Origin of the sequence: Pedobacter faecalis (genome assembly GCF_030182585.1) — a bacterium.
Classification (GTDB): domain Bacteria; phylum Bacteroidota; class Bacteroidia; order Sphingobacteriales; family Sphingobacteriaceae; genus Pedobacter; species Pedobacter faecalis.
This window is the reverse complement of record NZ_JARXOW010000001.1, coordinates 115,343-173,013: the sequence shown is the minus strand read 5'-3', so window position 1 is coordinate 173,013 and position 57,671 is coordinate 115,343. Positions and strand designations below refer to the sequence as shown.

At 45.7% G+C, this 57,671-nt stretch carries 53 protein-coding genes, 1 tRNA gene and 1 riboswitch (2 of these 55 running past the window's edge); of the genes, 21 read left to right on the top strand and 33 right to left on the bottom strand.

Annotated features, from left to right (window positions below; translation table 11 throughout):
- The 4 genes from QEP07_RS00770 to QEP07_RS00755 all read right to left on the bottom strand — a co-directional run.
- Positions 1-339, bottom strand: the beginning of a protein-coding gene (locus tag QEP07_RS00770; RefSeq protein ID WP_285008078.1) for a menaquinone biosynthetic enzyme MqnA/MqnD family protein. Its footprint begins 384 nt before the window's first position; only the first 339 of its 723 coding nucleotides appear in the window; it begins with the start codon at positions 337-339; its stop codon lies beyond the left edge, outside the window.
- Between the two features lie 5 nt (positions 340-344).
- Entirely contained in the window at positions 345-956 is a 612-nt protein-coding gene (locus QEP07_RS00765) for a histidine phosphatase family protein (RefSeq protein ID WP_285008077.1), read from the bottom strand.
- Positions 956-2,146 (bottom strand): aminofutalosine synthase MqnE, encoded by a 1,191-nt coding sequence (gene mqnE, locus QEP07_RS00760; protein ID WP_285008076.1) that lies wholly within the window; start codon positions 2,144-2,146, stop codon positions 956-958. The genes QEP07_RS00765 and mqnE overlap by 1 nt, the downstream gene beginning before the upstream one ends.
- A gap of 134 nt (positions 2,147-2,280) precedes the next feature.
- Positions 2,281-2,766, bottom strand: coding sequence for a lipocalin family protein (locus QEP07_RS00755; protein WP_256006624.1), 486 nt, complete (start codon positions 2,764-2,766; stop codon positions 2,281-2,283).
- A gap of 79 nt (positions 2,767-2,845) precedes the next feature.
- On the opposite strand from QEP07_RS00755, the gene QEP07_RS00750 reads away from it, so the two are divergent.
- The 4 genes from QEP07_RS00750 (at position 2,846) to QEP07_RS00735 (ending at position 8,055) form a co-directional block, all read left to right on the top strand.
- Complete coding sequence (locus tag QEP07_RS00750; RefSeq protein WP_285008075.1) at positions 2,846-3,961, top strand: trans-sulfuration enzyme family protein; 1,116 nt, start codon at positions 2,846-2,848, stop codon at positions 3,959-3,961.
- Positions 3,962-4,103: 142 nt separating this feature from the next.
- Positions 4,104-4,218, top strand: a riboswitch (SAM riboswitch).
- 208 nt (positions 4,219-4,426) lie between these two features.
- Entirely contained in the window at positions 4,427-5,731 is a 1,305-nt protein-coding gene (locus QEP07_RS00745) for an O-acetylhomoserine aminocarboxypropyltransferase/cysteine synthase family protein (protein WP_285008074.1), read from the top strand.
- A gap of 16 nt (positions 5,732-5,747) precedes the next feature.
- Positions 5,748-6,806 (top strand): homoserine O-acetyltransferase family protein, encoded by a 1,059-nt coding sequence (locus QEP07_RS00740; protein ID WP_285008073.1) that lies wholly within the window; start codon positions 5,748-5,750, stop codon positions 6,804-6,806.
- 7 nt (positions 6,807-6,813) lie between these two features.
- Complete coding sequence (locus QEP07_RS00735) at positions 6,814-8,055, top strand: homoserine dehydrogenase (RefSeq protein ID WP_285008072.1); 1,242 nt, start codon at positions 6,814-6,816, stop codon at positions 8,053-8,055.
- Positions 8,056-8,114: 59 nt separating this feature from the next.
- On the opposite strand, the gene QEP07_RS00730 is transcribed toward QEP07_RS00735, so the two are convergent.
- From QEP07_RS00730 to QEP07_RS00720, 3 genes are read right to left on the bottom strand one after another with little or no spacing between them, the layout of a single operon-like run.
- Positions 8,115-9,410, bottom strand: coding sequence for a dihydrolipoamide acetyltransferase family protein (locus QEP07_RS00730; RefSeq protein WP_285008071.1), 1,296 nt, complete (start codon positions 9,408-9,410; stop codon positions 8,115-8,117).
- A 56-nt stretch (positions 9,411-9,466) separates the two neighbouring features.
- Positions 9,467-10,708, bottom strand: coding sequence for a competence/damage-inducible protein A (locus tag QEP07_RS00725; protein ID WP_285008070.1), 1,242 nt, complete (start codon positions 10,706-10,708; stop codon positions 9,467-9,469).
- A 1-nt stretch (position 10,709) separates the two neighbouring features.
- On the bottom strand, positions 10,710-13,373 hold the full coding sequence (locus QEP07_RS00720; protein ID WP_285008069.1) for a putative LPS assembly protein LptD: 2,664 nt from the start codon (positions 13,371-13,373) through the stop codon (positions 10,710-10,712).
- Positions 13,374-13,438: 65 nt separating this feature from the next.
- Between QEP07_RS00720 and QEP07_RS00715 the strand changes: the two genes are divergently transcribed.
- The 3 genes from QEP07_RS00715 to QEP07_RS00705 are packed head-to-tail and all read left to right on the top strand — an operon-like array spanning position 13,439 to position 16,162.
- A complete protein-coding gene (locus QEP07_RS00715; RefSeq protein ID WP_370687732.1) occupies positions 13,439-14,308 on the top strand; it encodes an N-acetylmuramoyl-L-alanine amidase family protein in 870 nt (289 codons plus the stop codon).
- A gap of 12 nt (positions 14,309-14,320) precedes the next feature.
- Positions 14,321-15,166 carry an N-acetylmuramoyl-L-alanine amidase family protein gene (locus QEP07_RS00710; RefSeq protein WP_285008068.1) on the top strand — a complete coding sequence of 282 codons (846 nt, stop codon included), beginning with the start codon at positions 14,321-14,323 and terminating at the stop codon, positions 15,164-15,166.
- A 48-nt stretch (positions 15,167-15,214) separates the two neighbouring features.
- Complete coding sequence (locus QEP07_RS00705) at positions 15,215-16,162, top strand: MlaD family protein (RefSeq protein ID WP_256006650.1); 948 nt, start codon at positions 15,215-15,217, stop codon at positions 16,160-16,162.
- A 6-nt stretch (positions 16,163-16,168) separates the two neighbouring features.
- Here the strand turns inward: QEP07_RS00705 and QEP07_RS00700 are convergent, their stop codons facing one another.
- From QEP07_RS00700 to QEP07_RS00685, 4 genes are read right to left on the bottom strand one after another with little or no spacing between them, the layout of a single operon-like run.
- Complete coding sequence (locus tag QEP07_RS00700; RefSeq protein WP_285010716.1) at positions 16,169-17,080, bottom strand: ribonuclease Z; 912 nt, start codon at positions 17,078-17,080, stop codon at positions 16,169-16,171.
- A complete protein-coding gene (locus QEP07_RS00695; RefSeq protein WP_285008067.1) occupies positions 17,070-17,465 on the bottom strand; it encodes an STAS domain-containing protein in 396 nt (131 codons plus the stop codon). The genes QEP07_RS00700 and QEP07_RS00695 overlap by 11 nt, the downstream gene beginning before the upstream one ends.
- Positions 17,466-17,467: 2 nt before the next feature.
- Positions 17,468-18,421, bottom strand: a complete 954-nt coding sequence (locus tag QEP07_RS00690; protein WP_285008066.1) for a phosphoribosylaminoimidazolesuccinocarboxamide synthase — start codon at positions 18,419-18,421, stop codon at positions 17,468-17,470.
- A 20-nt stretch (positions 18,422-18,441) separates the two neighbouring features.
- Positions 18,442-19,413, bottom strand: a complete 972-nt coding sequence (locus tag QEP07_RS00685) for a PhoH family protein (protein ID WP_285008065.1) — start codon at positions 19,411-19,413, stop codon at positions 18,442-18,444.
- A gap of 102 nt (positions 19,414-19,515) precedes the next feature.
- Between QEP07_RS00685 and QEP07_RS00680 the strand changes: the two genes are divergently transcribed.
- Together QEP07_RS00680 and QEP07_RS00675 are read left to right on the top strand one after the other, a co-directional pair.
- Positions 19,516-20,295, top strand: a complete 780-nt coding sequence (locus QEP07_RS00680) for an SAM hydrolase/SAM-dependent halogenase family protein (protein ID WP_285008064.1) — start codon at positions 19,516-19,518, stop codon at positions 20,293-20,295.
- Positions 20,296-20,338: 43 nt separating this feature from the next.
- Positions 20,339-20,848: a hypothetical protein gene (locus QEP07_RS00675; protein WP_285008063.1), complete on the top strand. Its 510-nt coding sequence runs from the start codon at positions 20,339-20,341 to the stop codon at positions 20,846-20,848.
- Between the two features lie 11 nt (positions 20,849-20,859).
- Here QEP07_RS00675 and QEP07_RS00670 read toward each other — a convergent pair whose 3' ends face one another.
- The 6 genes from QEP07_RS00670 to rpsO form a co-directional block, all read right to left on the bottom strand.
- Positions 20,860-22,104 carry a DUF1015 domain-containing protein gene (locus QEP07_RS00670; protein WP_285008062.1) on the bottom strand — a complete coding sequence of 415 codons (1,245 nt, stop codon included), beginning with the start codon at positions 22,102-22,104 and terminating at the stop codon, positions 20,860-20,862.
- A gap of 37 nt (positions 22,105-22,141) precedes the next feature.
- Positions 22,142-23,092 (bottom strand): D-2-hydroxyacid dehydrogenase, encoded by a 951-nt coding sequence (locus tag QEP07_RS00665; protein WP_285008061.1) that lies wholly within the window; start codon positions 23,090-23,092, stop codon positions 22,142-22,144.
- 11 nt (positions 23,093-23,103) lie between these two features.
- Positions 23,104-24,168 carry a 3-phosphoserine/phosphohydroxythreonine transaminase gene (serC, locus tag QEP07_RS00660; RefSeq protein ID WP_285008060.1) on the bottom strand — a complete coding sequence of 355 codons (1,065 nt, stop codon included), beginning with the start codon at positions 24,166-24,168 and terminating at the stop codon, positions 23,104-23,106.
- 39 nt (positions 24,169-24,207) lie between these two features.
- The gene (rpe, locus tag QEP07_RS00655; RefSeq protein ID WP_285008059.1) at positions 24,208-24,885 is read right to left on the bottom strand and encodes a ribulose-phosphate 3-epimerase; all 678 of its coding nucleotides are present in this window, start codon (positions 24,883-24,885) and stop codon (positions 24,208-24,210) included.
- 67 nt (positions 24,886-24,952) lie between these two features.
- Positions 24,953-27,094 (bottom strand): polyribonucleotide nucleotidyltransferase, encoded by a 2,142-nt coding sequence (gene pnp, locus QEP07_RS00650; RefSeq protein WP_285008058.1) that lies wholly within the window; start codon positions 27,092-27,094, stop codon positions 24,953-24,955.
- 154 nt (positions 27,095-27,248) lie between these two features.
- Positions 27,249-27,527, bottom strand: coding sequence for a 30S ribosomal protein S15 (gene rpsO / locus QEP07_RS00645; RefSeq protein ID WP_256006675.1), 279 nt, complete (start codon positions 27,525-27,527; stop codon positions 27,249-27,251).
- A gap of 135 nt (positions 27,528-27,662) precedes the next feature.
- Between rpsO and QEP07_RS00640 the strand changes: the two genes are divergently transcribed.
- Genes QEP07_RS00640 through QEP07_RS00630 form a run of 3 tightly spaced genes read left to right on the top strand, consistent with a single transcriptional unit; the run spans position 27,663 to position 30,316 of the window.
- A complete protein-coding gene (locus tag QEP07_RS00640) occupies positions 27,663-28,082 on the top strand; it encodes an acyl-CoA thioesterase (protein WP_285008057.1) in 420 nt (139 codons plus the stop codon).
- Entirely contained in the window at positions 28,082-29,509 is a 1,428-nt protein-coding gene (locus QEP07_RS00635; RefSeq protein WP_285008056.1) for an MATE family efflux transporter, read from the top strand. Before QEP07_RS00640 ends, QEP07_RS00635 begins: the two co-directional genes overlap by 1 nt.
- A 45-nt stretch (positions 29,510-29,554) precedes the next feature.
- Positions 29,555-30,316, top strand: a complete 762-nt coding sequence (locus QEP07_RS00630) for a DUF3575 domain-containing protein (protein ID WP_285008055.1) — start codon at positions 29,555-29,557, stop codon at positions 30,314-30,316.
- A gap of 2 nt (positions 30,317-30,318) precedes the next feature.
- On the opposite strand, the gene QEP07_RS00625 is transcribed toward QEP07_RS00630, so the two are convergent.
- The gene (locus QEP07_RS00625) at positions 30,319-31,305 is read right to left on the bottom strand and encodes a D-alanine--D-alanine ligase (RefSeq protein ID WP_285008054.1); all 987 of its coding nucleotides are present in this window, start codon (positions 31,303-31,305) and stop codon (positions 30,319-30,321) included.
- 107 nt (positions 31,306-31,412) lie between these two features.
- On the opposite strand from QEP07_RS00625, the gene QEP07_RS00620 reads away from it, so the two are divergent.
- From QEP07_RS00620 to QEP07_RS00600, 5 genes are all read left to right on the top strand, one after another.
- Positions 31,413-32,195, top strand: a complete 783-nt coding sequence (locus tag QEP07_RS00620) for a PASTA domain-containing protein (RefSeq protein WP_285008053.1) — start codon at positions 31,413-31,415, stop codon at positions 32,193-32,195.
- 27 nt (positions 32,196-32,222) lie between these two features.
- Complete coding sequence (gene mltG / locus QEP07_RS00615; protein WP_285008052.1) at positions 32,223-33,281, top strand: endolytic transglycosylase MltG; 1,059 nt, start codon at positions 32,223-32,225, stop codon at positions 33,279-33,281.
- A 7-nt stretch (positions 33,282-33,288) separates the two neighbouring features.
- Positions 33,289-33,696 (top strand): acyl-CoA thioesterase, encoded by a 408-nt coding sequence (locus QEP07_RS00610; RefSeq protein ID WP_256006684.1) that lies wholly within the window; start codon positions 33,289-33,291, stop codon positions 33,694-33,696.
- A gap of 8 nt (positions 33,697-33,704) precedes the next feature.
- Entirely contained in the window at positions 33,705-34,697 is a 993-nt protein-coding gene (locus tag QEP07_RS00605) for a YihY/virulence factor BrkB family protein (protein WP_256006685.1), read from the top strand.
- Between the two features lie 95 nt (positions 34,698-34,792).
- Positions 34,793-34,877, top strand: a tRNA-Ser gene (locus QEP07_RS00600).
- Between the two features lie 174 nt (positions 34,878-35,051).
- Here the strand turns inward: QEP07_RS00600 and QEP07_RS00595 are convergent.
- The 5 genes from QEP07_RS00595 to QEP07_RS00575 all read right to left on the bottom strand — a co-directional run bounded on the left by QEP07_RS00595 (position 35,052) and on the right by QEP07_RS00575 (position 40,463).
- Positions 35,052-36,548 carry a tetratricopeptide repeat protein gene (locus QEP07_RS00595; RefSeq protein ID WP_285008051.1) on the bottom strand — a complete coding sequence of 499 codons (1,497 nt, stop codon included), beginning with the start codon at positions 36,546-36,548 and terminating at the stop codon, positions 35,052-35,054.
- Between the two features lie 308 nt (positions 36,549-36,856).
- Positions 36,857-37,252, bottom strand: a complete 396-nt coding sequence (locus tag QEP07_RS00590) for a VOC family protein (RefSeq protein ID WP_285008050.1) — start codon at positions 37,250-37,252, stop codon at positions 36,857-36,859.
- 40 nt (positions 37,253-37,292) lie between these two features.
- Positions 37,293-37,679 carry a helix-turn-helix domain-containing protein gene (locus QEP07_RS00585; protein WP_285008049.1) on the bottom strand — a complete coding sequence of 129 codons (387 nt, stop codon included), beginning with the start codon at positions 37,677-37,679 and terminating at the stop codon, positions 37,293-37,295.
- Positions 37,680-37,730: 51 nt separating this feature from the next.
- Entirely contained in the window at positions 37,731-39,062 is a 1,332-nt protein-coding gene (locus tag QEP07_RS00580) for a hypothetical protein (protein WP_285008048.1), read from the bottom strand.
- A 690-nt stretch (positions 39,063-39,752) separates the two neighbouring features.
- Positions 39,753-40,463, bottom strand: coding sequence for a PRC-barrel domain-containing protein (locus QEP07_RS00575; protein ID WP_285008047.1), 711 nt, complete (start codon positions 40,461-40,463; stop codon positions 39,753-39,755).
- A gap of 63 nt (positions 40,464-40,526) precedes the next feature.
- On the opposite strand from QEP07_RS00575, the gene QEP07_RS00570 reads away from it, so the two are divergent.
- Complete coding sequence (locus QEP07_RS00570) at positions 40,527-41,771, top strand: cation:proton antiporter (RefSeq protein WP_285008046.1); 1,245 nt, start codon at positions 40,527-40,529, stop codon at positions 41,769-41,771.
- Positions 41,772-41,790: 19 nt separating this feature from the next.
- On the opposite strand, the gene QEP07_RS00565 is transcribed toward QEP07_RS00570, so the two are convergent.
- The 3 genes from QEP07_RS00565 to QEP07_RS00555 form a co-directional block, all read right to left on the bottom strand.
- Positions 41,791-43,995: a bifunctional alpha,alpha-trehalose-phosphate synthase (UDP-forming)/trehalose-phosphatase gene (locus QEP07_RS00565; protein WP_285008045.1), complete on the bottom strand. Its 2,205-nt coding sequence runs from the start codon at positions 43,993-43,995 to the stop codon at positions 41,791-41,793.
- Between the two features lie 220 nt (positions 43,996-44,215).
- Positions 44,216-44,695 carry a DUF305 domain-containing protein gene (locus QEP07_RS00560; RefSeq protein WP_285008044.1) on the bottom strand — a complete coding sequence of 160 codons (480 nt, stop codon included), beginning with the start codon at positions 44,693-44,695 and terminating at the stop codon, positions 44,216-44,218.
- 105 nt (positions 44,696-44,800) lie between these two features.
- On the bottom strand, positions 44,801-45,871 hold the full coding sequence (locus QEP07_RS00555) for a mechanosensitive ion channel family protein (protein WP_285008043.1): 1,071 nt from the start codon (positions 45,869-45,871) through the stop codon (positions 44,801-44,803).
- 206 nt (positions 45,872-46,077) lie between these two features.
- Here QEP07_RS00555 and QEP07_RS00550 point away from each other — a divergent pair, with 206 nt between their 5' ends.
- Positions 46,078-47,826 carry an APC family permease gene (locus QEP07_RS00550; protein ID WP_285008042.1) on the top strand — a complete coding sequence of 583 codons (1,749 nt, stop codon included), beginning with the start codon at positions 46,078-46,080 and terminating at the stop codon, positions 47,824-47,826.
- On the opposite strand, the gene QEP07_RS00545 is transcribed toward QEP07_RS00550, so the two are convergent.
- The 5 genes from QEP07_RS00545 to QEP07_RS00525 all read right to left on the bottom strand — a co-directional run bounded on the left by QEP07_RS00545 (position 47,827) and on the right by QEP07_RS00525 (position 54,159).
- Positions 47,827-49,896, bottom strand: coding sequence for a glycosyl hydrolase 115 family protein (locus QEP07_RS00545; protein WP_285008041.1), 2,070 nt, complete (start codon positions 49,894-49,896; stop codon positions 47,827-47,829).
- Between the two features lie 99 nt (positions 49,897-49,995).
- Positions 49,996-51,078 carry an alkene reductase gene (locus QEP07_RS00540; protein WP_285008040.1) on the bottom strand — a complete coding sequence of 361 codons (1,083 nt, stop codon included), beginning with the start codon at positions 51,076-51,078 and terminating at the stop codon, positions 49,996-49,998.
- An 11-nt stretch (positions 51,079-51,089) separates the two neighbouring features.
- Positions 51,090-52,091, bottom strand: coding sequence for a bile acid:sodium symporter family protein (locus QEP07_RS00535; protein WP_285008039.1), 1,002 nt, complete (start codon positions 52,089-52,091; stop codon positions 51,090-51,092).
- A 17-nt stretch (positions 52,092-52,108) separates the two neighbouring features.
- A complete protein-coding gene (locus tag QEP07_RS00530) occupies positions 52,109-53,140 on the bottom strand; it encodes a methionine synthase (protein WP_285008038.1) in 1,032 nt (343 codons plus the stop codon).
- 26 nt (positions 53,141-53,166) lie between these two features.
- Complete coding sequence (locus tag QEP07_RS00525) at positions 53,167-54,159, bottom strand: DUF1852 domain-containing protein (RefSeq protein ID WP_285008037.1); 993 nt, start codon at positions 54,157-54,159, stop codon at positions 53,167-53,169.
- 179 nt (positions 54,160-54,338) lie between these two features.
- On the opposite strand from QEP07_RS00525, the gene QEP07_RS00520 reads away from it, so the two are divergent.
- Positions 54,339-54,800: an Lrp/AsnC family transcriptional regulator gene (locus QEP07_RS00520; RefSeq protein ID WP_285008036.1), complete on the top strand. Its 462-nt coding sequence runs from the start codon at positions 54,339-54,341 to the stop codon at positions 54,798-54,800.
- Positions 54,801-54,925: 125 nt separating this feature from the next.
- Positions 54,926-56,083 (top strand): zinc-dependent alcohol dehydrogenase, encoded by a 1,158-nt coding sequence (locus QEP07_RS00515; RefSeq protein ID WP_285008035.1) that lies wholly within the window; start codon positions 54,926-54,928, stop codon positions 56,081-56,083.
- A 95-nt stretch (positions 56,084-56,178) separates the two neighbouring features.
- On the opposite strand, the gene QEP07_RS00510 is transcribed toward QEP07_RS00515, so the two are convergent.
- Complete coding sequence (locus QEP07_RS00510; protein WP_285008034.1) at positions 56,179-57,396, bottom strand: thioredoxin family protein; 1,218 nt, start codon at positions 57,394-57,396, stop codon at positions 56,179-56,181.
- 29 nt (positions 57,397-57,425) lie between these two features.
- On the bottom strand, positions 57,426-57,671 hold the 3' end of the coding sequence (locus QEP07_RS00505) for a RagB/SusD family nutrient uptake outer membrane protein (RefSeq protein WP_285008033.1). It continues 1,128 nt past the right edge of the window; the window shows 246 of its 1,374 coding nt (coding positions 1,129-1,374); its start codon lies off the right edge, out of view — the gene reads right to left on this strand; it ends in the stop codon at positions 57,426-57,428.

Here is a 57,671-nt window from a genome sequence, read left to right as displayed (position 1 = left end):
CAAAAGAACTTTAGCCAGGTTATTTGAGGTCCTTGACTGCGGATCAAGTTTAACGGTCTGAATATTTTTAACGGGGACCTGACTGAAAATAAAAACGGAGTTAACGGCTCCGACGGATCCTATACAGTAATCGGAGACGATCTGTCCGTTCGGTACTTCAGGTAGAACGGCTATAGGCACCAAACCGATATCGACCTGGCTATGTATAAGCTTGCTGGCGCAATCTGCCGGGATATCAAGACTTAAATCAATTTTATCTGCAATAGGAGAGCGACTGATACCATACACAAAGGGTTTCGAGTTCGTGTAGGAAACTGCTGAAATTCGAATCTTATTCAAAAGTTTTATATTAAATGATCTGTGTTGTTGAAATCAACAATGCTGAACTTACCATCACTAAAAAGCACGCGGTAAAGTGTGGTATTTAAATGCGGAAAGTCGCCCATCTCGGATAGTGGCTTACCCACCAAATGGCAAAGTAATAATCGCATGGCCCGCCCGTGCATGCAGACCAGGACAAGCTTCTCCTCCTCGTGGCTCATGAGTACGTCCAGGGCCTCTTCTATGCGCTTAAGCACATCATTGGGACTTTCGCCGCCCGGGAAAGAAGCGTGGTAATCGCCCCCCTCCCATTTCTCCATTATACCGCGAAAGGCAGCAATTGCATTTTCGTCGTTTGGCTGACCTTCCCATTCGCCCCAGGCCAGTTCATCGAAGCCTTGGTGCTGTTCCCAGGGAATGCCTGCTGCTATAAAATTCTGGACGGTTTGGTGCGTTCGTTTTAATGTAGAGGTATAAATTTTATCGAAGGGAACCTGACTGTACTTTTTATAGAAGGCCTCTGCCTGCCCGCGTCCCGTCTCATTCAAGTCGCTGTTTATGCCCCTGCCCTGAACAATACCTAACCGGTTCAAATCTGTTTCACCATGCCTTATGATGTATATTTCTTTCTCCATCAGTTAATGACCGGAAGTTTGTAAAACTGAGGCTTTGCGTCTTCTTCAAATACCACATCGGAGTAGTCTTTGACCACATTGTACAAGGTATCGCGTTCAATGGGTTTCCGTTTTACCTGTTTGATCAGGTCGACAAGTTCTTTGGTACTCATGGCAGGATTCTGTTCTTCTGCACCCGCCATAGAATAAATCTTTGTAGTGTCATCGAGTGTGCCATCTATATCATCCACTCCAAAATTGAGTGATAACTGCGCGGTTTGCCTGCTGATCATCGCCCAATAGGCTTTAATATGATCGAAGTTGTCCAGATATATCCGGGCAATTGCATAGTTGCGGAGGTCTTCAATCACAGAAACCTCGGGAACACCACTCATTTGATTGTGCTGGTTCCTGAATTTAAGTGGTATAAACGTTTGAAACCCTCCGGTGCGGTCCTGCAGTTGCCTTAGCTGATCCATATGATCTACCCGGTGCTCAAACTTTTCTATGTGGCCATACAGCATCGTGGCGTTCGACCGCATTCCAAGCTTATGCCATTCTTCGTGGATGGCCAGCCATTGGTCGCCCGTACATTTATCTTTCGCGATCTGCGAACGGATATCAGGATGAAAGATTTCCGCACCGCCGCCGGGCAAGGATTCAAGTCCGGCCTCTTTCATGAGACGCATGCCTGAGGCATAGTCTGTTTTTGCCTTTTTGAAAATATAATGATACTCTACCGGAGTCAGAGCCTTTACGTGAAGTTCTGGCCGGTGCGCTTTGATCGCAGAGAAAAGTGCCGCATAAAACTGCAGGTCATATTGTGGCAGTACCCCGCCTACAATGTGAACTTCCGTAACCGGCTCGCCATCGTACCGCTTCACGATATCCATCATTTGTTCCATGCTCAGCGCCCAGCCTTCCTCCTTCTGCTTAATCAGCCTAGAGTACGAGCAGAATTTGCAGTCATACACACAAAGGTTGGTGGGTTCTAAATGAAAGTTCCGGTTGAAATAGGTCAGGTCTCCATGCTTATATTCCCTGATGAAATTAGCGAGCACACCCAGATAACCCAGTTCCGCTTTTTCGTAAAGATAAACAGCCTCATCAAATGTAATCCGCTCCCGGTCGCGGACTTTCCTGGCTATATTTCTATGCTCTCCGGGCAGACTGGCGTCTGATAGAAGCAAGTTCAGTAATGAAGTATCCATATGTTGTTTAACTCAACAAAAATAGGATAAAAATGCCAGGAAGATGTCATTACAGCAACATATGCTTGAGTAAGACTAACAAAAACGGGGATAATCGAATAGACTATCCCCGCTTCAAATTTTTCAGAATATCCTTAATTTGCGGCTTTGCTGAAGTTAAGGACGATGTATGCGGCACCGCTACCATATTCAACGGGCGACTTGATCACCATGGTATTGCCGTCGGCCGAAGCCAGCACTGTCCGGTATCCGGAACTGATATCTCTCGCCTTCTCTCCTTCATTCAGCTTCTTAAACTGAAACGTTTGATCGGCAGGACTGGCAGACCAGTAAATATTTTGTGTCTTGGCTGCGCAATTACTGCCTCCCGGAAGCGTATAGGTCCCGTTGCCACTATTGGTTAGCCGCCATGTGCTGCCAATAAAGCAGGTATGAGGCCCTTCATCAAAAAGTGATTTTACAGCAGATTGAGGGACACCTTCAAACGTGATGTCGTTAAGCACCCAGCTTCCGGTGATGTTACCTCTTTTTACTGTTGTATTTGTTCCTTTGGGAGAGCAGCTTTGCAATACCATCATTGAACTGCATATGATGGCAGCTAGTAACACTATTCTTTTCATATCTTCATTTTTGCTTTGCTAATTACATAAATCTTGCCAAACACCAGTAACTAACAAGTTTTCGGCTTAACTTTGTTATATGAAGCCAGAAACTATTGCCATTCATGGGGGTAATTTTTACAAGCCCAGCACCGGAGATGTGACATCACCAATCAATTTGTCGACCACCTTTTTCCGTAACGAGGACGGTGGCTATTCGGGTGGACATATGTATAGCAGAATAAGCAATCCGAACCGGACTGCGCTGGAAAAAGCGTTGTCGGCACTCGAAGGCGGGGCTGATGCCTGTGCTTTTTCCTCCGGAAATACGGCTGGTATGGCCGTTTTTCAGGCCTTGCCTGCGGGCAGCCACGTTATTGCGCCCGACGATATGTACTGGGGGTTCAAGAAACAGCTGCTGACCATGTTTAACGAAACACTGGAATTTGACTTCGCGGATATGACCTCGTCTGAGGCGATCGAATCCTGCATAAAACCGAATACAGCTCTAATATGGATAGAGACCCCATCAAATCCGCTGTTAAAGATCACCGATATCACTGCTACGGCGAAAATTGCAAAGCGGTTTGGTCTGATACTGGTTTGCGACAGCACATTCGCTTCACCCTGCCTGCAACATACGCTGGCGCTTGGGGCTGATATCGTGATGCATTCCTCTACCAAATACATCGGCGGCCATAGCGATGTACTAGGCGGTGCGCTGATTACGGCTACTCAGAATGAGTTTTGGGACAAAATCAGAAATATTCAGCAGGTTGGCGGCGCAGTGCCCTCGCCTTTCGACTGCTACCTGCTTTTGCGCAGTATTAAGACTTTGCCGTACAGAATGCGCGGACACTGCGATAATGGCCTTGCCCTCGCAAAATTCCTGGAACAACATCCGGCGATTGATGAGGTGTTTTATCCTGGCCTTGCCAACCATCCTCAGCATGAGATCGCAAGATCGCAGATGAAGGCCTTTGGAGGGATGCTTTCTGTACTGCTTAAGGGTGGCGCACAAAAAGCTAAAGCGGTGGTAAACAAGGTGGAATTGTTTGCCCAGGCGACAAGTCTTGGTGGTGTAGAAAGCCTGATTGAACATCGGGCGTCCATTGAAGGACCAGATACCAAAACACCGCAAAATTTAATTCGGATATCTGCGGGACTTGAACATATTGACGATCTGATTCGAGACCTGACACAGGCTTTAGGCTAAAAAAACGACTGAAACATTGATGCCAATTAATTGACTATAAGTCGTTTAAAAATATTTCGAAATATTATTTGGACGAATTGGCCGCGAAGTAGTACATTTGTCGTCGTTAGCGAGTAGCTAATCAAGTCAGCCTACATGGTTTGATTTATAAAGAAGTGGCGAGAGACAGGCTCTGAGACCCACTGGCAACCCTCCCCAACTGGGAAGAAGGTGCCAATTCCTGACCAAAGGCATGGTGCTATTTGGAGAGATAAATTGAAACGAAATGAAAACATTAAGAATTACTCCCGGATTATTCAGTGATCTTCACAGGCCTGCATGCATGTGCTTCGGCATGTGATCATTGAAAATCTTCCTCCTGCTATATCTTGTCATACGGAAGGCCCTGTACAGGGTACGAGAAAGTTACATCCCAGCGATAAGCCGCTTAGCTTAACCAATCATTAACCATAAAAAAATTTAAATATGTCAGCAAACCTTAAATTTGAAACACTGCAGGTACATGCAGGACAGGAAATAGATCCTACAACAGGGTCGAGAGCCGTACCTATTTATCAAACGACATCATATGGATTTAAGAATTCAGAACACGGCGCGAACCTGTTTGCGCTAAAGGAATTCGGAAATATTTATACACGCATCATGAACCCCACCAATGATGTGTTTGAAAAGCGGATTGCAGCACTTGAGGGTGGCGTAGCGGCCCTGGCAGTAGGTTCGGGACAAGCAGCGCAGTTCATAGCTTTAAACAATATCTTGCAGGCGGGCGACAATTTTGTCGCTTCATCACACTTATACGGTGGTTCATACAATCAGTTTAAGGTAGCCTTCAAGCGTCTGGGCATTGATGTGAGATTTGCTAACGGCGATGACGTTACAGATTTTGAAGCAAAGATCGACAGCGATACCAAAGCCATTTACGTGGAGACCATAGGCAATCCTGCGTTCAGTATCATAGATTTTGAAAAATTGTCTGAGATTGCCAACCGCCATGAACTGCCACTGATCGTGGACAATACATTCGGAGCAGCGGGCTATCTGTTCAAGCCTTTGGAGCATGGCGCACATATCGTGGTTCAATCGGCGACAAAATGGATTGGCGGGCATGGTACCAGCATCGGTGGCGTCATTGTAGACGGAGGAAATTACAACTGGGGCAATGGAAAGTTTCCGCAGTTTACAGAGCCTTCCGAGGGTTATCACGGATTGGTATTTAATGATGTCTTTGGCATCGGGGGTCCTTTCGGAAATATACAGTTTATCATTCGTGCAAGAGTGGAGGGATTAAGGGACTTTGGTCCGGCCATATCGCCGTTCAACTCGTTTTTACTGCTTCAGGGCTTAGAAACATTGTCGCTTCGTGTTCAGCGACATGTGGATAACGCGTTAGCCCTGGCAACCTGGCTGGAAAGCCATGAGGCTGTAAGCTCAGTGAGTTATCCTGGATTGCCGGGCAGTAAATATCATACTAACGCAAAAAAATACCTTAAAAATGGCTTCGGCGCGGTTCTTTCCTTCGAATTGAAAGGAGGCAAGGAATTGGCAACCCGGCTGGTGGACAGCCTGAAGCTGGTAAGCCACCTGGCCAATGTGGGCGACGCGAAAACACTCATCATCCAGCCTTCTGCTACTACCCATCAGCAGCTTAGCGAATCGGAACAGGTGGCAGCAGGCGTTTTGCCTAACCAACTTCGCGTGTCTGTAGGTATTGAGCACATTGACGATATAAAGGCGGATTTTGAACAGGCGTTTGCGGCAATAAAACTTTAATACGGAGTTCACAGGAATGACAAATACGGCGACGCATCGTTATAAAGAGACCTTCAAACTGGAGAATGGCAAAGAGATTAACGACCTTACGATTGCTTATCAGACTTATGGCCAGTTGAATGCGGAGAAAGACAATGTGATCTGGGTTTGCCACGCGTTAACCGCAAATTCAGATGTCCTGGACTGGTGGAAGGGTTTGTTTGGTCAAAATGACTTATTTAATCCGGAAGAGCATTTCATTGTATGTGCCAATGTGCTGGGCTCCCATTATGGGACCACCTCCCCATTAAGTATCAATCCGGCTACCGGTCAGCCTTACTACCTTTCGTTCCCGGAGTTTACGATCAGGGATATTGTGGCTGCACACCGCATCCTTACTGATCATCTGGGCATTGGAAAAATTAAGGTACTGATGGGTGGATCTTTAGGAGGTCAGCAATCTCTGGAATGGGCAATCACAGAAAACGACCGGATTGAAAATCTGGTATTAATTGCCACCAATGCTATACACTCGCCCTGGGGTATTGCCTTCAATGAAAGCCAGCGCCTTGCTATTACGGCCGACCGGACGTTCTACGCTCAGCAACCGGAAGGTGGTTTGAAAGGCTTAAAGGCTGCGCGAAGTATCGCGCTGCTCTCCTATCGCACTTACGATGCGTATACGGCTACTCAACTCGAAAGCGTAAACGACAAAACGGACAATTTTAGGGCCTCCTCTTACCAGAACTATCAGGGTGAAAAGCTGTGCAAACGCTTCAATGCCTATAGCTACTGGTACCTTACCAAGGCGATGGATAGTCACAACGTAGGACGCGGGAGGCGCAGCGTAAACGATGCACTTCTGGAAGTGAAGGCAAATACTTTAGTGATCGGCATTGAAAACGATATCTTGTTCCCGCTTTCAGAACAAGAGTTTTTGGCTAAATCTATTCCTGATGCTGAATTTCAGCCCCTGAAATCTGCGTATGGCCATGATGGCTTCCTGATTGAGACGAACGTGCTCACAAAAATGATAGGCACATTTTTAAAAGAGCATGCAGATAAAAAGATAATTAAATTACATAAAACAGCTTAATTGATTCATGAGCAAAAAACTTAAGATTGGCCTGTTTGGTTTTGGCGTGGTCGGACAAGGACTGCACGACATTATCCGCGGACAGGAACTTAACCTGGAGATTGTTAAGATAGCAATTAAAGACCCTTCAAAAAAACGCATATTAGATGCGCACCTTTTTACGACCGATCATGACGAAATTTTAAACAACCCAGAGATCAATACCATTGTAGAATTGATTGACGATGCCGACGTTGCTTTTAATATTGCAAAAAAAGCACTTATGAGCGGAAAGAACGTTGTATCGGCAAACAAAAAGATGATTGCGCATCATCTTGCGGAACTGGTCCAGCTTCAGGCAGACCACGGTACGTCGCTGCTATATGAAGGTGCTGTATGTGGTAGTATCCCAATAATCAGGAATCTCGAAGAGTATTACGACAACGAACTTCTGCACGGCATAAGCGGAATATTTAATGGTTCGTCGAACTATATCCTTTCCAAAATATTTAATGACGGACTGGAATATGGCGTAGCACTAAAGCAAGCTCAGGACCTCGGGTTCGCTGAAACGAATCCGATATTGGATGTCGGCGGATACGATCCTAAGTTTAAGCTGGCCATTGCGACCGCTCATGCTTACGGCTTGTTTATTAACCCGGATAAGATCTTGAACGTTGGTATTCAAAACCTGTCTGACAACGACATTCGTTATGCGAGAGAGAAAAATTTCAGGATAAAGCTGGTACCAACAGCCAGGAAGATCAGCACAAAACAAATCGTGACTTACGTGCTCCCTAAGTTTGTTAAATCTGACGATTTTCTCTTTAACGTCGAGAACGAATATAATGGTGTGACCGTTCAGGCTGCCTTTGCGGATAAGCAATTTTTCTTTGGAAAAGGTGCTGGTGGTCACCCAACCGGCGCAGCAGTGTTATCGGATATTGCAGCCTTGCGGTACGACTATCGCTACGAGTATAAGAAATATCATCAGCACAATGGTTTGATACACACAGACAACGTCGACATTGAGGTTTACCTGCGTTACACGCATGAGTATACTATCGAGAAGCTTGGCATTAAGAACATCGTGGAACGTTTCGTTCGCGACGATTACAAATATGTGATCGGAAATGTAAATCTAAAGAGCCTGCTCGCAAATCGTGACTTGTTGGAGCAAAAGGACATTTTTATTGCTCATACAGGAAGGTATACATATACCGACGAGCAAATAAAAGCGGTTGTTGAAGAGGCTGTGCTGGCGAATTAACAACTAGGCCATAAAAAAGCCCCTTGTGGATCAAGGGGCTTTTTTTATATCTCTAAAGCTTATATCTCACGCTCTATATCCCAGTTCTCCAGGTAATCCGCCACCCGTCGTACAAATGAGCCGCCTAATGCGCCATCTACCACGCGGTGATCATAGGAAAGTGATAAATACATCATATGACGGATGGCTATGACATCCCCAAACTCAGTTTCCAGCACTGCTGGTTTTTTCTTAATGGCTCCAACAGCCAATATAGCTACCTGAGGCTGGTTAATGATCGGTGTGCCCATGACATTCCCAAAGGATCCTATATTTGTAAGCGTAAAAGTTCCGTTTTGCGTTTCATCCGGCTTCAGCTTTGAAGCCCTGGCCCTGAGCGCAAGATCGTTCACAGACTTGGTAAGCCCGACAAGATTGAACTGATCCGCGTTTTTTATCACCGGTACGATCAGGTTTCCTGAAGGCAAGGCTGCCGCCATTCCGATATTGATGTCTCTTTTTCTAACGATCTGTGATCCGTTAACGGTCACATTTATCATCGGGTAATCCTTGATGGCCTTAGTCACTGCCTCGATAAATAACGGTGTAAAAGTTATTTTCTCCTTTTCACGCTGCTCAAACGTCTTTTTAACCTTCTCCCTCCACAAAACCATATTGGTGACATCCGCCTCAACAAAAGAGGTTACATGGGGCGATGTCTGTTTGCTCATTACCATATGATCAGCAATAAGCTTACGCATACGGTCCATCTCAATGATCTCTTCTCCAGCGGAGAGCGATGTCGAAACAGGTGCTCTTACCGGAGCCTCGGCGCTTGTATTCAAAACCGGAATGTCTTCCTGAATGTTTTTGTTATGCTGAACTTGACTGCCTTGCCTTTGACGGATGTAAGAAAGCAGGTCGTCCTTAGTAAGACGGCCTTCAGATCCGCTGCCAGGTATATGATCAAGTTCCTCGTTGCTGATGTTTTCCTCCGCCGCAATGCTCTTCACCAAAGGGGAGTAAAACCTTTCAGATACCGCCTTTACTCCAGGTATATCGTTAAGCGGCGGGAGATCAGCTGGCAGATCGTCTTCTGTTTCTTCCTGTTTTACCGGCGCACTAGTTACCTCAGCTTCGATCTCAATAATGGCTAAAATATCGCCCACCTGGGCCACCTCATCTTCCTTAAACAACTGCCTCACCAGCTTACCCGACACCGGAGAAGGAACCTCAGAATCTACCTTATCTGTCGCTATCTCGAGAACTATATCATCCACTTCTACCGCGTCACCTGGTTGCTTTGCCCATTTAATGACGGTGGCTTCTGCAACACTTTCCCCCATTTTTGGTAACAACAATTCGTATTGAGCCATTTTTTATTTCATGATTGGTATTGCAGGCAAAAGTAAAGTATTTTGAACACTTAAACCTAATCAGGGCCAAGTTCATTCAAAATCATACCTAAAGCGGCTACTGCAGAGCGTTCTATATTTTGCGTCCGCTTGTTTCCAAAAGTAAAAAGCCGCGCAACAACCTGCTGCTTGTTAGCTACCGCTATCCAAACGGTACCGACAGGTTTTCCCGGACTCGCACCATCAGGCCCTGCAATTCCGCTCACCGCAACAGCATAGTCCGTGTTAAACGTGCGGAGCGCTCCGGCAGCCATCTCGGTAACGGTCTCTTCGCTAACCGCCCCGTATCTTTCCAGGGTTTGCTCACTTACACCGAGTATCTTTATTTTCAATTCATTGGAGTAAACAACTCCACCACCCTTATATACAGCCGAACTTCCTGGATGCTGCGTAATCAGATGACCGATATACCCGCCGGTACAGCTCTCAGCAGTTGAAAGTGTCAGTCCCCGCTTCTCCATCGTATTCAGCATGGCTTTCTCAAGTGCAATATCTTCTAAGGCAGCTACATGCTTCTTCACCCGCTCCGCGATGCGCTGTGTGAACTCCATGATCTGACGGTCAAGAAGCACACCTTCATATCCGCTTCCGCTTAAGCGGAGGCGCACCTGACCGAGCCGCGGCAGGTATGCAAGCTTGATATGTTCTGGCAGATCGTTTTCTATATCAGCTATTGCCTCGGCCAGAAAGGACTCGCCTATCCCATAAGTCAGAATCGTTTTATGTACAATATGGGGCAGCTTGAACAAACTGACCAGCCTTGGAATGATCTCCTCCTCCATTAAATACATCATTTCAAACGGTACGCCAGCCATGGAAACAATAATACGCCCATTGTTCTCAAACCACATGCACGGGGCTGTGCCCTGCTTATTCTGAATCACAGTACACCCCTCCGGCACATCGGCCTGGCCCATATTCGAATCGAGCATAGGTCGCTTTAACCGCTCAAAGAAGGTCCTGACATGTTGTAGCGTCTGCTCATCCCTACGCATTCCCATGTTAAAATACCTGGCAAGGGTGATTTTCGTTATATCATCTTTTGTGGGGCCCAACCCACCAGTAATCAATATTATGCCTGCGCGCTTTTCAGCTTCAGACAAAGCATCGATAATATGATCGGCCTGATCCGACACTGATGTAATTTGCTTTACCGCGATGCCCGCAAGATTGAGCTTTTGTGCCATCCAGGCAGAATTGGTGTCTACAATCTGGCCGATAAGAATCTCATCACCGATCGTTATTATTTCAGCTGTCATACTAGAAACGGGTGTAATAATTTTTCCGCTTACTCAGTTTTAGATCCTGCAACACAGAAGCCTTTACCTTTATATCGACTGAATAAGATTGGTACTGACCAAATGGAACCCAGCTAAAGCTCATGTCCCAGCAATGTAGATCGCGGTAAATAGAAAAAGAGGTTTGTGAAAAAGTATTGGCTTTAAAATCCCATCCCGAATTGAATTGTACTTTCCATTTCGGCGTGATATTAGCATCGCCGTTGAAATTCAACGTATTGGTGATTGAGCCGTTCCGCCCTACTTCATCTGTGGCATATTGGAAACTGTAGCTGAATGCAAAGTTCCACGGAATATTAAAGTCTACAAACGCATTCGGATCTCGGCTTACCCTGGCAAGTGCTTCTGCCTGTTCTTCAGTGATCCCTCGTTGTTGGGCAATCTCGTTGACTTCATCAATATTCTCGTTTCGTCGTTTCAACGCTTCGGGATTTAGACTGTAGTCGAAAGAAAAACCAAAGTTCGTGAGACGAGGCAAGCGACCCGCCTGCCAGGTATATCGATCTACCAAAACAGGTGTTTGCACACCATTAACAGTCTGAATTTCGACCTGGTAAGGGTTCAACGTACCATTATAATTGATGCCTAGCTTCTCCGTAAACTGCGATCTGCCGCTGAAGTTAAGTCTTGACAGTTTAAAATTCTCCGCTAAAAAGTTATAAGATCCACTGATACCCAGACCCTGGATAATTGGAATCTTTTTCTCGCCTTTGCCTGTGGTATCTTTAGGCGTAAGAACCTTTGCTTCAACTGTGTTATCTAGCCCGAAGGATATTGATGCGTTTCGGCCTAATCCTGGGCCACCGTACAAGGTGCCTTCGAAGATGCTATATTTGACTGGCTCGCCACGTGAGTCGCGTACCTGGGAGCCGTCCTCATATTGCGCGATCTTATAATACCCTCTGCTAGGATCGGAGAAATCAGGTGTGTAGCCGAAACTCACGCGGGGCGTCATTACATGTCTTAAGGCCTTAAAATTTCCGAACTTGGTAAATTGGGCGGTGCTATAAACTTTTGTAGAAAGCCCCATGTTGAGGTTATATTCCCCATTGCGTTTAAATCCAGGAAGGGTATCTATACGTTGCACGTCCGATCCGTTTACCACCCGGGTATAGGTCTTATTAATTGTCTGAAATGCCCATCTCTCCGTATAATTCACTCCGGTGTTAAAGTTGAAGTAGTCAGCTATCGTAAACGCCATATTGATTGGGATCTGATGGTTAACGCCATTTTGAAATTTGTTCAATGATGACCGCTTAAACAATTCGCTTTCTATCGTGGTAATGCTGTTGCTGGCTTGCATGTTATAACCAACGGTAATCTTCTGATACCATTTTTGCTCTCCAACACGATCTGGAGAGTCGAAGGGGCTGAAAGTAGGTACCGACAGGCTCATATCGGGCAAACGGAGGCTTACAGTCTGGTTTTGTGTTTCCTGGGCGGCATCGGCCGCTAAACTAAGGTTTATACCGCTGTCGAAAACCCGGCCATATGAAATACTTGAACGCAATGTATTCTGCGCTATCCGATCAAAATCGTAACTGGTTCCCCCTGCGGTATTCCGGTTATAGCTGCTCGTTCCGGCGTTTACTGAGGCTGAAAATGTAGTACCCGGGCGCGCATTCGGATTCTGATTATGACTCCATTGAAGATTGAAGTCTTTTCTGGGATCATACTCAGGAGTACCTTCCAATCCGTATCGGGAGTTTGCATAACTGAAATTGATATTACCGGTATACTTGTAACGTTTGATGTAGTTGGTCGCAACGTTAAGGTCGTATGAACCCCGGGTGTAGATAGTACCTGTTATACGCGCATCCCAGTAATCGCTTAATCCAAGATAATAACCCCCATCCCGTAAAAAGAACCCACGGGTGAAATCTTCGCCGGGTGAAGGAAGTATCACACCAGAAGACCGCTTGTTCGGCTTTGGAAAAAAGGCAAAAGGTAGACCAATGGGCAATGGCACGTCCTCAATTTTCAAATACACCGGACCGGTAATGATCTGATTTTCTGTAACGATACCTTTCGTGATATGTATACCAAAATGCGGGTGGGGCAGGTTGCATGTACTATAGGTTTGCCCCTGACTATGAATTTCATCGTCTGGCTGCTTCTTTGCACGGCCTCCCGTAAAAAACCCACCCTCCTGCTCCGTGAAAACGCCCCATATCTGGGCCTCCATAGTCTCGGTATTATATCTTAGCGAGTCGGCCATTGAGGTACTTTGACCTTCCATTTTCAGAATTGGGCGCCCTACATACTTACCGCCCGGCGTCCAGGAGCCACGCGCAAAAAGCTGGTTCGTGCGACGGTTGTATTGGATATAATCTGCGTCAAGTTCAAAGCCCTGATAGGTCAAACGTGCTTTCCCGTAAAGATGCACAATATCATTCACCGGGTCCACCCGGGTCGAATCTTCAGCCCGGTGTTCAACTTTCTGACTGGCGGTTGTATCGGCAGCCCCTGTTTGTACGTTATTAACCTGGGGATTAGCTCGCTTTATGGTATCAATTTTGGTCGTGTCCTGTTGCCAAAAGGATTCAGAAACAGCGTAAGAGCGTTTACTAACCGAAGCTAATGAAACTGTTAAACTAAGAAAAATGATGTACCGTAAAAGTTTCAAATTCGTGGTGAATAGTTATTTTTGCATTAATGTTTAATCCAAAACGTTCAAAATTAATGAAAAATATGCCATTGCTTAGACCAAATAAACTTTTGGTCATATTTATTTGCATTTTTGGACTTACATTAACTGGTAATCAAGCTTTTACACAGGAATACAAAATCAAAACTATCGTACTTGACGCTGGTCACGGCGGCAAAGATGGGGCTACCCGCGGAGTTTATTCCACTGAGAAAGATGTGGCGTTGAAGACGGCGCTCCGTTTGGGTGCAGCAATTCAGGAAACCCTGAAAGATGTGAAGGTTATATATACCCGTACCGACGACACATTCGTTCCCCTGTATGAGCGTATTGGCATGGCGAATAAGGCGCACGCAGACCTGTTTATTTCAATACATTGTAACGACATGCCGCTGATTAGGACAACTCAGGTGACAGGCTATAAAAAGAACAGTAAGGGAAAACGCGTTCCGATTACGCGTGCAGTCTACAAAAAAAGCACTTCCACCCGTGGCGTGGAAACCTTCGTATCGGGTATGGGCCGACTGGACGAACAAGATGAGGTGATTAAACGCGAAAATGCTGCTATATTCCTTGAGGAGAATTATAAAGAAAATTATGAGGGTTTTGACCCCGACAATCCTGAAAGCGCAATCATATTGTCCCTGTTAAAGAATACTTTTCGTACTCAGAGCTTAAGGTTAGCAAAGCTAATCCAGAATGAATATGTTAGCGTAGGGCGGGTTAACCGCGGCGTACAGGAAAAGAGCCTGGCAGTGCTTGCCCGTGCCGGAATGCCTGCGGTACTTACCGAAATTGGCTTCATCAGTAATCCGGAGGAAGAAGATTATATGAACTCCGAGGCCGGACAAATTGAAATAACAAATAATTTACTTAACGCAATCATTAATTATAGGAAAAACCTGGAAGGATAATTACAGAACATTATGAGATTGAAAAAAGCCGTACAATTTTTGCCGTTACTTTTAGTATTTTACTCATTTCAAAGCGCTTTCTCACAATCATATAAAGTAAAAACCATTGTTATTGATGCCGGACATGGCGGCAACAAACCCGGTGCCCGGGGCAGTTTTTCTGTGGAAAAAGACGTCGCCCTGGAGGTGGCGCTTAAGTTGGGCCGGAAAATTGAAGAGGAACTCCCGGACGTAAAAGTGCTTTACACCCGTAAAACGGATGTAGATGTAGACTTCTACAAACGGGCTGCTCTGGCAAATGACAACCATGCCGACCTTTTCATTTCCATCCACTGTAATTCCATGCCAAACAGGCGGGTGATCACCGGATACAAGCGGTTGAAAAGCGGAAAAAAAACACCGGTATACGGTTATGTTAAGAACACCACAACAAGAGGAACTGAAACGTTTGTAGCCGGTTCACACCGTTTAAACGAACAGGACGCCGCTATTCGTGAAAATGAGGACATTAAGCTCGAAAAAAACTACAAGGAAAACTACAACGGCTACGATCCCAAAGATCCCGAAACATTTATTATCTTATCTTTGTTTAAGAACTTGTTTAGAGACAAAAGCTTAAAGCTTGCCCGTCTTATTCAGGATAATTACCGGAATGACGATAAAAGAGTTGATAGAGGAGTAAAGGAACAGGGGCTGTTGATCCTACAGCGCTGCGGACTGCCCGCAGTACTTACTGAGATAGGATTCATATCTCACCCCGAGGAAGAAAAGTATATCAACTCTGAGGCTGGCCAGGCTGAAATTGTGAACTCAATTTTTAAAGCGATTAAAACCTATAAAAAGGAAACCGAGGTATAGCACAACGCTTCCTGAGCTGAGCATTCAAACCATATAAATTAACACTAAATGAAGATAAAAAACGAAACAAAAGTTGGTATACTTGCGGCCTTTTCCATTGCCGTTTTAATCATAGGTTATAACTTTTTGAAAGGTAACTCCATCTTTAGCAGCGAGACAGTTTTGTATGCCAGATATTCCCGTGTAGAAGGACTCGCCGTATCTAAGCCCGTACTTGTCAACGGTTTCCAGATTGGTCGGGTCGACGAGTTGCAACTGCAACCCGATGGCTCTATACTTGCTACACTGAAGATTAAAGGCAAATACGAGATTCCCCGTACCAGCATTGCACGTTTGGAAAGCACAGATCTTTTAGGCAGTAAAGCTATAGTAATGGAGCTTGGACCGGGAAGTAATTTTGCAGTTGACGGGGATACGCTGAATGCCAATGTAGAGAAAGGGCTAATGGAAGCGGTACAGCCAGTGCAAAAGAAGGCCGAGGTAATCATCGGAAAAATGGACTCCATCCTGACCAGCGTAAATGCTATACTGAACCCAAATTTTCAAAGGAATGTCGACCGAAGCTTCACAAGTATAGCAGCAACCCTTTCTTCACTTGAGGCCACTTCAAAAAAGGTAGACAATCTCGTTGGCTCTGAAGGTTCGCGCATATCGGCCATATTAGCCAATGTTGAAGCAATTTCTGCCAACCTCAGACAAAACAATCAGAAAATTTCAGGGATCCTGAATAACATCAGCAGTGTTACCGATCAGGTTGCAGCGTCAAACTTCAAACAAACGATTGACAATGCGAATAAAGCTATGACTGATCTTCAGTTGATCGTAGGCAAGATAAATAGCGGAGAGGGCTCCTTAGGTTTGCTGATCAATGACAAGCAGATGTATGAAAACCTGAATAATGCTTCTAAAAATCTCGACGCCCTCATGATCGATTTGAAGCAGAACCCTAAGCGGTATGTTCATTTCTCTGTTTTCGGTGGCGGCAACAAAGATTAGCGCGGCTTAGATAGAAAAGGTATTACCTTCAATAGCCAGTTCAGTTTGTTCGAATACTGACCTGGCCTCATCCAACAAAGGCTGAAGCACCTTGTATCTGGAGGAAAAGTGCCCGATAAGCAACTTCCGGGCTCCTGTGAGCTCCGCAATCTGGGCCGCCTGCAAAGCAGTGGTGTGATGAGTTTCGTTTGCCCTGCTTAGCATCTCGTGCAGAAAAGTAGCCTCATGATACAACGTATCGCAGTCCTTGATATTGGCGAAATAAGATTCATCCATAAGGGTATCCGAACAATAGCAATAACTTTTAGGCCGGTCAGGATCGGCGGTATAATCGCTGTTTAAAAAGACTTTCCCATTTGGCAAAGTAAGGTCAAGCCCCCGCTTTAGCAATGGGTAGTATTCGACAGCAACGCCCTCGGCCTCCAAACGGTCTACCAGCAGGCGCCTAAGCCGCTTCTTCTGATTAAATCTGAACCCTGTACATGGAATGCGATGATTCAGTACAAAGGTCTCGACACTCAGGTCTGAATTTTCAAATATCAACTCAGCCGTCTCAGTGTTCGTGGCATGAAAATCTATCTGATAACGCAAAACAGTCTCTGAGTGTAAGAATTGCAACTGTAAAATCTCCAGGAGTGCCGGCGGACCAAACAAATGCAAGGGTTTTATTCTGCCATTCAGGTGCAGACTGGACAGGAGGCCAATCAAACCAAAATAATGATCACCGTGCAGATGACTAATAAAAATATAGTCTATCTTACTCGCCTTAAAACCGTACCTGATAAGTTGTTGCTGTGTACCTTCTCCACAATCTATCAGATAAAATTTCTCATTACAGTTCAGCAGTTGCGCCGTCGGATTTCTGTTGTAAATTGGTGTTGCAGAGCTGCTTCCCAGAATGGTCACTTCAAACTTCATCATCAGTATCTCTACCCCCCAGCAACTCCCGTTCAATCTCATTCATGAAGATGAGGTCTTCCGCCTCTTCCATCCTGCCAACAATGGTCAGCGACTCATCCAGGTTTGACAACTGAACAATACTACTTAGATTTTCGTTCAGCCCTGTGACAATGAATAAGCCGTTCTGCTTTTTACACAGGCGGTCGCCAGCAAGCAAGCAACTCAAATCCTGAGCATCATCGCAATGTTTTACGGCCGATAGATCCAAAACGATATTGCTGTATCCCTGACTGTTCAGCGCTATAACTTCCGACTTCAACCGGGGAGTATTGTCGTTAGTTAACGCAGGCTCGTGAAGCTTCAGAACGACGTACTTATCATGTCTATCAAGAGAGAACTCCATAACTATTGGTTTAGCAATTCCTGCAAGGATTGATTAACATTTTGCTCAATACGGCTTAAAATATCGCCCGATTCTGCTTTCACAAAACGGTCGCCTGTTATTTGCTCATAAAGCTCAATATACCTGTCCGATATGGAATTAATGATATCCGGCGTCATCTCAGGAACGCTCTGTCCCTCTTTACCCTGAAAACCGTTCTCAATAAGCCATTTCCGAACGAATTCTTTAGACAACTGCTTTTGCGGTTCGCCCATTTCCTGACGCTCCTCGTACCCCTCCAGGTAAAAATATCTGGACGAATCTGGGGTGTGGATCTCGTCGATCAGGAAAATATCTTCACCCGACTTGCCAAACTCATATTTCGTATCCACCAGGATAAGACCGCGCTCCGCAGCGATCTGTACCCCTCTCTGGTAAAGCGCATAAGTGTATTCTTCGAGCTTTGCATAATCCGTTAAAGACACGATACCCTTCGCCAGAATATCGTCTTTCGAAATATCTTCATCATGACCAACCGCCGCCTTGGTTGTAGGCGTTATAATGGGAACCGGCAGCTTATCATTCTCTTTCAAACCTTCCGGCAAACTAACGCCGCAAATACTCCGCTTTCCTGCCTGATACTCTCTCCAGGCATGCCCGGCCAGATAACCCCTGATCACCATTTCAACTTTAAAAGGCTCACAAATACGGCCTATCGTCACCATCTCATCTGGCGTGCTGATCACCCAGTTCCGAACGATGTCGCTTGTGGCAGCCAGGAACTTGGCCGCGATTTGATTAAGTACCTGACCCTTAAAAGGAATTGCCTCCGGTAGAACCACATCAAACGCGGATATACGGTCGGAAACTACCATGACCATAAAACGATTATCTATCGTGTACACGTCACGTACCTTACCTTTATAAAATGCCGTTTGCCCTGAAAAACTGAAATTTGTTTCTTTTATTGCTCTCATCTATAATAACCGTATGTTCTTTATTGTATATCGCCGTAAGCTTTCAAAATCCGCTTAACCAGTTTGTGCCTCACCACATCCTCTCCGGTCAGATAGATAATATCAATTCCGGGTATATCCGCCAGTATCCGCAATCCGTTGTGGAGACCCGACATCTGCTTTTTCGGCAAATCTACCTGGGTTACATCGCCCGTCACGATAAATTTAGCCGATGGTCCCATACGGGTAAGAAACATTTTCAGCTGCAGGTCTGTCGCGTTCTGCGCCTCATCCAGGATAACAAAACAATTGTCCAGTGTCCTGCCGCGCATAAATGCCAGCGGTGCAATCTCTATGGTTCTATTCTCGATATAGGTCCTCAATTTTTCCGCAGGTATCATATCATCGAGTGCATCGTACAACGGACGAAGATAAGGGTCAACCTTCTCTTTCAGGTCGCCAGGCAGAAAACCAAGGCTCTCGCCGGCCTCAACCGCCGGCCTGGTCAAGATGATGCGTTTGATCTCTTTATTTTTTAAAGCACGCACAGCAAGTGCCACTGCGGTATAGGTTTTACCGGTTCCCGCCGGACCAATAGCAAAAAGCACATCATTCTTTTTGATGCTGTCCACCATTCTCCTTTGATTAGCGGTCCTTGCTTTAACCAGTAGGCCGTTGGTGCCAAACACGATAACTTCACCACCCCCACTGCCACCGGCTGCAGCCTTTTCGCCGGCAGGTTCAGCAGCTAAGCGCCCCCCTGCACCAGCCAATATACTTTCCACATCGCCCGCACTCAAAGCGCTGAACTTTTCCAGATGGCCGATCAGGCTGTTATATTTCAGCTCGAACGCCTTCTGCTCCATTTCGTCGCCCAGTACCTTCACCTCGTTACCTCTCGCTACTATTTTCAGCTTCGGAAAGGCGTTCTTAATGAGCTCGTAGTGCTCATTGTTGGCCCCCCAAAACTGCACCGGATCAACCGATTCTAATGTTAATTTCAGTTCGTTCAAAATATTGTTTTTTTGATTGGAGTGTATATTCTAATATAAAAGTTGAATATTTGTACGCGACTTGACGCCTACGCAAGATTAAGAATAAATATTTAATTTTTAATGGCCATCATAACATTAACGACAGATTTAGGTTCTAAAGATTTCTATCAAGCCGCCCTAAAAGGAAGCATTTTAAGCATCCTGCCAAGCGCTCAGATCGTTGATGTAACACACGAAGTTCCTTCCTTCAATATTTCCTACGCAGCCTTCGTATTAAAGAACGTTTACCCCTACTTTCCAAAGGGATCAGTACATCTGATCGGTATCGATTCCGTCTACAACGAAAACACCAGGTATGTAGCTCTAAAACACAACGATCATTATTTTGTTGGCGCCGATAACGGAATATTTTCCCTGCTGTTCGACGACAAGCCTGAAACCATTGTTGAGTTGAATATCATGCAAGACTTAAAATATCTTCATTTTCCGCTGGTGGATATTTTTGTGAAAGCAGCTGTGCATCTTGCCAAAGGAAACAAGCTAAAAGATATCGGCCTGCCTGTGGAGGGAATTGAACAGAGAATGCTTCTCCACCCGGTTATCGAACGCGATATTATCAGAGGCAGTGTGATCTATATTGACACATTTTGTAACGTCATCACTAATATTACGAAAGACCTATTTACCAGAATACAGCGGAACCGGGATTTTACCCTCTATTTCAGAAAAAGCGAGACCATTAACCAGCTTAGCTGGCACTATAATGAAGTACCGGAAGGCGAAAAGCTCTGTCTGTTTGGCATAAGCAATCATCTTGAAATAGCCATCAATAAAGGTAAGGCAAGCGGCCTCCTGGGATTGCACCTTGGCGATATCGTGCGAGTAGAATTTCACCCATAAAGCAAGGGCACAGAGTTTGCTCTATGCTACCCAAACTTTTAGTATGCTTAAACATCTGCTCAGCCTTATCCTTACTTGTTTTGTAATACCCGCCTTTGCCGCTCAGGCCGACACCAGCGCCTATCATTTGCAGCGACTTAAAGTTAACGCGCTTTTGGCAGAACGAAGCTCGAGGTTTGGTCAGTACGACGAGAGCTTGAGTAAAAGAACCGGCATTTTCGGTCTGCAAACCAAACAAGACATTAAAAACTCAAACGACATCCTTCGTCAAATTGTTCTGAACGATAACAACATTTTTAAGGAGTTAAAAATCCTGATGGATTATAAAGATCAGCAATATCAGCAAGTACAACGGACCGCGGCAGACATGAACAGCCGCCTTGAGAACTACCGGGCATCGATTAAAAAGCTACAGGACGAAAACGAACGCTTGAAACAAGACACCGGAGGCAGCGACTGGAGGTCGATTGGATTGGTAGCTCTTTTCGCCCTGATTATCTCATGGATAGTATTCTTTTACAAATTCAACAGAAAAGGAAGACCAGTTACCTGAATCAAGTCCGGTCAATTGAAATAATTAGTCAGCAGCCCAACTGGGAACTTCGGCTCCACCCAGGTAGACTTTGGCGGCATAATGCCGTCAGCATCGGCAACCGCCATCACCTGATGAACCGAAGGCGGATGTAAAGTGAAGGCCACGCTGAATATACCCTGATCGACCCTCTGCTGCAATACATGCACGGGTACACGCCCGCCTTCAAATGTTATCCTCGGATCTGTTCTCGGATCACAAATACCTAGTATCGGGTCCAGAATATTCTTTTGCAGGATGGTGACATCAAGCGAGTCTACCGGATCATCGGCATCAAATATCCCCGGCTTTGGCCTAAGCTTATACCATTGCTCATTAAGGTACATACCGATCTCATGTCTGCTTTCAGGCCTTACCGCACGGTCGGCCCCCTCCACAAAAAAAGGTGCTTGAACAGCCGTTAAAAACTGTGACGGCGACAAATTCCCAAGATCACGAACCAACCTGTTAAATTCCAAAACCCTCACCTCGTCGGTGTTCATATAAGCCGTCGTGAAGTAATTATATGGCTCAGCACCCGTATGCCGTTTCACATTTAATGCCCGCTTTTGTAAACCCATTTTCACCATAGATGCCGCACGGTGATGCCCATCAGCGATATAGACACAAGACATATTTTCGAAAGCAGTTTCAATAGTTTTTATGTCCTCCGCATCCCTTACGGCCCATACTTCATGCAGGGTGCTATCAGACATCGATAGCTTTAGATCAGACGCCAGACCAATGTAAGCGCCGACAACCTTTTCAATTGCTGCATCAGGCGGATAAGTAACCAATACAGGGTTAGCATCCAGACCAGTGTGCTGTAAGTAGTCGGCAAGTGCCTGTTCCCTGCGCTCAACGGTCGACTCATGTTTTCTGATCACACCATCTGCATAATCGTTGATATGTGTCAACGTCCAAATGCCGGTCTGACTGAGCCCGTCATGTGTCACCCGGTACACATAGATAGCAGGACTTATATCCGGTACTAAAACGTGATTTTCAAGAAACTTCTCCACGTTTTCGCCTATTGTTTTATAAATAAGCTCTTGCCGGGTACCGCGCAGATAAGGATTGTCCAGTTCCGGATCTATCAGATGCAGGAAGCTATATCTGTTTTCTGATGTGATCATCCTGGCCTCGTCTGCGGAATAATTTTCCAGGGGATGCGTCACAACCCGCTCTTGCAGGTCCGTCGCAGGTATAAGCGCACAAAAAGGTTTAATCCTTGGCATACTGGCGGAAAATAAAACGGGGCAAACGCCCCGTTTCTTATGAGTTAAAATGTTCGATAATGAGTGTAGCGAGTTCCGTACCAATACGCTCTTGGGCCTCATTCGTTGAGGCACCTATATGCGGAGTTAAAGATATTTTGCTATGCTCAAGCACTGCTCTTGACGGCGTAGGCTCATTGTCAAATACGTCCAGTCCGGCAAATGCTACCTGACCGCTATCTAGGGCGGTGATAAGCGCCTGCTCATCAATAGTACCGCCTCTTGAACAATTCACAATACCTACACCTTTCTTCATCTTTTCAAATTCCGAAGCACCCAAAATAGGCTTATCCGCAAACGGTGTATGCAGACTGATAAAATCACTGCCTGAAATCACGTCATCTAGCGATACTGTCTTAACCGGAATATCGACCTGTACGCCGCCCTGCAGCGAAAGTGTCAGTTTCCCGTCGAACGGATAAAGGTCATATGCCAGCACATTCATACCCAGGCCAAGTGCCACAGTTGCCGTTTCACGACCAATTCTTCCAAATCCGATGATGCCTATGGTTTTACCACGGAGTTCGATACCCTTGGCATAAGCTTTCTTAAGCGCATTGAATTTGCTATCGCCATCAACCGGCATTTTCCGGTTAGCGTCCTGAAGGAACCTGACGCCGGTAAATAAATGCGCAAACACAAGTTCAGCAACCGACAGAGAAGAGGCTGCTGGCGTATTTACAACAGCCACATCCTTGCTTCTCGCATATTCTACATCGATATTATCCATGCCCACGCCCCCGCGACCAATCAGCTTGATATTCGGACATTGGTCTATTAATTCTTTACGAACCTGAGTGGCACTACGTACAGTAATGGCATCATAATTTTTCAAGGCTTCCGCCAGTTTATCCTGAGGTACAGTTTCCGTATCAACTACAAAACCAGCCTGTTCTAACAACATTTTTCCGATCGGGTCAATCCCATCGTTTGCAAGTATCCTAACCATTTAATCTTATTTTATTGATGTTTTTCCGCAAAAACCTGCATTAATTCAACCAGAGCGTGTACACTTGTAATCGGTAACGCATTATACATCGATGCCCTGAAGCCGCCAACACTGCGATGGCCCTTCAAGCCCTCGATGCCATTTTCTTCCACAAACTTCAGGAAGGGCTTTTCCAGCTCCTTATTCTCCATCACAAAGCAAACGTTCATCCTCGACCTGTCTTCTACGGCACAGGTGCCTTTAAACAACGGATTTCTGTCGATCTCTTTATACAAAGCATCAGCTTTCGCTTTATTTTCCTTCTCAATTTCCGCAATGCCCCCTTTCGATTTGAGCCAGCGCAGGTTAAGCATAGCTACATATATCGAGAAAACCGGCGGAGTGTTATACATTGAGCCACCCTCAATATGAACCTGATAATCGAGCATAGAAGGTATTTTCCTGCCTGAACGGCCAAGGATGTCATCCTTTACAATCGCGATAGTAAGCCCCGCAGGACCAATATTCTTTTGCGCTCCAGCGTAAATCAGACCGAATTTCGATACGTCGATAACCCTGCTCATAATATCAGACGACATGTCGCATACTACCGGAACATCTGTTTCCGGGAAACTAAACATTTCTGTGCCATATATGGTATTGTTAGAGGTACAATGGAAATAAGCACTATCGGCAGGTATATCATATTCCTTTGGCACATAAGTGTAATTGGAAGCTTTTGAAGAAGCCACGATATTTGCTGTCCCGAAAGCGGCAACCTCCTTGATGGCCTTACTTGCCCAAACCCCTGTATCCAGGTAACTGGCAGTTTTCCCCTCGGGCAACAAATTCATAGGCACCATAGAAAACTGCAAACTGGCACCTCCCTGCAATAAAACCACAGAATATCCTGAAGGAACATTCAGTAATTCCTTCACCAATCTGGTGGTCTCTTCTACAACATTTTCGAACTCTGATGTACGGTGCGAAATCTCAAGGATCGATAAACCATCCTTAAAATCAAGTACCGCTTGCGATGCTTGTTTAAATACTTCTTGAGGTAAAATACATGGGCCTGCGCCGAAATTGTGTCTCATTTTTTTTGGTTATTTATAATGGTGGTAAATGTAATATATTTATGCCTTTCGGTGGTTGTAAAATTTGAGATCTGCGATCATTTGTTCAGGAGAATCCGCACCAAAAATGGAGTTGCCGGCTACCAGCACGTCTGCGCCGGCCATCACCAGATCAGGCAGGTTGGCCATTCCGATACCGCCGTCTACTTCAATAACGAGTTCAGGGTTCAGCCGCTCTGCCATGGCTCGCAGTTCACGAACCTTATTCAGCGCGTTCGGAATAAATTTTTGTCCGCCAAAACCGGGGTTTACCGACATCACAAGCGCAAGATCCAGATCAGGTAAAATGTCCTTAAGCAAGGCCGTAGGGGTATGCGGATTTATCGCCACGCCAGCCTTGCAGCCTGCTGAACGTATTAATTCCACGACGCGATGAAGATGCACGCATGCCTCATAGTGTACCGTAATCACAGCGGCACCACCCTCAGCAAAACGTTCAATATACCGCTCCGGGCTTTCGATCATGAGATGAACATCCAGGGGCTTTTGGGCATGGGCTTTTAATACTTCGAGTACAGGAAAACCAAATGAAATATTGGGTACAAAAACACCGTCCATAATATCCACATGAAACCAATCAGCTTCACTGGAATTAATCATTTGGATATCCTTAAACAAGTTACCAAAATCAGCAGAAAGTACAGACGGGGCAATGAGGTGATTAGAATTGATATTCATTGTGCTAATATAAAATAACGATTTGTGATAACAGAAAAGCCCCGCGCAGGCGAGGCTTTTCATGTGTTTATGCTTGCGGAGCCGCAGCCTCAGGCTTTGGCGGACGAGGCAATAAAACTTTTCTGGAAAGTTTCATCTTGCCTTGCTTATCGATGTCGAGCAACTTAACCGTTACTTTTTCACCCTCTTTGAAAACTCCGTCCATAGTCTCCAGGCGTTTCCAGTCTATTTCTGAAATGTGCAGCAGACCGTCTTTACCAGGCATGATTTCCACAAATGCACCAAATGGCATAATAGATTTCACCTTACCTTCGTAAGTCGCGCCGATCTCCGGCTTGGCAGCAATCGCATTAATACGGCCTACAGCAGCATCTATCGAAGCTTTGTTATCCGCAAAGATCTCAACGATACCTTTGTTACCAACCTCTTCGATTGAAATGGTAGCACCTGTTTCGCGCTGCATCTCTTGAATGATCTTACCACCTGGCCCGATCACTGCACCGATAAACTCCTTATCGATGCTTAACGATACAATACGCGGAGCATGATCTTTGTAATCCTCACGAGGCTCAGCAATGGTCTTCTTCATTTCGTTAAGAATATGCAAACGCGCTTCCTTGGCCTGGTCTAACGCATTCTTCAAAACCTCCCATTTTAAGCCATTGATCTTCAAATCCATCTGGCAGGCAACAATTCCTTTTTCCGTACCAGTTACTTTAAAGTCCATGTCGCCGAGGTGATCCTCATCACCAAGAATATCAGAAAGGATCGCATATTTACCGGTTTTCTCATCGGTGATCAATCCCATAGCAATACCAGATACCGGCGCCTTGATTTTCACACCAGCATCCATCAGCGCAAGCGTACCAGCACATACAGTAGCCATAGAAGAAGAACCGTTAGATTCCAGGATATCAGAAACGATACGAATCGTGTATGGATTTTCTTCAAGGCCTGGCAATACCTTTTTCAATGAACGCATGGCCAGGTTACCATGACCGATCTCACGACGGCCTGCTCCCCTGTTCGGGCGAACCTCACCGGTTGAAAATCCAGGGAAGTTATAATGAAGCATGAATTTGTTATAACCGTTGATGAAAGCACCATCGATCATCTGCTCATCATCCTTAGAACCCAAAGTCACCGTAGTAAGCGATTGCGTTTCACCACGCGTAAATACGGCAGAGCCGTGTGCAGCAGGCAGATAACCTACTTCGCTCCAGATCGGGCGAACAGTACGCACGTCACGGCCATCCAAACGGATGCCTTCATCAAGAACCAGGTTGCGGATGGCATCATACTGCACATCGTGAAAATATTTCTTGGCCAGGAATCCGGTTACATCATCAATATCTTCACCTAATGTTGCAATGAAGTCCATGAGTACCTCACCAAATGCGTTACCTCTTTCGTGCTTTGCAGAAGCAGTCTTCGCAATTGCATACACTTTATCGTACGTGGCTGCATACACTTGATCCCTAAGCTCCGGGTTACTTTCTTCATGAGAGTAAACACGTTTTTCAGTTTTGCCGGCAAGCTCGGCAAGCTCCTTCTGAGCCTGAACCTGTATAACAATTGCTTTATGTGCAAACTCGATCGCTTCAACCATTTCAGCTTCAGAAATCTCATCAGCCTCACCTTCTACCATCACGATATCACGCTCTGTACCAGCTACAAGGAAATCCATTGTTGCACGCTCCAGATCACTCACATAAGGGTTAACCACCAATTTACCATCGATACGTGCTACACGAACTTCTGAAATCGGCCCGTTGAAAGGAATATCAGAAACAGCTATTGCTGCAGATGCCGCAAGACCAGCCAGACAGTCAGGCATTACATTTTTATCAGATGAAATCAGGGAAATCATCACTTGTGTATCCGAGTGATAGTCCTCAGGGAACATCGGGCGCAGCGCGCGGTCTACCAAACGTGAAATTAAAACTTCATAGTCAGACAACCTGGCCTCGCGGCGAAGGAAGCCTCCAGGGATACGGCCTGCAGCAGCATATTTTTCCTGGTAATCGACAGATAATGGTAAAAAATCAATACCTGCCTTAGCATCCGGTGTTGAAACTACAGTAGCAAGAAGCATGGTGTCACCCATTCTAACAACTACAGACCCATCGGCCTGTTTAGCCAGCTTACCGGTTTCAATTTCAATTGTCCGCCCGTCACCCAGGTCGAACGATTTTTTTATTACATTCATTTAAAAATTATTATGGTATGTCTTCCTCTTTCTTACATACCGGATTTATATATATTACTTTTTGTTTGCAAACTTAGATAAAAGGCCAATCATTTTAGCTATGAAATTAAAAAAGCCATTCCCTGAAGAATGGCTTTTCCTGATATAAGTAGTTCTACTTGATGATATCCCTCAAACCTAGGTTCTTGATGATAGCACGGTAGCGCTCAATATCTTTTTTGTACAGATAAGCCAGTATACCCCGGCGTTTACCTACAAGCTTCTGAAGTGCAAGCTGCGTAGAAAAATCCTTACGGTTTTTCTTCAAGTGCTCAGTTAAGTGCGCAATACGGTACGTAAATAACGCTACCTGACCTTCTGCAGAACCTGTGTTGGTTTCTGTCTCGCCGTGTTGTTTAAAGATTTCGGCCTTCTTTTCTTTACTTAAATACATTCTTGAATGGTACTAAAGTGTTTGTTAATTAATTAATTCGCCGCAAAGATAAGCTAAGTTTTAACAATTAACAAGCGCTTTCCGATCAACCTGCTCATCATAAGTGTATAATTGGTAACTTTACGCGAACCATATATGGAAAAGAGCGACTACAGCATATTCGAAAGCGAACTAAAAGTGCGCCCCGATGATATCGACATGTTCAACCATGTCCACAACAGTAAATATTTCGACTACGTGCTGGCCGCACGTTATGAACAAATGACTGAATTTTATAAGATGCCAATGGAGTCCTTCCTCAGCAACGGCTATGGCTGGGTTGTGCGCACTGCGCTTGTCGAGTTTAAGCGCCCGCTTATTCTTGGCGATGTGATCAGCGTTCGCACCGGCATCCTCACCATCAACGAAAAAGGCTGCCGTGTTCAATTTGAGATTCTTAATAAACGTACAGGAAAAGTGGCGTCCGACGGATGGTTCGATTATGTGATGATTGATATCAACACCGGAAAAGGCTGTAAAGTAACACCCGAAATGATTGCCGCATACTCAGTCTGATGAAAACAAATGAAACTGTAAAAGCCGGAAACCTTACTAAAATGTTCCAGCTTATCAAACAATCCATTCAGGGCGAAGAACTGGATTTCACTACCGGGAGTATACGGCGTGCCGTAGTGCTGCTCGCCATACCGATGATGCTTGAAATGGCTATGGAATCGGTATTTGCATTGGTAGACCTTTATTTCGTTGGACACTTGCACAACAGCAGTCACGCCATACAAACCGTAGGGCTAACGGAGTCGGTACTTACCATAATCTACTCGCTTGCCATAGGCATGAGCATGGCAGCAACAGCGGTTGTTGCGCGCCGTATAGGCGAGAAAGATCCGGTTGCCGCAGCAAAAGCAGGTGTGCAGGCTATCATTATTGCCTTTGGCCTGACGGTGCTGATCAGCATTGGAGGCTTAATTTACGCAAGAGAAATCCTGCTGCTCATGGGAGCATCAGAGGAGACAGCCAGCCAGGGCACGCCCTTTATCCGCATCATGATGGGCGGAAGTATCATTATCGTAATGCTATTTCTCATCAACGGTATATTTCGGGGCGCAGGCAATGCCGCCATCGCTATGAAAAGCCTGTGGATTGCCAATATCGCCAACATCATTTTTTGTCCGATCCTGATCAACGGACTTGGTCCTATACCTGCGTTCGGTCTTACGGGAGCTGCTATAGCTACCACACTCGGCCGCGGAATTGGTGTATGCTATCAGGTCTACCATCTATCGAGCGGAAAACAATTGTTAAAGCTTAAGCTAAGCTATTTTAAACCCCATTGGGAACAAATTAAAACCTTACTCAAAATTGCTACCCCTGGCATATTTCAATTTGTCATCGCTTCATGCAGCTGGATATTCCTGGCGCAACTCGTAGCCACTACAGGAAGCGATCATGGCTCCGCCGGGTATCAGACCGCTTTACGTTTAATGATGTTCTTTATGCTTCCGGCATGGGGACTCAGCAATGCCGCAGCTACACTTGTGGGGCAGAACCTTGGCGCGAAGCAGCTCGACAGGGCAGAAAGATCTGTTTTCACCACCGCCAGGTACGTTACAATTTACATGGTGATCGTGATGCTTATAACCTTCATCCTGGGCCGGCAACTGGTTGCTTTCTTTACCAACGATAACCTTATACAGGAGGTAGCCTATCAGGCACTGATCATCATCAGTACAGGATACGTATTTTACGGACTTGGAATGGTGCTTATCAGTACATTTAATGGAGCGGGCGATACCTGGACACCTACCCGGGTCAACTTTTTCGGCTTCTGGCTTTTTCAGATTCCCCTGGCTTATTTACTAGCCAAATATTTCAGCATGGGCCCCACAGGAGTCTTTTTCGCCATACCTGTTGCCGAGACAGGTATAGCGATAGCCGGATATTTATTGTTCAAACGCGGGAAATGGAAAACCATTAAGGTTTAGCCTTTTTTCTTTATATATTTGATAACAAACCAAATATAAACCATCATGAAACAAACAATCTCTAAAACCGCAGGCATAGGAATCTTATTCCTTATGTTTGGAACTACCCTTACTTCTAAAGCTCAGGAAGCGGCAGACAACAAGAACATCGTAAAAATAAACGTTCCTGCCCTCTTTTTAAAAAACTACTCTTTCCAATACGAGCGGGCCATTGGAGAAAAAATGTCCATAGGCGGGGGAATCAAGTTTTCGCCTAAGTCGAGTGTCCCGCTAAAATCAAGGCTCGAATCCCTGATAGACGACGAAGAGGCCTGGGAAAGCATCAGCCAGTTTAAAACCGGGAATTTTGCGATCACGCCGGAACTCAGGTTTTACCTTGGAAAGAAAGTATTTCAAGGATTCTACATTGCACCATACGCCAGATTTGCCACGTACACCGCTGAAGTGCCTTTCAAGTTTGACGTAGATGTCATGGGTACTACCTACACCGAAACGATGCCCCTTAGTGGCGACATCACTACACTGTCGGGCGGCATACTTTTAGGATCTCAATTTAAAATTGCTAAACGTCTGCATCTCGACTGGTGGATCTTAGGCGCCCACTACGGGACCTCTTCAGGAAACATATCGGGCACTAAGACCCTTAGTAACGAAGAACAGCAGGCCTTGCGCGAACAACTCGCAGAACTTGAAGATCTTCCTCTGGTGAAAACCAAATATACCGTAGACGGTAACGGTGCCAAAGTAGACTTCGATGGCCCCTGGGCAGGGCTCAGGGCTGGTCTTAGTGTAGGCTTCCGCTTTTGATCTTAGCCGATCGTTTCACGAATAAGTTTTGTATAAAAATCATTAAGCTTCATTCCCATGGCAGCTACCTGCTGGGGAATGAAGCTTGTTGCCGTTTGGCCCGGTATGGTATTGATCTCAATGAAATAAAAGTCGCCCTCATCACCTGTTAATATAAAGTCAATACGTACAACTCCCCTGCAATTCAGCTTCCTGTAAACCGACCTGGCTATATCGGCAACTCGCTCGCGTGTTTCAGGCCGTAACAGCGCTGGCGTGGTTTCTGTAGCCACGCCTGGTGTATACTTGGCCTCAAAATCAAAAAACTCCTTCTTTGTTTCCACCTCAGTAGCCGGCAACACAACAATGTCTCCGTCCAATTTGGCGACGCCAATGGTGAATTCCCGCCCCTGAATAAACTCCTCGATCAGCACCTGACTATCTTCTTTGAATGCTTTGTCGACCGCCTCTTCAAGATCATCTGCACGGACCACCTTACTCATGCCTATACTGCTTCCTCCATTGTTTGGCTTTACAAAGAAAGGAAGCTTAAGATCTGCTTTGAGCTGATTGAAATCATGATCGCCACCCTTGAAGATCTGGGCAGACCTGGCAATGTTCAAACCAGGCAGACCATTCACCACAGCCTTAGTATAGCCCTTGTTCATCGTTATTGCAGAAGTCAGCGCATCGCAGGTGGTATAAGGCAAACCTAGCATATCAAAATAGCCCTGCAGCTTTCCGTCCTCACCCGGCGAGCCATGTATGCAGATAAAGACACCGTCAAAGGTGATCCGACGCCCGCGTATGGCCAGCGAGAAATCGTTGCGGTCCACCTCAATCTTCATGGAATCCGCAGGTTCATAGAACCAGCCCTGCTGTGTAAGCATGATCTTGTATACCTCGAATTTGTCAGGATCCAGATTTTGCGCGATCGTCGCAGCACTTTTTACGGATATCACCCATTCTCCTGTAGTTCCGCCTGTAAGCAAGGCTATCGTTTTTTTCATTGACGGTTGTATTTTACCTTCCGCAAACTTATGTAATTCCGGCTATTTTAATTCCAATAAGAAAATATTTTAAGCTAAATTTGGCACACATATCTCGGAACCGAAGCATGAGTAAATTCATATCCTACCTTAAAACAAAATCATTCCGGAACAACCTGATCGCAGCGGTACTAACCGTGGCTATCATCTTGTTTATCGCATTTTTCAGTTTACGGTACTATACTAAACATGGTCAGGGACTCAATGTACCCGTGTTAAAAGGGCTGAGCTTCCTTCAGGCGGTCGATAAGCTGGACCAACTTGGACTGCGTTATGAAGTGGACTCCGTTTATGTAATGGACATGCCCCCTGGAACGGTGCTCGACCAGGACCCCAACCCCAATACCTTTGTAAAAGACAACCGCACCATATACCTTACGGTGAGTATGAATACGGCGCCCAACGTGAAGTTTCCCGACGTAGTGTTTAAATCTTTAAGGCAAGCCAAAGCCATTATCGAAAGTTTCGGTCTTAAGCTTGGCGATACCACCTACAAACCCGATGTAAGTCGCGATGTAGTTCTCGAAGCCCAGTTCGGCGGGCAGTCGATAACGGTGGGCCAGACCTTACCAAAGGGATCGAAAATTGATTTTGTTCTGGGTGACGGAAAAGGAAACGAGGAAGTTGACATTCCGACCCTACTCGGCTTAACCAAAGACGAAGCGCTCTTTGCCCTAAAAGGTGGTGCAGGCCTCACCTTAGGAACAATTACCTACGAAGGCAACATCACAGACTCCGCGTCGGCAGTGGTTGTTCGTCAGGACCCAATGCTCACCGACTCGGTAACCAAAGTAAAGCTTGGCACACCAGTAAACATTACGCTGTCCAACCAGCCCAGACAGCCGTTTTAACCTAAATTAAAGAACTACATCACCTATATGAATTCCGATCAGAAACAAGCAAAAAGCCATACCAAGTTCAGGGCAATTATCGGCCTGTTACTTATTGCATTGGTCTTAGTCGCCTATTTTGGCTTCCAGTTTTACCGCGTATATTTTTCGCCGAACGTAAGCGGCGAAGAGGAATATCTGTATGTACCCACCGGTTCTAACATCGACGACCTGTACAAAGATCTGGAACGTAACGAAGCGCTGCTAAACCTAAGCACCTTTAAGGAGGCGGCGGGAAAAATGGATCTAGCCCAGGCATTAAAACCCGGACGGTATAAACTGGCTAAAGGCGCAAACAACCGGATCATCATCAATAAGCTGAAAGCAGGAAACCAGGACCCGGTGATGCTGAAAATCCAGGGTTTCCGAAAAAAAGAGAACCTTGCCGGTGCGCTTTCAAGAAAGCTTGAGCCAGATTCCGCAGCTTTTATACAACTGTTAGACTCGGCTGCACTAATAGAAAAGTACGGCTTCAATAAAGACAACAGCTATGCGATGTTTATTCCAAATACCTATGAGATGTACTGGAATACATCGGCGACTGAATTTTTCGAGCGCATGCACAAAGAATACGAGAAGTTCTGGAACAATGAACGTAAGCAGAAAGCTGCGGCGCTGAACCTTACGCCAATTGAGGTTTCCATTCTCGCCTCAATCGTGGATGCAGAAGCTTTGTACGACAAGGAAATGCCAATCATAGCAGGCTTATACCTCAACCGGCTGAACAAGGGCATACTCCTTCAGGCCGACCCAACGGTAATCTTTGCCAATGATGATTTCACTGTAAAGCGCGTAACCAATGCTTTGCTGAAAGTAGAGTCGAGGTACAACACCTATAGATACGCTGGCCTGCCCCCGGGGCCTATCATGATGCCGAGCATAGCCGCAATAGACGCCGTGCTCAATAAAGACGACAACAATTACATCTATATGTGCGCCAAGGAAGATTTTTCCGGTTATCACAACTTTGCGGTAACAGTTCAGGAACATGAGCGTAACGCCAGGAAATATCGGGAAGCGCTGAACAAACGTAATATTTATAAATAACAAACCGATGTATCAGCACAGCACGAAGATCAGGGTTAGATACGGCGAAACAGATCAGATGGGCTACGTATACTATGGCAACTACGCCGAGTTTTACGAAGTAGCACGAGTGGAAATGCTGAGGAGCCTGGGAATGGACTACGCCTCGATGGAGCGTGAAGGCGTGATGATGCCCGTGCTGGAAATGAACTGCAAATACATCAAGCCAGCCCGTTACGATCAGGAAATCACTATTGTCACCACCGTAGAAGAACTTCCAGGGGTTCGCATTCGTTTCAAGTACGAACTGTTTAATGAAAGTGAGGAACTGATACACATCGGTCATACCACATTGGTTTTTGTTGATATGGAAAAGAACAAGCCCTGTATGCCGCCTGAAAACTTCATGGAAAAGATGCGTCCACACTATAAGTAACCAGCAACATGGAATGGGTACATAAACAGCTGCTGCGTATTAAATTTTATGCGATGTTTATCGACTGGACAAAAGTTTGCGTACTGCCCGGCTTTAGTCCCCTACCCCTATACACCGTAGCCACGTTCTTCTTCAAGGAAATTGGAAAAGACTCGCTGGTCAACAAAGCCTCTAGCCTGGCCTATAACTTCATGCTGGCCATCTTCCCGGCCATCATCTTCCTTTTTACCCTCATTCCCTTCATTCCAAAAAGAATCGGCTTCCAGGAGCAACTCATGAACCTGATCATTCTGGTGCTGCCAGAAGAGGCCTATGCGGCTTTCAAGACCACGCTCGACGAGATCGTGAACCAGCAGAACAGCGGACTCTTGTCTTTCGGTTTTCTTCTCTCGCTTTTCTTTGCAACAAATGGCGTTCATAACCTCATGATGGCCTTCAACAAGTCGTCGTTGATTATAGAAACCAGGAGCTGGATTAGGCAAAGACTTATAGCCATCGTTTTAACGCTTGTGATCGCCTTTTCTGTAATTGTATGCATCGTTGCCATGACCGTTGGGGAAATAGCGCTCAACTACATTGATAACACCTTAAACCTCAAAGACACGTTGACCACCTACGCCATTCAGCTAACGCGCTGGGCTTTGCTGGGTATACTGTATTTCGTTACCATTTCCATTCTGTACCGTTACGGACCCGCGCATGCCAAAAAATGGAAATTCTTCAGTGCAGGGTCATGGCTGGCAACCATCCTTGCCTTTTTTACGATATGGGGCTTCTCTTTCTACATCAACAACTTCGGTTCGTACAATAAAGTCTACGGTTCCATAGGTACACTTATCGTTATCATGATTTGGTTGTACCTAAACTCCCTGATCCTTCTCGTCGGATTTGAGTTAAATGCCAGCGTAGACCTGTCTAAACGCAGCGTTAAAATCATTAAACCGAATTTCAACGTATTCAAAAAACCTGAACCCGCAGAAGGGAAACTTGAAAAGAAATAAAATTTTTCATTCTCAGTTTTAAGGCGTTACCTCATTTTCCTCAAAAAAAGCATCCAGCAGTTTGCAGAATCAAGTCGTATTTGTACTTTTGCGCCGGAGAGTTGGCAGAGTGGTCGATTGCGGCAGTCTTGAAAACTGTTGAGTGTAATAGCTCCGGGGGTTCGAATCCCTCACTCTCCGCTGAACATCGAATAGGCCCTTACAAGGGCCTATTTTCGTTGCAGGGACATTCGGGGGACAAAAAAGGGACTTTTTAAAATATGAAGTTTCACATCACAGCATAAGTTAAATGCCGAGATAAAAAAACTAGCCACATTGAATATTTTAGGAAAGCATGGGTATATGAAAATGACCTTACTTCAATTGCTTCAGCCGATGAATAGCGTTCTCATTACTTTTATCTAAGCTTAAAGACTTCTTGAAGTTCTTCACTGCCAAATTTTTGTCGCCTACGAATAAATAGGCCTCGGCAAGACTATCATAGAGATTTGCAGACTGAGGAAACTGCTTTACCGCAAATAAGAGGACTTTAATGCTATTTTGTGAAGTTTCCCTGTTAAAGAGCATTTGGAGAGCAAGGTTATTCAAATTGCCCTCATTTATTTGCCAGTCCTTATGCTTTTTTTTCAGGTCAAGGTATAAGACGTCCAGGCCATCGTACTTGCGTTCAGCTGCCAGATTGTTAAAATCTTCAAATTTAAACGGTCGTGAAGCCGCTTCTTTTGATTCTTTTAAGATCAACCCTGGCCTGATTCCATTGCGTTCAGGCTCGTTCGAGATAAAGGTTACACCACCTATGTCGCCTTTTAAGTGAGCATTGAGGAAGTTCAGCGTATAGAGGCATGCAAGTCGGTATGACTCCATGATTTCAACATCACTCTTATCCTGTCGCGTGTCCCTGTCCTGAAACAACACGCCCAGGGTACTGAAATATGCATGAGTCATGTTTGTAAATCTCAGCTTATAAGCACTGCTATACCGCAAGGAATCATAAAGCGCGAACTCTGTGTTTAACGTAGGATCTATTTTCTCAGCAGCCAACACATCATCAGGAATTTCCTTCTGCGATAAGTGCATATAAGGCACGTCGATCTTGTTAGGGTCGAAGTAGCTTGACTTTGACAAAGTCTGAAATTGGTATCGCTCACTTCCGTCCAAACTCACCACGGCTTTGATGATTCCGTTGCGCATCTTAACTAAACTGTTAGATAAGCCCCCAAAGCTAAACCCCATTAAGGCAATGCCACGCTTGTCAGCATTGCTATTTTTCATAGCTTCTTTTATAAGAAATTCTGCATCGCGTGCGTGCGTCTCCATATCCTTTACCGTTCCACCTTCCATGGGTCTGCTTGAAGCACCACGGCTTGGTGATGATATCACGATATAACCATGGCTGGCCAGATATTCACATAAAGCGAAGTTCTCTACCGATGCAGCCTGATAGCTTGGCGAATAGATGATGACAGGAAACGTGTCGTTTTCAGGTTTCAGATTCTTATACGCCGTCGCAGCTTCCTTCAGATGCCCCCTATTCCGGGAGGTATTTGGATAGTAAAACCAGTTTAGTATCTGTTCATCTGGTAGATGTTCCCACTCTTCCTCCTTTGTTAAGACACGCATATAGCTCAATACCGTGTTATTTGCCATTCTTGCCCGCGGATCGATCACGCCAGGGTACCAAACACTGACGGCCATAGGTCTGAATATACTTTTGTCGTTCCAATCGCCTGTTCTTTTATATGTTCTTGAAGAATCGTCCACAGTGTAATGCATGTAACCAACTGCGTAATCTCCATTTTGTAATCCAATACCTTCAAGGGATGTTTGCGCCCCGCATATACTTGTAGACAAAACTAGCACTAAAAGTGGTGATATAAAAAAGAGTAGATGTTTCATATAGAAATTGATTTTAACCATGACGATCAATCAAACGATTAGGTTGCAGAAATAAAATCGAAGTTAAACATTTTAAAAGCCGATATGCCTATTCCTGAAACAGTTAGTCATTCACCCCAAATGTCCCTGCTCCAGGAATAGTGTCCATTCACCACCTTTTTGTGACGTGGAGAGCGTGCGTCCGATGATCAATTGAGTTTGCCCCTTTCAAATTCAACCCAGCATGCTACCACTAATCAACCATCTCATACCCATCTCATACCCTACAACATCTGCACAAGCTGGATATTGTTTCCGCAGGTATCGTTAAACACCGCAATTTTTACGGTGCCCATTACTGTCGGTTGCACACTAAATTCCACGCCAAGACCACTTAAACGCTCAAACTCCAACTGCACGTCCTCCACGTTGAACTGCGTATAGGGAATCCCGGCGTCCAACAGGGCTCTTTGATAAACTTTAGCAGGCTCGAAGTGTAGCGGCGCAGGCTCCAGCAGAATTTCAGGACCATCCTGCTGCTCAGCGCTCACCACTGTAAGCCACCTGTTTACCCCGCCCAATGGCAGGTCAACCTTTTTAATAAACCCTAACTTTTCCGTGTAAAAGGCTAAGGCCTCCGCCTGGTTCAATACCGGTACACTAATGATTTGTATTCTCATAACTGTTTAATTTAAAGCAAAGCTGAGCAATCCTGGCGGACTAAACTTTTCGAAAATTGCTTTTTTGATAGGCAAGAGGAGTTTGTCCGACCCGCCTTTTAAACAGGGTAGAAAAAGACGCAGGGCTTTCAAAGCCCACCGCAAAACAGGTCTGGGTAACCGGCATACCCGACTTTAAAAGCTCTTTCGCTCGCTCAATCCTTATACCGGTCAAATACTGCATCGGCGTTTGCCCATAATATCTTTTAAATAACCGAAGCAAATGAAACTTACTGACAAACCCGGCCTCAGCCAGCGCATCTAAATTCAGGTCCTGATCAAAGTTGCTGTCCATAAATCGCTTCAACCCAATCACCCCATCCAGCTGCTGTTGGTTCGGATAAACCAATTGCCGGATCCGTATAAACTCTGTTTGATAATAAGTCATCTTGTGATTAAGATACCAATTTGAAAATGCTTTTCCTCGCATGCCGCTACCTCAACCAATTTCCAAAATCAACGGGTGATCTGAAAGCGCCAGCTTTATCGACCTCGTGTTCCTCAGCGTTTGCGTTGGATTAATCCCAAGCGTAGGATCATACACTTGAATAGAGCGCACCTTGTTTCCCAAACTCACGGTTACCTCATCGCTGCCGCTCACACGCTCCCCCCAAACCACAAGTTGGAACTTTCCATTGCTGTTCTGCAATAACAGATCGTGAACGGTGTTTGGCTGATCAGCGATTGAATAAGTTAACGACGATGTTTTTCTTGACACGGGTTTATCGGCCAGAATCGTCGTGAAATTATGCATATAAAGTGCCGCCCTCCGCGGCGTATAATCCGGCTTGTAAAAGCCGAAGCTCTGATTGCCAGCCTCATCGGAGCGGTCGCGCAGTAAATACAGCGCAGTATACGACCAGCCGCGGGCAAACTGTGCCAGATACAGGTTCAAAAATAATCTGGCTTGCTGCTCCTCCGTTACATACTCGCTTAGGGTGGTGCCCGTTTCCGTGGTTACCCTGGGCATCCGCATGAGCTGCTCTTCTGAATAGCCTTTAAATTTTTTAGCCCAAGTGTTGCCGTAATTACCATACAAGCCGTCAACCGGGCACAAATGACTTGGATCAGCGGCATTCCAAGCCTGATTGTCGGCAAGCCTCGGGTTGGAGGAATGGATCGTATAATTGTGAGAATTGGCGAAGTCGGCATATATGGTGCCTTCGGGCATCGTCGTACCTGCGCCTTCAGGAATCTGCAGGTACTGGAGACCCACATTGTCGGTCTGCGCCCCGTTTTCGCTGATGCTCCACACCGGGTAGCCTTTCAGGTCGGGATCCTTTTTGACTTCAGCATAAAGGTCGCGCTGTAACTTGGCTACCGGCAGCCAGCTAAGCGTACTGCCGCCCTTTTCACCCTTATAGGTAATGCCCCAGTTATTGGGTTCATTGGCACCCTCAAAGGCCAGCAGCGCCCCGGCTGCAGCAAGCTTTTTACCGTCGTTTAACAGCCGCGGAATATCATTTCCGCCGCTCATAAGACCGTAACTGAACATTGTACCAGCTTGCTTGTGCAGACTCAGATAGTCTTCTATCTTCACATCACCTTCATACCCTGAACGGATCCACCGTATCCCTGTATACCTTAAGATCTCAACGGTTTTTGCCAACCGCTCGCCTCGGCTGGCTATCGCTGAATTAGCGCCAATACTGTTTAAAAAATCGTTGGTTGCTATTGCCGTTACCGGAGGCTTTGTCACTACTAAAGGCAAATCGTCAAAAAAAGTGGCGACAAATGCCAGCCCTCCAAGGCAAATCATAAGTGGTTTCATACTTCCGTGTTTGTGTTAACCCTAATCTACGGATTTTATTACAGAATCGCTGATACAAGGTCACCGGCACCCAGGACCAGTCGCTATTGTGCTTCAGTCCGCACATGATGGTGTCAGCAAGACATGAAATTTAATCCACAATGCCACAGGCAAATCAGTAGACATGGTTTATCTATCACTCCTAGTTTCTCTTTTGCTGGCCGGGAGCGAATGGCTTCGCCGACTTAGATCCTGTTCCTTTCTTTGCTTGCCCAGGAGGCACCTTTCCACTGTTTCCTGCGGTTCGGCAACTATAACACGAACTGGCCAACATAGTTGCTGAGAGGGCTATAACGTATACAATGTTTTTCATATGCTTTTTAAGAATTCGCACTAAATTTATGCCATCTTGCAGACCTCACCCTACCTGATAGAAATATGCTTGTACATCCTCTGGGTATCCTTATCAATAAGTCGATATTCTTTAGAATATAAATAGATAATAACTGGATAATCAATATATGGTTGAACTATACTTGACATATCCTTACTATATCAATTGGATATATCAAGGATATGTCAACGATATACCAAGGATATACCAACCATATACCAACCCCCTACTTATATTCTACTTATTACCTACTTATTTTCCGATTATTGGCAATGAGAACCGAACTTTTACGCCTTTAAAACGGAACAAAATATCCGTTAGCGGCCCAGGGGCTTACTTTCTTCAGACCAAAATCCAGGTGAATTGATCCGCGGTGCCCGATCAAGGTCTTCCTGACTTAAGGAGGTCATTATCTGGTAAGAACTCCAGTCGATTTTGAGAATACTGCTGGTCGGTATAATGACCCGTTCCTGATCTGAAGTAAAAACATCATCAATCAGAAGGCGCGGAATAGACCAGTCGTCCAGGGCTATGGTCAGATCTTTTACCAATCCCAGACGGCCGCGGTCGTTGTGAATTTCATACTGGCCCACATGCCGGAAACTGCGCAGATGCGGGTCGAACTCCTTTTCACCTTCCATTTTTTCTTTAAAGTCAGTCGCAGCTTTGAGCATACCCGTAGTAGGATACCCCATACCGGCACGGCCAAAAGATGGCCAGGAATAGTAATCAAACAGGTTGCTTTCCTGCTGACGTGAAACGGGAAGTTCCGTATCAACATCCGGGCTGCGTTTAACCTGGTCTCTGGTCAGCTCTACGGGCAGCGTTTGGCTGTCGGGGTCAACGCGTACACCAGCATCATAGGGCGAAATAAGCACTTTACGCTCGAACAGCCAGTTTCCCGTTTCCACCACCAGGTAGCGCACCGTCCAGGAATAATCGTCAAAGTAAACATCCTTCACTTTTCCAATTTCCCCATCAGTTGCCCTAAGTGGGCAGCCGATGAGCTCACTCATATATCTATGCATGATTCATTTTTTTGATATAGAACATATCAGTACGTGGATTGTTGTTAATTTTTAAATTAGCCGATGGATAAATATCTCGCCGTAATGCTCATCGCAGGCCTGGCCAGCCTGGGTATGGCTTTTATGCCTGCAATAGCCAAACGCACAGGCATTTCTTATTCTTTAATTTACGTAGCTATTGGTGCCCTGGTATATCTTACTGCCGGAGACTATCTCCCCTCGCCATTGCCTCAATCCAATAACAACCTAACCCTGCACCTGAGTGAACTGATTGTGATCATTTCCCTCATGGGCACGGGAATAAAAATTGACCGGAGTTTTTCTTTTCGCCGCTGGGCCTCACCGCTGCGCCTGGTGTTCATCGCAATGATATTATGCGTGCTCGCCTGCACCTTCCTTGGACTAAGTATCTTACAGGTTTCGCTGCCCGCCGCAATCCTGCTGGCCGCGGTATTGTCGCCCACCGATCCAGTACTGGCCAGCGATGTACAGGTAGGCCCGCCGAACGAAAAAGTAAAGTCGGAAACCAAGTTTGCACTCACCAGTGAAGCCGGCTTGAACGATGGCATGGCCTTTCCTTTCACTTGGCTGGCAATCCTTGCTGCAACCGCGGGGCTCGGCACGGAGACCCTGATAAAATGGGCATCCTACTACGTGCTTTATAAGATCGCTGCAGGCTTTCTACTTGGCTGGCTATGTGGAAAATTAGCAGCGTACCTGGTATTCACCGTATCAAAAAAACACCGGTTGCTTAAGCCTACCGACGGTTTCGTTGCGATTGCCCTGGTGCTGTTTACCTATGGGCTTACCGAACTCTTACACGGCTATGGCTTCATTGCTGTGTTTATTTGCGGCATAACCTTGCGTCACGCGGAAAAGAACCATGATTATCACCAGGAGCTGCATTCTTTTACCGACCAGATGGAACGCCTGCTACTTGGGCTACTGCTCATCCTTTTCGGGGGATCGTTGGTATCGGGCATCCTTGAGCCACTGAACACCAGCACTGTGGTCTATGCCTTGATGTTTCTGTTGGTAATCCGCCCCCTCACTGCCTATCTTGCACTCACCGGCACGCAGATGCACTGGAAGGAAAGACTTGCCATTTGTTTTTTCGGCATCCGGGGCATGGGCTCAATCTTTTATCTGGCCTTTGCCTTGCATGAAGTCGCCTTCCAGAAGTCAGACGAACTCTGGGCGGTGGTAACTTTCACGATGCTCTTGTCGATTATCATGCACGGGTTAACAGCAACCAGGGTAATGAACCACCTGAAAGTTCAGCTCCCCCGCGAACCTCTTCCGGAATAGCCGCAATGGAGGCAGACACTTACATTCCGGCAATCGAATCCAGCAAGGAAAAAACCAGGAAAGGCGTGTACAGGTTGTAGGCAGCAAAAGAAGCCTGGTGACCTACTTTAACCGTGTAAGCCGCGGAATTTTTCGCCAGAATTTTAAACATATCCTCATCGGTCTGATCGTCGCCGATACACAAAATAAAATCATAGTCAGCAGAATCTATCAAGCGCGCTGCCGCAAGCCCCTTATTAATGCCCTTGTTCCTAACTTCTATCACCTTGTGGCCATTAAGTACATCAAGCGGCATCTGCACAGTATACTCTACCAGTTCTTCGTGGAGATCCTTTGCCCTTCTGCTGGCCAGAAAAGGGTCGGCATTCCTGTAATGCCAGGCCAGGGAAAAATCTTTCCTTTCAATAAAAGAATCCGGACTCCTGAACACATAATGCTGCATGATGTCTTCAATCTTTTCCTTCCATGCAGTTGATTCTGCAAGTGCCTCGTTTGACCACTTGCCGCCCAAGGGCTTATTTTTAGCACCGTGCTCGGCGATTAATCCGATGGGCAAGTGACCTAACCACTTGTCTAGGGTGACACTGTCTCTGCCGCTGATCACATAGACATCATTCTCCGGGAACGAACACAGTTTTTCCAAAAGTTGCAATAGCTCTTTTCCCGGCGAAGCCTTTGACGGATCTTTAGAAAAATTCACCAATGTCCCGTCATAATCCAGCAAAAAGAGTCGACGCGCACTTGACTTGTAAGCATCAATCATGGCTGCCTTTGCAAAGTTATCCAGAAACTTCACCTCAAACTTCAACTGCAAGGCTTTGATTTGGTCCAGCTCACCAAAGAAATCAATAGCCCAGGCATTCACATCGTATTGCCGAATTAACTTACGCATGCTACGTATACGTGCGCGCTGGTCTTCTTCAGCCATCCCAAGGCCGTCTGCAATTGTTTCTGCAAGTTCATCGGCATCGTTCGGATTAATCAGCAGCGCCTCTTTAAGTTCAGCAGCAGCTCCGGCCATTTCGCTCAGTACAAGTACACCCTTCTCGTCCTTACGGCTCGCGACAAATTCTTTGGCCACCAGATTCATGCCATCCCGTAGCGGGGTGATTAGTGCCAGGTCGCAGGTGGTATACAACGCTACCAGCTCGTTGAAATCGAGATGGTCATATTGATAGATGACTGGCTGCCATGAAATGCTTCCGACTGTACTGTTCAGATTACCAATAAACTCATCAATCATTTTCTTCTTTTCATTGTACTTCATAATGGTATCCCGAGAGGGAACCATAACCAGCACAAAAACAATATTTCCTTTGTATTCAGGATATCTAAGCAAAAAACGCTCAAAGGCAATAAGCCGGTTATAAATCCCTTTGGTATAATCAAGCCGGTCAACGGAGAAGATCATTTTCTTTTTACCCTTCATCTGCTGATACTTTTGCCGGAGAGACTCTACCCCGGGATGATCAAAAGCTTCGTTGAAAAGGTCAAAATCGATGCTGACCGGAAAAGCATCTACCTGCACTTGCCGGGTTCCCCACTGTATATACTGATCATCATGCGTGATTTTCAGGGACATGTCTACGGTTTTGAGGAAATGGGCAACATATTCCGCGGTGTGAAAACCAATAAGATCCGCTCCCAGCATACCTTCCAGCAAGGCCTTCTGCCAGCGCTTCGGAATCACCCTGAACAGTTCATAAGACGGAAAAGGAATATGCAGAAACAACCCGATGGTAAGATCAGGGCGTTTTTCCCTGAGCATACCGGCCAGCGGAAGTAAATGATAATCATGGATCCATACAACGTCGCCAGGCCTGATCTCTGCACATAGCGCTCTGCAGAAAGACTTATTAACCGCCATGTAGGCATCGAAGGAAGCTGGCTCGTACTCTGCAAAGGAAGGGAAGTAATGAAAAAGCGGCCAGAGCAATGAATTACTGAAACCATTGTAATATTGTTCATATTCTTCCTCCCCGGGAAAGACTGGCAAATAATGATAATCGCTTTGCCTGGCGTCGACCACATCCCACACTTCGCTGCTAACCCCGGGCACCCCGGCCCATAAGCGCTCTGAAAACACTTCCTCCCCCTCACCGTTCAGATAAGCATCGACCGCTGATATAAGTCCACCGGAAGACTGACGGGGCTGATATATATGATCCTTCTTTTCAATGGTAAGGGGCAATCGGTTAGAAACTATGAGCAATCTTTTCTGCATAATTCATTGGCTTAAATACGTGAATCCGCTTGTCCGGGGATAGTACCGGTTATGCGAAGCTGCCTGGAAGTCTCCGCAAAAGGAGACGGCAAATAAATCGCTTGATCAGCGAAAGAGCTACAAATGTATGAAATAAAATTTAACTGCTTTTTTTCTCGTGGTTAAACTCGCCATTGAAAAACAGTTCTATAGATACTGTGGCAGAGGTTTCCTACGCGAATTACGGCTCAAGCGTTTTCAACAGCGCCTTCATTTCTGCGATCTCCCGCTCCTGTGATCGGATAATGCTGTCGGCAAGTTCCCGAACCCTTGGATCCTGTATGCGCGCATGCTTGCTGGTAAGGATCGCTGAAGAGTGATGCGGAATCATCGCCTTCATGTATTGACGGTCATTTACCGGGAACTGTGTGCGCAGACAAATCAGAGAAAGCACAAACAACACGCTGCATGTGCCTATGACAATAGTGTTGGCGGCCTTATTAGGGTACATTGCAGGCATCATCAGCAGCATCATCACGGCCATGGGCATGACCATCAGCAGGGACATATACAGCCGCGTCAGACTCAAATAAATATGTTCTTTCTGATCAACATTTAAAAACATGATCGCATACATCAGGCAGAAGGATATGAGCATCATCACAGCTAGCTTCGGGTAGTTTGATGCAGTCATTTTCGAGCCGCTATTTTGGTTTTCCATAACTAATGGGTTTAAGTTAAAAAACGGGATAGCAATTTGTTCAAGGAAACAAGTTCACTGATTATTGAACTGCCTCCGGAACAAAAAGGTTTGCAAAACTTGTATTTACCTGTCTGCGGCCTGACCAGCCTGTTGCCCCATAAACAGTGTCTGTGTTGGATACGCGAACTCAATGCCTCGCTGTTCAAAAGTCTTAAAGATGTCCAGGTATACCGCCTGCTGGTTATCCATGTAGACATTGTAATCTGGATCAAGGACATAGTAGACAAACTCAAAATTTAAGCTGAAATCTCCATATCCGGAAAAATGGCCGCGGTCAAACTGGAGCTTGGGCCGGGTGGTGATGATTTGCCTGACTAATTCGGGAACTTCTTCAAGCTGTGCACTGCTCGTCTGATAGGTAAGCCCTAGGGTAAAAACGATTCTCCTTCGCTCCATCCTTTTAAAATTGTGTAATCTGGAGTTGGTTAAATCTGTATTGGAACACACAAGCTGTTCACCGCTTAAGGTCCGTATGCGGGTCGTCTTGATACCAATATACTCTACGATACCGTTCTTGTCGCCCACAACGACAAAGTCCCCGATCTCAAACGGCCGGTCAAAGAAGATCACAAAATAGCTGAAAAGGTCGCCAAGTACGGTTTGCGCTGCCAGCGCAATGGCGATACCGCCAACACCCAGTCCGGCGATCAGGGTTGTAACATTGTAACCAAGGTTATCGATAAAAAAGATAATACCGATTAACCATATAAGTATATTCACAATGGCGATCAGCCCGCCAGCCTGTTTCTCCTTCTCCCCACTATGTTCTTCACGCCGTATAAATGAATAAATAAATTTTCTAAACGCCGCACTGATCACCCTGAGCACAAAAAAGGTAAAAACGGCTAGAAAAGCAATGTGAATGATCTGACCTACTTTTGGGTGAAGCGACAGCGTTCTTAAACTGAAATAAAAAGCACTGACATAGAACAACGGCACAAGAGATGACTCAACCATGGCCACTGCAAAATCGTCCCAACTGTTATTTGTTCCTGCCGTCCATCTCTTGATACGGCGGAGCACCATGGTTTTAAACAGTTTAATGGCCAGGATCATCCCGGCAATTATCGCAATAGCAATTGCCCACTGATAAATTGTATTGCCTAAAATTAGTTGTTCTGATAGTTGATTCATAGATTGCAGTTTATAATGAAAAATTGCAGGAAGCTACAGGTGACGTCGGGGCGTGGAAGCATATTTGCCGTAGTTGCTCCAGGATATAGCGCAGCTTAATTCGGCTTCCTAAAGATGCCTTAGCCTGATGCGCAAAATAGCCCATCGATAGCAAAAGCGGCCAATAAAAACGATTTGATGACATTTCTGTTAGATTTAAAACGGATATGATGAGTAAAGATCAAAGCAACATCCATAAGCTTAATGAACTCCAGGCAACAGCTATATGCGGAAATGATATCAGTTCTTCCTGTCTGTACGTATCGGCACTAACCATCGGCTATGCCGGACAATACGCCTGGATATCCCTGCTGGCGGTAGCGGTAGTCCTTTTTCTATTCAGAAAGATTTATGGTGAGGTCGTCGGCGCGCTTCCACTTAATGGCGGGGCCTACAATGTACTTTTAAACACTGCCTCAAAAAGAACTGCTGCATTTGCTGCCTGTCTTACTATCCTGTCTTACATGGCAACAGCCGTAATATCTGCATACGAAGCTATGCACTACCTTCATACCATCATTCACGCTGTTCCCCTCATACCTGCTACGGTGGTACTCCTGGCCTGTTTTATGGCACTGGCCATTACAGGCATAGGCGAGTCTTCGATCGTTGCGGTTACGATATTTATTATCCACCTGATTTCGCTCAGTCTGCTTGTTATCCTTTGCGCTTGGTTTGTACTGGAACACGGCACAACCACGTTTGCCCAAAACTGGCAGTTTCCTGTTGGCCCCGGGGGAATCATGACAGCATTGTTACTCGGTTTTTCTGCAGCTATGCTGGGAATCTCCGGATTCGAAAGTTCAGCCAACTTTGTGGAAGAGCAGAAAATCGGTGTATTTCCTAAAACCCTGCGCAACATGTGGCGTGTAGTCAGCTTTTTTAATCCGACGATTGCACTGCTGGCCCTGGCCGTGCTGCCTATGATGGAAATTAACAGCCACAGGGAATCCCTGTTGTCCTTTCTGGGATTTACGGCAGGGGGAAGATGGTTATCGATGGTGATTTCAATCGACGCTGTTCTGGTACTCAGCGGCGCGGTTTTAACCTCCTATGTGGGCGTGACCGGACTAGCCAAACGGATTACCCTTGACAGGATTCTGCCCAACTATTTCCTGAAAGAAAACAGCCGGGGTGCTAATTACAGGATCATTATCGGATTTTTTGTCCTATGCGTATCGGTACTTCTTGTTACAAAAGGCGACCTGCTCAGCCTTGCAGGTGTTTACACCTTTTCTTTTTTAACCGTCATGGGCTTATTCGGCATTGGAAATCTAATGCTCAAGGTAAAACGGCACAAACTGCCGAGAACCGAACGTGCACCGGTATGGTCGGTGGTCATCGCCATTAGTTTCATTATCATCGCTTTTTTAGGGAACATGCGCCTTAACCAGCACTCCTTTTATGTCTTTATCAAATACCTGGTCCCGGCCATGTTATTCCTGCTGATTATGCTGAACCGGGCCCGCATCGTCAGGTGGCTGCTCTATGTCATCAACAGGGTAGACGACCCTTTGAAAAAAATAGCCATTAACCTGATTCGCCCTTACAGGTTTTTGGTCAAACTGCACGCCCAGGAATTCGTTTTCTTTACCCGCGGAGATAATGTGGCCGTGCTCAACCGGGTGATGATCTACGTAGAAGAAAATGAATCGACCAAACGCCTGAAAATCGTTCACATCGCCAATGAGGACAGCAACAACGACCACCTGAAACAAGATATTAAAGTGCTGGACCGTGCTTACCCCGACATCGATATTGACTTCGTTGAAATTCAGGGAAAGTTTGGCCCGGAAATGATCGACCACCTCTCTAAAAAATGGGACATCCCGAAAAACTTTATGTTTATCGGTGCTCCGGGAAATAAATTTCCATACCACGTTTCCGAACTGGGCGGCGTCAGGCTCATTATATGACTAAAGCAACGCATTCAATTTATTAAAGATGTTTTTAAAGCCGAACACCCGGTCATTGCTATACCAATTTTGAAAGATGCCCTGATCTGTTTTTTTTAAAGCGCTTTCTGCCAAACGTAACTCAGCGATCGCCTTCCGCACATGCGCGTTCCTTTCTGATGTCTGGTTTTTCTGGTAACCTAGGGCCAACTCCAGCAGCGTCCTGTTAAGATGATGCATAAACCATGCACGCTGCTGCAGGTTATCTGCAAAAAAGACACGCTGTTCATTTGGAAGGGAAGCGGCTATGCGGTCACTTTCCTTGCCAACCTGAAGGAAATCATTTGCTGATTTGCTAACGCCTTTTAACAATGCCTCGAGTACGGTATTGGCGTCATTGTCGCCGGGAACGATATTGAAAGTCCTGTTCTTCACCTGCTCCGCTGAAATGTCGACCAGCGGGTTGGCCTGAAAGGGTTTAAGGTAGGCGGCCGCAAGATCTTTGAGCGCCCGGCCGTAACGCAGATCCTGAAAAATATACTGTCGCTCAAATCCGGGAATATCTGATTTCCTTTGCTGCCAGTAACTATGGTAATATTTTTTGTAGAGGCCGGCAATATCCTTTGCGTACCTGCTGCCGAAATAGGTTTTGCAGAAATCCAGTACAAACCGGTCACTGCTGTACTTTTCGAAATCCCACATCATGGCAGCATTTGCAGATAGCTCCATTAGGTGTTCCCGGAGATTGCCAGCATTCACGACCGAGAAAGCAACTGGCTTGTTGCTTTTTCCGGCTACGTAACGGTAATTATGTTCCATTTTCCAGGGGCCTTCCGCGGCTGCAAGATGACTGCCTGTGGAGGTAAACTGATAATTGAAATAATAACCCAGCCGGAGGTTCCCCTTATCGTCGAGTTGCTGCATGTCCAGGTTTGGAAAATGATCGCGCCGTGCAGCCACATACGTCCAGATAAAACCTGTGTCTGCAGGCGGGGTTATATAGTTTTTTGCAAGCAGGTCCGAAAGTTCGTCGTAGAAAATTGTCCGGAAAGGTGCTTTAGGGTCTTTAGTTACTTCAAGAACAATTTCGCGCTGTCGCTCCATCATCTTCGATATGATCGCTCCGCGTTCCTGCATAGACTCAGGTGCATCTTTGAAGGTATACCAGAAGGGATGGTCGCCACTGCCCCGAAAACCCAGTACCCATAACATATCTATCTTGTTCTTCACGATGCTTTCCACATTGTACTTCCAGAATTCTTCCAACTGAGCCTGATTGCTGAGAGATAGCTCCGGAACCTTCATTTGCCTTACTTTTTCCCAATAGTTCTGCCACCCGGCAAAAGAGGCATTTAAAGGGCTATGATGGTGTGTCGTATTTGTGAACCCATAATCATTGATCAATTTGGTAGTCCTTGATATGCTGTATGGCTTTGCGTAGTCCCGCTCGTTGTCAAACCACTCCACAGTATTCAATTTTAGTCGCAGCATAGTTTCCAGCCACAACTCATCATTTTCTGGAGAAAGCCTTCGCCATGGCTGAAACAAGTCCTGATCATTTGGAAACCAGGCCCTGTACTTTACCGAAGGCGCCCCTGTCTGGTACTGAAAATCAGGTTTAATTTTGATCTCTCTTTTAACTTCCGGTTTCCAGTCACAGAAATACCATAACGGAGGTACGCCCAGCACTTTTTCCGAGAAGCTGTAAATCGCGTATATAGTACCTCTTGTATCGGCGCCTTCCAGCAAAACCTGATCATTATTGTTCGCCCGCACAACGCGTATCCGATGCGCTTCCCATCCGCTGAGACCGGAAACCTTGCCGGCTGTATTTCTTATGACAATACACGTACCTTTCCGCATACCGGAACCGGCCAATGCGGCAAGCGGCCGAATGTCGGCCTCAGCATTCAACACTCTTTTCAAGTCCCTCCGAAGCGCTTTCAAAGCGATGTTGATTGGTGTTTCTGACGCGGTATCTGCAAAGATGACAACCTTAGCGTCCAGTACGATGTCACCGGCAAATCCGGGAGCTGAGCATAGTAAAAGGCAGCCTAAAACGCTCCACCTACACAAAAACCGTATGATCATGATGCATTCATATTTAAAGGTTCCGCAATATAAGCATTCAATCCTGCCCTTTACTGTATAGAAAGTCTATGATAATAATTTGATTAAAAGGTAGTATTTTTATTGATCCAGGAATGGATAATCCGTATAACCAAGTTTCCCGCCCCCATACATGGTTGCCCTGTTCGGCTCACTAAGGGCGGCACTTTTTTTGAACCGCTCAGGCAGGTCGGGGTTTGCGATGTATAGCTTACCAAAGGAAATAAGTTTTGCAATACCTTTTTCAAGTTCTGCTTCGGCAGAAGCTTTGTCATACCCTGCATTGGCAATAACGGTCTGGCGAATCTTCCTGCCAAAGAATTCTATCTCGTTGTCAGCAGCATTATGTTCCGGCGAAGGGAAATAAGGGCTGCGCCTCATGAGTTCCACATAGGCAAAATCCATTTCGTTCAGTTTTTCGATCAGGTAGGTATAAGTAGCGGCAGGGTCATCCAGTATCATGTCGCCATAGGAATGGTAAGGAGATATTTTAATCCCCACCTTTTCACTTCCCACTGCACGGATCAATTCCTGCATCACCCCCAGTACAAAGCGGGCTCTCTTAGGGATGCTGCCGCCATAATCATCCGTCCTTTGGTTGGCACTTTCGGCTAAGAACTGATTGGGCAAATAGCCGTTGGCAGCGTGAAGCGCAACGCCGTCGAATCCGGCGGCCAAGGCATTTTTTGCGGCCTGGCCGTAGTCCTTTATGGTCTGACTGATCTCGGGGACCGTCATTTTCCTGGGAATCTCATAATCTTTCAGACCCTGAGAAGTAAAATGCTGCATTCCCCGGACAGGCAAGGGTGATGGCGCAAAAGGGAGCTTACCGTTCCTGTCTATAGAATGCCCCACGCGGCCGGTGTGCCAAAGCTGGGCTATAATAACACCGCCTTTATCATGTACCGCAGCTGTAACCTTCTTCCATGCTGCTATTTGTTGACCTGTAAAAATACCCGGAGTGCGCGGACTGCCGGTAGCGTCCTCGCTGATCCTGATCGCTTCGGTAAAAATCAGACCTGCACCTGCCCTTTGGGTATAATATTCTATGGTCATATCACCCACTAAGCCATTGATGTCTGCGCGGCCTCTGGTCATCGCTGCCATTGCCATTCTATTTTTCAGGCTGACATCGCCTAACTGTATTTTTTCTAGCAGTTTCATATTAACTTCGATCAAGTATTAAGAATTTCTTTTCGTCGTGCCATAGCTTTAGCGATAATGCTGGCGGCGATCAATTGCAAGGCATGGTAAAGCATGAGTGGCAGCAATATGATGCCGGTAATGGTACTGTGCTGAAAGAGTATTTTTGACATGACGGTACCGTGCACCAATGACTTCTTAGATCCGCAAAATAAGACGGTAATACGATCTTCATCTGAAAAGCCAAACAAGCGACTGAGTAGCCAGACACAAAGGAATACGGCAAAAAACAAGACCATCATCCCTGCGGCGAGCACGGCAAGTTCTGGGGTGCTGAAGCCTTCAAAAAGATGTTCGGAGAACGACTTGCAAAACGACGTGTAGATGATGCTGAGGATAATTGCCTGATCAAAATATTTTAGTTGTTTCTTATATTTTTCGGCAATGGCGCCAAAACGGGAGTTGAGGCTGATGCCGATAATAACGGGCAACAAGACCTGGAGAATCAACTTTGCGACGATATCAGTGACATCAAAATCGCCTGTTGCAGAAGCGATGAACAGTCCGACCCAAAGCGGGGTAACCACTACTCCGATCAAACTTGAAATGCTCGCGTTGAAAATGGCTGCGGGAATATTGCCCCTGGCGATGGATACCATGACCACCGAAGAGGAAACTGTGGATGGTAAAGCTGCCAGAAAAAACACGCCCAGCCAAAGCAACTCGAAGTCGGTGCCAACAAACAAGGGACGAGATGCCAAAACCAGGAGCGGGAAAAACAAAAAGGTGGTCAACTGAACAACGATGTGCATTTTCCAGTTGGCAAGCCCGGCTTTCAGCTTCTCAACACTCAGCCGCAGGCCATAGAAGAAGAAAATCAACGACACGCCTGCACCCGCAATCTGCTCGAGCGAAACAGGTTCTTTGACCATACCTGGCTGGGGCAAAAAATAGGCAAGCAAAATCATGATGCCTATCATTAACAGGAAACCGTCGAGACCTGCTCTGCCTAATATTTCTAGTAACTTCTTCAATGTAATTCAATATATTCTTAACTCGCATTTTCTTTGCGTATAATCTCTGCTCCCGCGCTTAAAGCACTTAGCTTACCTCTGGCCACGCTTCGTGATAACGGAGCCATACCACAGTTTGTACTAGGGTAAAGATTTTCGATGTCCACAAACTCCAGCGTTCTACGTAAGGTATCGGCTACTTCCTCAGGTGTTTCGATCGTGCTGGTGGCCACATCAATAGCGCCGACCATTACTTTTTTGCCACGTACCAGTTCCATTAAATCTAAAGGCACATTTGAGTTGTGGCACTCTAATGATACCACATCAATTTTAGATTTTTGAATTTTAGGGAAAATTTCTTCGTATTGGCGCCATTCTGAACCCAGTGTCTTTTTCCAGTCATTATTAGCCTGTATTCCATAGCCGTAGCAAATATGCACTGCAGTTTCGCAGTGTAAACCTTCAATGGCCCTTTCTAATGTTGCCATTCCCCAATCGTTAACTTCATCGAAGAACACATTAAATGCAGGTTCATCAAACTGGATAATATCTACTCCGGCATCTTGCAGTTCTCTTGCTTCTTCGTTAAGTGCTTTCGCAAATTCCCAGGCCAATTTTTCCCGACTTTTGTAATGATCATCGTACAACGTATCTACCATGGTAAGCGGTCCAGGTAATGCCCATTTGATAGGCTTATCGGTTTGTTTACGTAAAAATTTGGCATCTTCAACAAAAACTGCTTTTTGACGTGCAACCTCACCCACAACCACAGGCACACTCGCGTCATAACGGTCACGGATCCTTACTGTTCTACGATTTTCAAAATCTACACCGCTTAAATGCTCGATGAAAGTGGTTACGAAATGTTGGCGTGTTTGCTCACCATCGCAAACAATATCTAAATCTGCGAATTGTTGCTCCTGCAAAGCGATGCGCAATGCGTCTTGTTTCCCTTCCAATAACTGATCGCCTTCTAATTTCCAGGGTGACCATAGTTTTTCGGGTGGTGCAAGCCAGGCAGGTTTAGGTAAACTTCCAACAATTGAGGTGGGTAATAATAATTTCTTCATATAATAATCTTTAGGTGTTGTGATAATTAAAGCGCAAAATTGGCAGACCACTGCTCTAATAGACTTTTGTAAGGCTTAATGAAATGCACTTCAGCATATTTGCCCTGTTCAACAGCCAATCGGCTGCGTTCTTCCCGGTCATAAACCACGCGGGTCAATGAATAATCTTCGTGTTTAAGACTAGGCTGATAGATTTTCCCAGCCACTGAATTTGCATTATAAATTTCAGGCCGATAAATCTTCTGGAAAGTCTCCATCGTGCTGATTGAGCTGATCAGTCCAAGATCAGTATAATCAGCAAGCAGATCTCCGGAATGATAAAAAGCCATTGGTGCCACACTGTTCGCAGGCATGAAAAAACGGACTTTTAAGCCCATTTTAGAGAAATATTCGTCAGTGAGAGAATACTGATCCTGCACATACTCAAAACCCAGGACCGGATGCTGATACTCCGTGCGCGTATACGTTTTGTTGCTCGATACACTTAGACAAATGATCGGCGACATCTTAAAATGCGCTTTATAAGTGTCTGAATTCACAAAGCACTTATAGAGCTTGCCGTGCAGATCACCAAAATTTTCAGGAACAGTAAAACCAGATTTATCTTTATTGTGCTCGATCAATAAAACACTGAAATCGTAATCACGCACATAAGAAGAAAAATTATTTCCTGCAATACCTTCTATATGCTGGTTAGTCTTACGGTCAAAAATATTCGTTTTTAAAACTTCAATCATCGGCAGATCGTTAATGCCGTTTTTATCATCAATACTCATCCTTACTGTGATGATCTCCAATTCTACCAGGTAACGATCACCTTTTGGATTATCCAAATGAGCCAGTGCATTGAAACGATTGTTAATCATATTCAAGGCATTACGTAAGTTTTGTTGGCGATTATCTCCTCTGGCCAGGTTTGCAAAATTGGTTGTCAGACGCGTTTGACTTGCGGGGTAATAATTTTCATCTAAGCACGTGCTCTTTAGCGTGAATGTAAAATCTGTTTTGACGGTATTCATGGTCTCTTCTATATATTTCCTTTGTTTATTCCATCTTTTAAACTTCTACAAAGGTATATTTGAAGAATTTAAAACGTAGTAATTCATTATATTCGGAAGTTTTGTCTTAGTTTTGATTATATCTCAGTTTTTTATACGTAAGATTTACTATTTTTGTACGATAAAAAGGAGATTATTCCATGAGCGAACTCGACGAGATTGATTTAATGCTGCTTAAAATAGTGGCCAATAATGCAAAACACACCAATAGAGAACTGGCGGCGATGGTCAATCTTTCACCTTCCCCGGTTTTTGAAAGGATGAAACGGCTGGAAACCGGCGGTTATATTAAGAAGTATATCGCGATACTGGATGCGGAAAAATTCAATCAGGGATTTATCGTTTTCTGTAACATCAAGCTCAAACAGCACGATAAGAAAATTGGCCACCACTTTGTAACTGCTATTATGGATATCGAGGAAGTGGTAGAATGTTATAATATTTCCGGCGACTATGATTTCTTCCTGAAAGTGTATGCCAAGGACATGAAGCATTACCAGGACTTTGTGTTCAATAAGTTAGGCTCGGTAGAAAGCATCGGCAGTACGCACAGTACTTTTGTAATGTCAGAGATCAAAAACACCCATAATATCAGTTTTTGACCGGCAGTCTGTTGTCGTCGCAAAAGGCAAGTAATGTGACTGCTGAACTTTAATATTCTTATCAACTAAACAAAACTGTTTGCCAGAAAAGATGTTGTTCTTGTTAATCTAACTATTGAACATCTATGAAAGCAGCAGTATTCCATAAGCCAGGCGATATCAGTTATACGACCGTAGAAGACCCCAGAATTGAACTGGCCACCGACATCATATTACGCGTTACCTCCACGGCCATTTGCGGTTCAGACCTGCACATCCTGAGCGGGGCCGTACCACAGACTGAAGACATGGTTATGGGTCATGAATTCATGGGCATTGTGGAAGAGGTTGGCGCTGAGGTCAGGAACCTGAAAAAAGGCGACCGGGTTATTGTCCCATTCCCGATTGCCTGCGGTCAGTGTTTTTTCTGCAACCACGGAGCGTCCCCGGCATGCGAGAACTCCAATTATAAACATTACGGGCCCAATGGGGATATGATGGATCAAAAAGGCGCAGCCCTTTTTGGTTATACCGATCTTTATGGCGGCTACTCCGGCGGCCAGGCAGAATACGTGAGAGTACCCTACGGAGATGTCAGCCCGAGGATCATTCCCGAGCATCTTACTGATGAACAAGCCCTTTTTCTGACTGATATTTTCCCCACAGGATGGTCGGGCGTGGACTGGGCACAGATGAAAGGCGGAGAAGTAGTGGCAATCTTTGGCTCCGGCCCCGTAGGGCTTATGGCGCAAAAAGCTGCGTGGCTGCACGGTGCAAGCAGGGTAATTGCCATTGACCCGCTGGATTACCGCCTGGAAAAAGCCAGGGCAGTCAACAACGTGGATGTGCTGAACCCAAATAAAACAGACGTTGTTGAAGCCATACGCGAGATGACCGGTGGAAGAGGGGCCGATGTTTGTATCGATGCCGTTGGATTTGAACCCGAACGCAGCTTCCTTGACAAAGTAAAAGCGACCGTTAATTTCGAAAAAGGCAGTATGAAAGTACTGGACATGTGTTTCCAGGCCGTAAGGCGCATGGGGACCGTGTCCATTCTGGGTGTTTATGGCAGCCCGTACGATAACTTCCCGCTGTTCAGGATATTTGACAAAGGCATCACCATCAAACAAGGTCAGGCACCGGTGCTTAATCATATCGATACGCTGATCGAACTGGTGAAAGAACATAAGGTCGTCTTAGACGATATCATCACCCATACCTTGCCGTTGAGCGAGGTGTCCCACGGCTACAAGATATTTGATGAGAAAAAGGACGACTGTGTTAAAGTTGTCCTTAAACCCTGATCCTTCAGATAGCTCCGCTTTTGGCGCATTAGGCACTTTACGACAACTTGAAGGGGATACCGTGATCAGGTATCCCTTTTAGACCTAAAATAACTTTATTGACCTTTTAACATCCTGTCGAGCGTAGCCTGGTAACCCGTTTTGTTTTCGCCTGAAACGAGGTCGACCGCTCGTTGCTGCATCAGAATCGCCTCTTGTTTATTGCCTAACTTATACAGCAGGCTGGCATAAGTATCCAGGTAAGCGGGTTCTTTGCTCTGTGTGTTCTCTACACTCCGTTTACTCCAGGCCATAGCCGCAGCAATACAATCCGGATCCTTGCAGTTTTCAAACACTGTCCTGGCAAAATAGTTTAAGGCATTAGGGATCAACTCATCTCCATACTTGTCCATATAAGCCATGAGCGCCGGCTGGAACCGATCCCAGTTTTTGTTTACCTGGAAAAACAGGATTCTTATCATATCTGCCGGCTTAGTGATGTCAACCTCAGGGTATTTTGCTTTTGTGACCGCAATCAGCGAATCAATATCTATCGCGAGGTTTTGAAAAGCCGGGTTAATGCGTTCCCTGACTATAACGCCACTTAGGATTTCGTTCGCTTTTCCCTTTCCAAGCACAGCATCAACTTTTTCGCGATTGCCCAATACCAGCTTAAACCCCTTGCTATCAGTGTTTTTGATGAACCTTGTAACGAACTCCAGGTTGTCCATGGTAAAAAGACCGCTTTGGGTAGCCAAATAATCATCCGCAAATCTGATCGCATTTTGTTCGTCCTTTGCGATCTCCGCAGCCAATGCAAGCTTCTTCAAACGCTGAGGATTGCCAGAGGCAGAACCATTTTGCTTAAGCAAAGTGTAATACTGCGTTTCCGGGTCGAGCGCAACTTTTACCCATGCGATAAAATCATCTGCCTTGCCCCCACCCACGATGCGGTGCACCAGTTCCCCTTCCGGAGAAAAGATTAAAAAGGTTGGATAGGCTGTGATTTTAAACTCATCGTTGATTGCCTGAGCATCAGAATACCAGCTTTTTATCTCTTCGCTGTCGCTTTTGGTCTTGTCGAACTGTATTTTGACATTCACAAAGTTCTTGTTTAAAAAATCGCCAACCTTCTCCTGCGTAAAAACTTCGGTAGCCATTTGCTTGCAGGGGGCACACCAGGTGGTATAACAGTCTACAAAAAGGTATTTATTTTCTTTTTTTGCTTTATCTTTTACCTGCTGCCAGGAAAGTCCGTGTTCAAATTGAACACCCTTTTCCTGGGCTAAACCTATGATAGGCAGCAGTATGCATAATAAGAATATTTTTTTCATAAAATATTGTGTTTAATGGTCATCGGTAATTAGGGATTTTGCTTCATATCCGGGTTAAACCTGAGTACTTGTACAGGAATTTGCAATGTATACCTCGGACTATGAGGCTGCAGGGTCGCAACTATGTTTCCTTTTGCGTCATAGCGTGATACCGCGGGCATGCGCCCCTCCTTGTCAAGTCTGCGCATATCGAACCAGCGGAGGCCGTGAAACGGAAACTCAAAGGTTCGCTCACGCAGTACCCAGCCTAAAACGATAGCCGCATCTGCTGATTG

What these genes read in the sequence shown, in the direction of transcription:
- QEP07_RS00765 (WP_285008077.1), bottom strand. Translation starts at nt 956, where the DNA reads ATGGAGAAAGAAATATACATCATAAGGCATGGTGAAACAGATTTGAAC.
- mqnE (WP_285008076.1), bottom strand. Translation starts at nt 2,146, where the DNA reads ATGGATACTTCATTACTGAACTTGCTTCTATCAGACGCCAGTCTGCCC.
- QEP07_RS00755 (WP_256006624.1), bottom strand. Translation starts at nt 2,766, where the DNA reads ATGAAAAGAATAGTGTTACTAGCTGCCATCATATGCAGTTCAATGATG.
- QEP07_RS00750 (WP_285008075.1), top strand. Translation starts at nt 2,846, where the DNA reads ATGAAGCCAGAAACTATTGCCATTCATGGGGGTAATTTTTACAAGCCC.
- QEP07_RS00745 (WP_285008074.1), top strand. Translation starts at nt 4,427, where the DNA reads ATGTCAGCAAACCTTAAATTTGAAACACTGCAGGTACATGCAGGACAG.
- QEP07_RS00740 (WP_285008073.1), top strand. Translation starts at nt 5,748, where the DNA reads ATGACAAATACGGCGACGCATCGTTATAAAGAGACCTTCAAACTGGAG.
- QEP07_RS00735 (WP_285008072.1), top strand. Translation starts at nt 6,814, where the DNA reads ATGAGCAAAAAACTTAAGATTGGCCTGTTTGGTTTTGGCGTGGTCGGA.
- QEP07_RS00730 (WP_285008071.1), bottom strand. Translation starts at nt 9,410, where the DNA reads ATGGCTCAATACGAATTGTTGTTACCAAAAATGGGGGAAAGTGTTGCA.
- QEP07_RS00725 (WP_285008070.1), bottom strand. Translation starts at nt 10,708, where the DNA reads ATGACAGCTGAAATAATAACGATCGGTGATGAGATTCTTATCGGCCAG.
- QEP07_RS00715 (WP_370687732.1), top strand. Translation starts at nt 13,439, where the DNA reads ATGCCATTGCTTAGACCAAATAAACTTTTGGTCATATTTATTTGCATT.
- QEP07_RS00710 (WP_285008068.1), top strand. Translation starts at nt 14,321, where the DNA reads ATGAGATTGAAAAAAGCCGTACAATTTTTGCCGTTACTTTTAGTATTT.
- QEP07_RS00705 (WP_256006650.1), top strand. Translation starts at nt 15,215, where the DNA reads ATGAAGATAAAAAACGAAACAAAAGTTGGTATACTTGCGGCCTTTTCC.
- QEP07_RS00700 (WP_285010716.1), bottom strand. Translation starts at nt 17,080, where the DNA reads ATGAAGTTTGAAGTGACCATTCTGGGAAGCAGCTCTGCAACACCAATT.
- QEP07_RS00695 (WP_285008067.1), bottom strand. Translation starts at nt 17,465, where the DNA reads ATGGAGTTCTCTCTTGATAGACATGATAAGTACGTCGTTCTGAAGCTT.
- QEP07_RS00690 (WP_285008066.1), bottom strand. Translation starts at nt 18,421, where the DNA reads ATGAGAGCAATAAAAGAAACAAATTTCAGTTTTTCAGGGCAAACGGCA.
- QEP07_RS00680 (WP_285008064.1), top strand. Translation starts at nt 19,516, where the DNA reads ATGGCCATCATAACATTAACGACAGATTTAGGTTCTAAAGATTTCTAT.
- QEP07_RS00675 (WP_285008063.1), top strand. Translation starts at nt 20,339, where the DNA reads ATGCTTAAACATCTGCTCAGCCTTATCCTTACTTGTTTTGTAATACCC.
- QEP07_RS00670 (WP_285008062.1), bottom strand. Translation starts at nt 22,104, where the DNA reads ATGCCAAGGATTAAACCTTTTTGTGCGCTTATACCTGCGACGGACCTG.
- QEP07_RS00665 (WP_285008061.1), bottom strand. Translation starts at nt 23,092, where the DNA reads ATGGTTAGGATACTTGCAAACGATGGGATTGACCCGATCGGAAAAATG.
- serC (WP_285008060.1), bottom strand. Translation starts at nt 24,168, where the DNA reads ATGAGACACAATTTCGGCGCAGGCCCATGTATTTTACCTCAAGAAGTA.
- rpe (WP_285008059.1), bottom strand. Translation starts at nt 24,885, where the DNA reads ATGAATATCAATTCTAATCACCTCATTGCCCCGTCTGTACTTTCTGCT.
- pnp (WP_285008058.1), bottom strand. Translation starts at nt 27,094, where the DNA reads ATGAATGTAATAAAAAAATCGTTCGACCTGGGTGACGGGCGGACAATT.
- rpsO (WP_256006675.1), bottom strand. Translation starts at nt 27,527, where the DNA reads ATGTATTTAAGTAAAGAAAAGAAGGCCGAAATCTTTAAACAACACGGC.
- QEP07_RS00640 (WP_285008057.1), top strand. Translation starts at nt 27,663, where the DNA reads ATGGAAAAGAGCGACTACAGCATATTCGAAAGCGAACTAAAAGTGCGC.
- QEP07_RS00635 (WP_285008056.1), top strand. Translation starts at nt 28,082, where the DNA reads ATGAAAACAAATGAAACTGTAAAAGCCGGAAACCTTACTAAAATGTTC.
- QEP07_RS00630 (WP_285008055.1), top strand. Translation starts at nt 29,555, where the DNA reads ATGAAACAAACAATCTCTAAAACCGCAGGCATAGGAATCTTATTCCTT.
- QEP07_RS00625 (WP_285008054.1), bottom strand. Translation starts at nt 31,305, where the DNA reads ATGAAAAAAACGATAGCCTTGCTTACAGGCGGAACTACAGGAGAATGG.
- QEP07_RS00620 (WP_285008053.1), top strand. Translation starts at nt 31,413, where the DNA reads ATGAGTAAATTCATATCCTACCTTAAAACAAAATCATTCCGGAACAAC.
- mltG (WP_285008052.1), top strand. Translation starts at nt 32,223, where the DNA reads ATGAATTCCGATCAGAAACAAGCAAAAAGCCATACCAAGTTCAGGGCA.
- QEP07_RS00610 (WP_256006684.1), top strand. Translation starts at nt 33,289, where the DNA reads ATGTATCAGCACAGCACGAAGATCAGGGTTAGATACGGCGAAACAGAT.
- QEP07_RS00605 (WP_256006685.1), top strand. Translation starts at nt 33,705, where the DNA reads ATGGAATGGGTACATAAACAGCTGCTGCGTATTAAATTTTATGCGATG.
- QEP07_RS00590 (WP_285008050.1), bottom strand. Translation starts at nt 37,252, where the DNA reads ATGAGAATACAAATCATTAGTGTACCGGTATTGAACCAGGCGGAGGCC.
- QEP07_RS00585 (WP_285008049.1), bottom strand. Translation starts at nt 37,679, where the DNA reads ATGACTTATTATCAAACAGAGTTTATACGGATCCGGCAATTGGTTTAT.
- QEP07_RS00580 (WP_285008048.1), bottom strand. Translation starts at nt 39,062, where the DNA reads ATGAAACCACTTATGATTTGCCTTGGAGGGCTGGCATTTGTCGCCACT.
- QEP07_RS00575 (WP_285008047.1), bottom strand. Translation starts at nt 40,463, where the DNA reads ATGCATAGATATATGAGTGAGCTCATCGGCTGCCCACTTAGGGCAACT.
- QEP07_RS00570 (WP_285008046.1), top strand. Translation starts at nt 40,527, where the DNA reads ATGGATAAATATCTCGCCGTAATGCTCATCGCAGGCCTGGCCAGCCTG.
- QEP07_RS00565 (WP_285008045.1), bottom strand. Translation starts at nt 43,995, where the DNA reads ATGCAGAAAAGATTGCTCATAGTTTCTAACCGATTGCCCCTTACCATT.
- QEP07_RS00560 (WP_285008044.1), bottom strand. Translation starts at nt 44,695, where the DNA reads ATGGAAAACCAAAATAGCGGCTCGAAAATGACTGCATCAAACTACCCG.
- QEP07_RS00555 (WP_285008043.1), bottom strand. Translation starts at nt 45,871, where the DNA reads ATGAATCAACTATCAGAACAACTAATTTTAGGCAATACAATTTATCAG.
- QEP07_RS00550 (WP_285008042.1), top strand. Translation starts at nt 46,078, where the DNA reads ATGATGAGTAAAGATCAAAGCAACATCCATAAGCTTAATGAACTCCAG.
- QEP07_RS00545 (WP_285008041.1), bottom strand. Translation starts at nt 49,896, where the DNA reads ATGATCATACGGTTTTTGTGTAGGTGGAGCGTTTTAGGCTGCCTTTTA.
- QEP07_RS00540 (WP_285008040.1), bottom strand. Translation starts at nt 51,078, where the DNA reads ATGAAACTGCTAGAAAAAATACAGTTAGGCGATGTCAGCCTGAAAAAT.
- QEP07_RS00530 (WP_285008038.1), bottom strand. Translation starts at nt 53,140, where the DNA reads ATGAAGAAATTATTATTACCCACCTCAATTGTTGGAAGTTTACCTAAA.
- QEP07_RS00525 (WP_285008037.1), bottom strand. Translation starts at nt 54,159, where the DNA reads ATGAATACCGTCAAAACAGATTTTACATTCACGCTAAAGAGCACGTGC.
- QEP07_RS00520 (WP_285008036.1), top strand. Translation starts at nt 54,339, where the DNA reads ATGAGCGAACTCGACGAGATTGATTTAATGCTGCTTAAAATAGTGGCC.
- QEP07_RS00515 (WP_285008035.1), top strand. Translation starts at nt 54,926, where the DNA reads ATGAAAGCAGCAGTATTCCATAAGCCAGGCGATATCAGTTATACGACC.
- QEP07_RS00510 (WP_285008034.1), bottom strand. Translation starts at nt 57,396, where the DNA reads ATGAAAAAAATATTCTTATTATGCATACTGCTGCCTATCATAGGTTTA.